The sequence below is a fragment of the Rathayibacter sp. AY1D1 genome, from assembly GCF_002932635.1.
Classification (GTDB): Bacteria; Actinomycetota; Actinomycetes; order Actinomycetales; family Microbacteriaceae; genus Rathayibacter.
Window position 1 is genome coordinate 1 of sequence record NZ_PSVY01000027.1, and the last position, 43,621, is coordinate 43,621.

The window sequence follows — 43,621 nt, forward strand, 5'->3', positions numbered from 1 at the left end:
GCACCCGCAGCGTCGCCCAGGAGGAGGAGCGCGCCGGCTCGTCGCTGTCCGCCACCGCCGCGACGATCCGCCACCGAGGCGAGCGGGCCGGCGGGGCCGGGTCTCGCAGGCGCCTGATGCGACCCGGTGAGGGTCGCCGTCACGCTCCAGGGGCTGCCGCGGCTACCGGCGCCGTGGGCGCCGGGGCCGGCCGCCTTGCGTGACGCTCCGCGTCACGCGTCGTGGTCGGTGGTGAGGAAGGTCGCGAGCTCCTCGAGCACGGCCTGCTCGTTGTCGCCCTCGACGCTGACGGTGAGCTCGTCGCCGTGCTCGATGCCGAGCGAGATGATCCCGAGGATCGACGCGGCGTTGACCGGGGTCGCGTCGCCCTTGGCGACGAGGACCTTCTGACCCGACTTCGCCGCGGCCTGGCTGAAGAGCGAGGCGGGGCGGGCGTGGAGGCCCTTCGACGATGCAACCTGCACGGTGCGCTCGACCATGAACGTTTCTCCTTGATCCTGCAGTCGCGACTGCATCAGTGGTGCCCGGAGTCGGGCTCGCCCGGACGGACCGGGCGGGTGGAGGAGTCCCCGTCCGCGCCTGCGACGACCGCGCGAGCGGCGAAGAGGACGGGCAGGGTCTCGAGCACGGCATCGGCACCGTGCGCTCCGAAGACATCGGGCGGGAGGAGGGCGGCCGCGGCTCCCACGAGCTCCGCACGGTGGCGGAGTCCGTCGAACTGCGACTCGAGGTGCGGCCCCACGAGGAGGACGTCGGCCTCGGGGAGGGAGTGGTCGAGACCGGTGAGGGTCTCGGAGCGGAACACGGCATCCATGCCGCGCTCCTTCGCGCCCGCTCGCAGCCGGTGGGCCAGGAACGTGCTCGACGCGCCTGCACCGCAGACGATCAGGATCTTCCGCACCTCGTTCGCCTCCTCGCGTCCGGGTCGTGATTCATCCAAGCATCCCCTCGGAGGGGCGGCACCCTCCAGCAGACAATCTTCCGCGGGGGCGGAAGACGGCCCCTTCCACCCGCGGCGCGGGGGCTCCCGGGCGCGTCGCCGGGGTGATTGACTGACGGGACGTACGACTCGCCGCCCGCGTCCTGCGGGCCCGCGGCAGGGTCGTGGCGCTCCCGGCGCCCGCCCCGACCGCACGCCTGGAGCCTGATGCCTGACAACCGCGAACGACTGCTGGAGTACCTCTCCCGCGCCGACGGCTGGGTGACGGCGCACGAGCTCGCCGACAGGCTCGGAGTCACCACCCGCAGCGTCCGGAGCTACGTCACCGCGGTGAAGGCGCAGGCCGCCCCGCTGGAGCCGGTCGAGTCCTCCGCGAACGGCTACCGGCTCGCGCGCGAGGCGTACGCGGCCTACCTGGAGGCGCAGCGCAGCCGCGACGTCGAGCCCGACACACCGCGCGACCGGCTGTACAGCATCGTCCGCCGCCTGGTCGACTCCGACGAGGGCCTGGACGTCTTCGCCCTGGCCGACGCGCTGTCGGTGAGCGAGTCGACCGTCGACGCCGACCTGCGCCGGGTGAAGGCCCTCGCCGATGAGGCCGGCCTCGGGCTGGTCCGGCGCGGCCCGTCGGTGCGCCTCGAGGGCAGCGAGGAGGCGCGCCGCCGCCTGATCTCGCGGATGTTCCGCGACGAGAGCGCGCAGGGCGTCTTCACGCTCGACGACGTCCAGCGCGAGTTCGCCTCCCCCGGCCTCGGCGCCTTCAAGACCGAGCTGCTGGCCGAGCTCGAGACCCGCGGCTACTACATCAACGACTACGGCGTGAACAGCGTCCTCCTCCACATCGCGATCGCCGTCGACCGCGTCGCCAGGGGCATCGGGGACCCCTCCGGCTCCCGCCCCTCCCCCGCGATCCACGGCGAGCTCGCGGCCCTGCTGGCGGAGCTGGTGGAGCGGCACTTCGCGACGCGCCTGACCGACGCCGAGCTCGCCCAGCTCGCGATCCTGATGACGACGCGGGTGGCGACGCCCGGGCAGAACGAGCCGGTCGCCGCCGTGGTCGAGAACTACCTCGACCCGGAGGACCTCGCCGTCGTCCGCGAGCTCGTCGCCGACGTCAACCGCGAGTACCTGGTCGACCTCGACGACGAGGGCTTCATCGTCCGCCTCGCCCTGCACGTGCGGAACCTGATCGCCCGGGCCGCCGAGGGCGGCTACTCTCGCAACCCGCTCACCCGCTCGATCAAGACCAGCTACCCGATGACCTACGAGATCGCGGTGTTCCTGGCGAGCGGGCTGCAGCGCCGGCGGGGCGTCGTGGTCAACGAGGACGAGATCGCCTACATCGCCCTCCACGTCGGCTCCTTCCTCGAGCGGGTGTCCCGGCGGGAGGAGCGTCTGTCCTGCGTGATCGTCTGCCCCAACTACTACGACCTCGCTCACATGCTGCGCCTGCGCGTCGAGCGCTCCCTCGGCACCGAGGTGGAGGTGCGCTCGCTGATCACGCGGAGCGACGTCGACTGGGACCGGCTCACCGCCGACCTCGTGATCACCACGATCGACGAGCGCCCCGCGTCCGACGACGTCGTGGTGGTGCAGCCGTTCCTCACCGACCACGACGTCGAGACGGTGCGCCGGGCCATCGCCCGCGTCCGCCGGCACCGCCGCCGCGCGCAGATCAAGGACGAGCTGCTGCAGTTCTTCGACGAGGAGCTGTTCTTCCGCAACGTGCACGCGCGCGACGAGGCGGCGATGATCCGGATGCTGGGCGAGCGGATGATCGCCGGCGGCATCATCGACGAGGACTACGTCGACGGCGCCATCGAGCGCGAGCGGATGAGCTCCACGGCGTTCACCGACAACCTCGCGGTCCCGCACGCGATGGCGATGAGCGCCCGCCGCACCTCCATCGCGATCGTCGTGAACGACACGGCGATGGAGTGGGGCGAGCAGCGGGTGAACGTGATCGCTATGATCGCGTTCGCCTCGGCCGGCCGCAGCACCTTCCAGTCGGTGTTCGACCAGTTCGTCGAGGTGTTCGCCGACCGGGCGGAGGTGCAGCGACTCATCCGGCGCTCCACGGACTTCGGCGGCTTCATCGAGGAGCTGGTGCGGGTGATCGACAGCTAGCCGACTCCCGCACTCCGGGTGGAGCCGGAGGGCGCTGTCGTCCTCCCGCTCCCGCGCTTCGTGGGCGCCCGGCGGACCCCCGCCGGGCGCGAGAGGCCACGAGGAGCCTCCTCCGCATCGGATCGGAGGAGCTCCGCGTCGGGGCCTCTAGGCGAAGGGCGTCGGCACGATCCCGTAGGGGGCGAGGCCGGCCGCGCCGCCGTCGGCGAGCGTGGTGACCCAGATGCCGTCGTGGTGCACGGCGACGGAGTGCTCCCAGTGGGCGGCCATGCTGCTGTCCTCGGTCGCGACCGTCCACTCGTCCTCACGGACGAAGGTCTCGGCGCTGCCCGCGGTGACCATCGGCTCGATCGCGACGACGAGTCCCGGCTTCACCTCGGGGCCGCGCTGGCGCACCCGGTAGTTGAAGACCGGCGGAGCCTCGTGCATGGTGCGCCCGATGCCGTGGCCGATGTAGTCGGTGAGGATGCCGTAGACGCGGCCCGAGCGCTCGGCCTCGTCCTCGATGTACTCCTCGATCGCCGCGCCGACCTCGTTGAGATGGCGGGCGGAGGCGAGGGCGGCGATCCCCCGCCACAGGGATCCCTCGGTCACCCGCGAGAGCTCGGCGCGTGCCGCGACCTCCTCCGGGCGGGAGGGATCGGGCAGGACCACCGTCATCGCGGAGTCGCCGTTCCAGCCGTCGATCTCGGCGCCGCTGTCGATGGAGACCACGTCGCCCGGCTCGAGCACGCGCCCGCCGGGGATGCCGTGGACCACCTCGTCGTTGACCGAAGCGCAGATCGTGTGCCGGTAGCCCGGGACGAGCTGGAAGTTCGAGTGGCCGCCGAGTGCGACGATCGCCGACTCGGCGATCGCGTCGAGCTCGAGCGTGGTGACGCCCGGGCGGATCGCCGCGCGGACCGCATCGAGCGAGGCGGCCGTGGCGAGGCCCGGAGCGAGCATCGAACGCAGCTGCGCGGGCGTCTTGTAGAGCGAGGAGCGGAACGCCACGGCTCAGGCGGCCGGGGTGTCGAGGCGGCCCACGCGGTGGCCCTCGAGGGCGACGACGATCCGCTCGGTCACCTCGTCGACCGGCCCGAGGCCGTCGACCACGACCACGAGCCCGCGGGCCGCGTAGACGTCGATGAGCGGAGCGGTCTGCTCCTCGTAGAGCGCGAGTCGGCGCCGGATGACGTCCTCGGTGTCGTCGCTGCGCCCCTGCTCGAGCGAGCGCTTGAGCAGGCGGCCGACGACCTCGTCGGGATCGGCCGTCAGCTGGACGACCGCGTCGAGCCGGTTGTCGTCCGCGGCGAGGATGCGGTCGAGCTCGTCGACCTGCTCCGTGGTGCGCGGGTAGCCGTCGAGCAGGAACCCGGTCGACGCGTCCGCCTCCTGGAGGCGGTCGTGCACGATCGCGTTGGTCAGCTCGTCCGGCACGTAGCGCCCGTTGTCGAGGTAGGCCTTCGCCTGGAGACCGAGCTCGGTCTCGTTGGCGACGTTCGCGCGGAAGATGTCCCCGGTCGAGATGGCGGGCACCCGGAGGATGTCGCTCAGCCGAGCGGCCTGGGTCCCCTTGCCTGCGCCGGGAGGGCCGATCAGCAGGAGACGGAAGCCGATCGGATGCGACGTCATCGGAGGAGTCCTTCGTAGTGGCGCTGCTGCAGCTGGGAGTCGATCTGCTTCACCGTCTCCAGGCCGACTCCGACGATGATCAGGATGGACGTGCCGCCGAAGGGGAAGTTCTGGTTCGCACCGACCAGCGCGAGGGCCACGAGGGGCACGAGCGCGATGAGGCCGAGGTAGACCGATCCGGGCAGCGTCACCCGGGTGAGCACGTAGTTGAGGTACTCGGCGGTCGGGCGGCCGGCGCGGATGCCGGGGATGAAGCCGCCGTAGCGCTTCATGTTGTCGGCGACCTCGTCCGGGTTGAAGGTGATCGCGACGTAGAAGTAGGTGAAGCCCACGATCAGGAGGAAGTACAGCGCCATGTAGAGCGGGTGATCGCCCTTGGTGAGGTAGTTCGTGATCCAGGTGACCCAGACCGGGGCCTCCTGGCCAGCGGCGGGCTGGTTGAACTGCGCGATGAGCGCGGGCAGGTACAGCAGCGACGAGGCGAAGATGACGGGCACGACGCCGGCCATGTTGACCTTGATCGGGATGTAGGTGTTGTTGCCGCCGTAGGTGCGGCGGCCGACCATCCGCTTGGCGTACTGCACGGGGATCCGCCGCTGCGACTGCTCCACGAAGACCACGGCGACCACGAGCACGAGGCCCACGCCGAGGACGAGGAGGAAGGTCTCGAAGCCGCGCGACTGCGCGATCGACCACAGGGAGGTGGGGAACTGGGCGGCGATCGAGGTGAAGATCAGCAGCGACATGCCGTTGCCGATGCCGCGCTCGGTGATGAGCTCGCCCATCCACATGATGATCCCGGTGCCCGCGGTCATGGTGATGACCATGAGGAGGATGGAGTACCACTCGTCGGTGATGATGAGCGCCGAGCACTCCGGGACGCCGGAGTTGCCGAAGAGGGCGCCCGAGCGGGCGACGGTGATCAGCGTCGTCGACTGGAGGACGCCGAGCGCGATGGTGAGGTACCGCGTGTACTGGGTGAGCTTGCCCTGACCGGACTGCCCCTCCTTGTACAGGGTCTCGAAGTGAGGGATGACCACGCGCAGCAGCTGCACGATGATCGACGCCGTGATGTACGGCATGATCCCGAGCGCGAAGATCGACAGCTGGAGCAGTGCTCCACCGCTGAAGAGGTTCACGAGCTCGTAGAGACCCGAGGTGCCCTGGTTGCCGGCGAGACAGGCCTGCACGGCGCTGAAGTCGACGAACGGAGCAGGGATGAAGGATCCCAGCCGGAAGATCGCCACGATCGCGAGGGTGAAGCCGATCTTGCGGCGGAGGTCGGGGGTGCGGAAGATCCGCGCAACGGCGCCAAACACTACCTAAGGTCTCCTGCTCAATTCTGTGGTGCGGGATACAGGTCGAGCTTGCCACGCGCTCCCGGAGGGAGTCGGCGTGACAAGCTCGACCGACAAGCTGCTGGTGCTACTTGATGGATCCGCCCGCAGCGACGATCTTCTGCTCGGCAGAGCTGGAGACCTTGTCGACCGCGACGTTCAGCTTAACCGCAATGTCGCCGTCCCCGAGGACTTTGACCTTCTCGTTCTTGCGGACAGCACCCTTGGCGACCAGGTCGCCGATGGTGACGTCGCCGCCCTGGGGGTAGAGCTCCGCGAGAGCGGACAGGTTCACGACCTGGTACTCGACCCGGAACGGGTTCTTGAAGCCGCGGAGCTTCGGGGTGCGCATGTGCAGCGGCATCTGCCCACCCTCGAAGCCGACGCGCACCTGGTAGCGGGCCTTGGTGCCCTTGGTGCCGCGACCGGCGGTCTTTCCCTTGGAGCCCTCACCGCGACCCACGCGGGTCTTGGCCTTCTTGGCTCCGGCAGCGGGGCGGAGGTGGTGGACCTTGAGCACGTGCTCCTTGGTCGCCGGCGCCGCCGCGCCCTTCGTGGTGGTCGCCTGCGCGGGAGTCGTGGACTCCGCGGCGGCGGCCTTCTTCGTCTCAGCCATTAGTCAATCTCCTCGACCTTCACCAGGTGGGCGACGGTCTTCACGTATCCGCGGTTCTGGGCGTTGTCCTCGCGGACGACGCTCTGACCGATCTTCCTGAGGCCGAGCGAGCGCAGCGTGTCGCGCTGGTACTGCTTCTCGCTGACCTTCGACTTGATCTGGGTCACCTTGAGCTGGGCCATCAGGCACCTGCCTTCGCGTTGGACGCGGCGGCGAGGGCGTCGGCCTCGGCACGGACGAGACGTGCCGGCGCGACCTGGTCGAAGTCGAGACCACGACGAGCGGCGACGGCGCGCGGCTCCTCGAGCTGCTTCAGAGCCTCGACGGTCGCGTGGACGATGTTGATGGTGTTCGACGAGCCGAGCGACTTGCTCAGGACGTCGTGGATGCCGGCGCACTCGAGGACGGCGCGGACGGGACCGCCGGCGATGACACCGGTACCCGCGGCGGCGGGGCGCAGGAGCACCACACCGGCGGCGGCCTCACCCTGGACGGGGTGCGGGATGGTCGAGGCGACGCGGGGGACGCGGAAGAAGTTCTTCTTCGCCTCCTCGACGCCCTTGGAGATGGCGGTCGGGACCTCGCGGGCCTTGCCGTAGCCGACGCCCACCAGTCCGTTGCCGTCTCCGACGACCACGAGCGCGGTGAAGCTGAAGCGACGGCCGCCCTTGACGACCTTCGACACGCGGTTGATGGTCACGACGCGCTCGAGGAACTGGCTCTTCTCGGCGTCACGGCCACCGCGGTCGCGGCCACCCTGGTTGCGGTCGCGGCCGCCGCGGCGGGGCTCACGAGCCTCCTGCTGCGGCTGCGTGGACGCAGCGGTCTCGACGGGGGCCTCCGACACAGCGGCGACCTCGGGTTCCTTGTTCTCTGCGGCGCTCACAGGTTGAGCCCTGCCTCTCGTGCTCCATCGGCGATCGCGGCGACGCGACCGGCGTACTTGTTGCCTCCGCGGTCGAAGACGACCGCCTCGACACCGGCGTTCTTGGCGCGCTCGGCGACGAGCTCGCCGACCTTGCGGGCCTTGGCGGTCTTGTCGCCGTCGAACACGCGCAGGTCGGCCTCGAGGGTCGACGCCGACGCGAGGGTGCGGCCCTGAGCGTCGTCGACGACCTGCACGAAGACGTGGCGGGCCGAGCGGTTGACGACGAGGCGGGGGCGCTCGGCGGATCCGACGACCTTCTTGCGCAGACGGTCGTGACGACGACCGCGCGCAGCGGACTTGCTCTTTCCTCTGGTTCCGAGTCCCATGATCACTTACCGCTCTTTCCGGCCTTGCGGCGAACGACCTCGCCGGCGTAGCGCACGCCCTTGCCCTTGTAGGGCTCGGGCTTGCGGATCTTACGAATGTTGGCGGCCACCTCACCGACGGCCTGCTTCGAGATGCCGTGCACGGTGAGCTTGTTGTTGCCCTCGACCGTGAACGAGATGCCCGCGGGCGGGGTGACGACGACCGGGTGCGAGAAGCCGAGCGCGAACTCGATGTCCGAGCCCTTCGCCAGCACGCGGTAACCGGTTCCGACGACCTCGAGGCCCTTGGAGTAGCCCTGCGTGACACCGATGATGTCGTTCGCGATGAGCGTGCGGGTGAGGCCGTGGAGCGAGCGCGACTCGCGCTCGTCATCGGGACGCGAGACCAGCACCTGGCCGTTCTCGACGGACACCTGGATGGGGCTGGCGACCGAGACGGTCAGCTCGCCCTTGGGGCCCTTGACGGTCACAGCGGATCCGGCGACGGAGACGTCGACGCCCGCCGGGATTTCGATGGGGAGTCTTCCAATACGCGACATGAGGGGTTACCACACGTAGGCGAGGACTTCCCCACCCACGCCCTTCTTCTCGGCCTGGCGGTCGGTCAGGAGACCGCTCGAGGTGGACAGGATGGCGACGCCGAGGCCGCCGAGCACGGTGGGGATCTCGGCCGACTTCGCGTACACGCGGAGTCCGGGCTTCGAGACCCGCTTGATGCCGGCGATCGAGCGCTCGCGGTTCGGGCCGTACTTGAGGGAGATGGAGAGCGTCGTGCCGACGCGCGCCTCCTCGACCTTCCAGTCGGCGATGTAGCCCTCGGTCTTGAGGATCTCGGCGATGTTCGCCTTGAGCTTCGAGCCCGGGAGGGTGATGGAGTCGTGGTGCGCGGAGTTCGCGTTACGGATTCTGGTCAGCAGATCTGCGACCGGATCAGTCATGGTCATGGCTGATGGTGCCTTTCTCGCCTGGTTTCGGCACCCTTTACAAGAGTGACGACCTGTGGTGTGGGACGGCGCCGACGACGTCGACGCCCATGCGGCCGCGCGAACGCAGGCCAACGAGCCATGCTACATGGCCGAGGTCCTGCGGTCGAGGGCCGATCGTGCACGGGATCCGGGGATCCCGCGTGGCGCCCGCCGCCGGCTCCGGACGGACCGGTCCGGCGGCGGACGCACGACGAGGCCGGAGGGCGGTTCTCACCGTCCCCCGGCCTCGAGGCTTGCTGCTTACGCGTTGTCCGACGACTTGAACGGGAAGCCGAGCTGCTTGAGCAGCGCGCGACCCTCGTCGTCGGTCTTGGCGGTGGTCACGACGGTCACGTCGAAGCCGCGGACGCGGTCGATGCGGTCCTGGTCGATCTCGTGGAAGATCGACTGCTCCGTGATGCCGAAGGTGTAGTTGCCGTTGCCGTCGAACTGGCGGTCCGACAGCCCGCGGAAGTCGCGGATGCGGGGCAGCGCCACCGAGAGCAGGCGGTCCAGGAACTCCCAGGCGCGGTCGCCCCGGAGGGTGACGTGAGCGCCGATGGCCTGACCCTCGCGCAGCTTGAACTGCGCGATGGACTTGCGGGCCTTGGTGACCTGCGGCTTCTGACCGGTGATGGCGGTGAGGTCCTTGACCGCGCCGTCGATGATCTTGCCGTCGCGGGCGGCCTCACCGACACCGGTGTTGACGACGACCTTGACCAGGCCGGGGACCTGGTGGACGTTGCCGAAGCCGAACTGCTCCTTGAGAGCGGGGATGATGTCGGCCTGGTACTTGGCCTTGAGCCGCGGCTGAACCTTCGCAGCCACTGCGGTGGTGTCAGTCATTACAGTTCCTCACCCGACGCCTTCGCGTAGCGCACGCGAACGGTCTTGGTCACGCCGTCCTTGGTGACGGCCACGTTGCGGTGGCCGACCCGGGTCGGCTTCTTGGTCTTCGGGTCGACGAGCGCGACGTTGGAGATGTGGATCGAGGCCTCGACGGTCTCGATGCCGCCCTCCTTCGAGCCGCGCTGCGTCTGGCCGACGCGGACGTGCTTCTTGACGAAGTTCACGCCCTCGACGACGACGCGGTTGCGCTCGACCAGCACCTCGAGGACCTTGCCCTGCTTGCCGCGGTCTCCACCGCGGGCCTGGGTAGCGCCCGAGATGACCTGGACGAGGTCACCCTTCTTGATCTTGGCCATGACTAGATAACCTCCGGTGCCAGCGAGACGATCTTCATGAACTTCTTGTCGCGGAGCTCGCGACCGACCGGTCCGAAGATGCGGGTGCCACGGGGGTCCCCGTCGTTCTTGAGGATGACGGCGGCGTTCTCGTCGAACTTGATGTACGAGCCGTCGGCGCGACGGGTCTGCTTGATGGTGCGGACGATGACGGCCTTGACCACGTCGCCCTTCTTCACGTTGCCACCGGGGATCGCGTCCTTGACGGTGGCGACGATGATGTCACCGAGGCCCGCGTAGCGGCGGCCGGAGCCTCCGAGGACGCGGATGGTGAGGAGCATCTTGGCGCCGGTGTTGTCGGCGACCTTGACTCGGGATTCTTGCTGAAGCATGTGTCTCTCCTGCTAACTCAAGTAGGCCGCGGCCTACTTGGCCTTCTCGAGGATCTCGACCAGGCGCCAGCGCTTGGTGGCGCTGAGGGGACGGGTCTCGCTGATGACGACGGAGTCGCCGATGCCGGCGGAGTTCAGCTCGTCGTGGACCTTGACCTTGGACGTACGGCGGATGACCTTGCCGTACAGCGGGTGCTTCACCCGGTCCTCGACCTCGACGACGATGGTCTTGTCCATCTTGTCGCTGGTGACGTAGCCGCGACGGGTCTTGCGGTATCCGCGAGCGCCCGCCTCCTTCACGTCGTGGGCGGCCGACTCGTGGCCGGCGCTGTCATTGACGGTTGCCATTACTTGGCCTCCTCGTTCGACTCGGTCGCCTCGACCTCGGCCTTGGCGGCCTTCTTGGTCTTGGGCTTCTTCTCCGCCTTGGCCGGGGCCTCGACGGGTGCGGGGGTGGCGCGGATGCCCAGCTCGCGCTCACGGATGACCGTGTAGATGCGGGCGATGTCGCGCTTGACGGCACGCAGGCGGCCGTTGGTGTCCAGCTGACCGGTGGCCGACTGGAAGCGGAGGTTGAACAGCTCCTCCTTGGCCTTCTTCAGCTCGGTGACGAGACGCTCGTCCTCGTAGGTGTCGAGCTCGGCGGGGGCGAGCTCCTTGGATCCGATCGCCATTACGCGTCTCCCTCCTCGCGCTTGATGATGCGTGCCTTGAGGGGCAGCTTGTGGATGGCACGGGTCATGGCCTCACGAGCGAGCTGCTCGTCGACGCCGGCGACCTCGAAGAGGACGCGACCCGGCTTGACGTTCGCGACCCACCACTCCGGCGAGCCCTTACCGGAACCCATGCGGGTCTCGGCGGGCTTCTTGGTGAGCGGACGGTCGGGGTAGATGTTGATCCACACCTTTCCGCCGCGCTTGATGTGACGCGTCATCGCGATACGAGCGGACTCGATCTGACGGTTGGTCACGTAGGCGGGGGTGAGGGCCTGGATGCCGAACTCACCGAACGACACCTTGGTGCCACCGGTGGCCTGGCCGGACCGGCCCGGGTGGTGCTGCTTGCGGTGCTTGACTCGACGCGGAATCAACATGGTTATGCCTCAACTCCTGCTGCGACGGGCGCCTCGCTCTGCTGGCGGGGTGCACGGCGCGGACGGTCGCTGCGCTCCGGGCGCGACGACTTGCTGTTCGCCTGCTCGCGGGCGAGCTCCTTGTTGGTGATGTCGCCCTTGTAGATCCAGACCTTCACGCCGATGCGGCCGAAGGTGGTCTTCGCCTCGTAGAAGCCGTAGTCGATGTTCGCGCGGAGGGTGTGCAGCGGCACGCGTCCCTCGCGGTAGAACTCCGAGCGGCTCATCTCGGCGCCGCCGAGGCGGCCGGAGACCTGGATGCGGACGCCCTTGGCGCCGGCGCGCTGAGCACCCTGCAGGCCCTTGCGCATCGCGCGGCGGAAGGCCACGCGGGCGGAGAGCTGCTCGGCGATGCCCTGGGCGACCAGCTGAGCCTCGGCCTCGGGGTTCTTGACCTCGAGGATGTTCAGCTGGATCTGCTTGCCCGTGAGCTTCTCGAGGTCGGCACGGATGCGCTCGGCCTCGGCGCCGCGGCGGCCGATCACGATGCCCGGGCGGGCGGTGTGGATGTCGACGCGGACCCGGTCACGGGTGCGCTCGATCTCGATGCGGGCGACGCCCGCACGGTCGAGCTGCGTGGCGAGGAGTCGGCGGATCTTGACGTCCTCGGCGAGGTAGTCGCTGTACCGCTGGCCCTTCTTGGTGCTGTCGGAGAACCAGCGCGACACGTGGTCGGTGGTGATTCCCAGACGGAAACCGTAGGGGTTTACTTTCTGACCCATTACTTGGTCCCCTCCTCAGGAGTGGCCAGCACGACGGTGATGTGGCTGGTGCGCTTGTTGATGCGGAAGGCACGACCCTGAGCACGGGGCTGGAATCGCTTGAGGGTGGTTCCCTCATCGACGAAGGCGCGGGACACGATCAGGTCCTGGTCGTCGAGGTACTCGTTCGAGGCATCGGCCTTGACGCGAGCGTTGGCCATCGCCGAGGCGACGAGCTTGTAGACGGGCTCGGACGCACCCTGCGGCGCGAACTTCAGGATGGCCAGTGCCTCCTGAGCCTGCTTCCCGCGGATCAGGTTCACGACACGGCGAGCCTTCTGGGGGGTGACGCGGATGTGTCGCACGCGTGCGATCGACTCCACCATTTCTCTCCTCCTTCTCGTCGCCGCGTCAGCGGCGACGGCCCTTCTTGTCGTCCTTCTCGTGACCGCGGAAGGTCCGAGTGGGGGCGAACTCGCCGAGCTTGTGGCCGACCATGGTCTCGGTCACGAACACGGGGATGTGCTTGCGACCGTCGTGGACCGCGATGGTGTGACCCAGCATCGCCGGGATGATCATCGAACGGCGCGACCAGGTCTTGATGACGTTCTTGTTGCCGGCTTCGTTGGCCGTGAACACCTTGCGGAGCAGGTGGTCGTCAACGAAGGGGCCCTTCTTGAGACTGCGAGGCATCTTCTACAACTCCTACTTGCGCTTCTTACCGGCGGTGCGGCGGCGAACGATGAGCTTGTCGCTCTCCTTGTTGGGGCGACGGGTGCGTCCCTCGGACTGACCCCACGGGCTGACCGGGTGGCGTCCACCGGAGGTCTTGCCCTCTCCACCACCGTGCGGGTGGTCGACCGGGTTCATCGCGACACCGCGGACGGTCGGGCGGACGCCCTTCCAGCGCATGCGGCCGGCCTTGCCCCAGTTGATGTTCGACTGCTCGGCGTTGCCGACCTCGCCGATCGTGGCGCGGCAGCGCGCATCGACGTTGCGGATCTCGCCCGACGGCAGGCGGAGCTGCGCGTAGGGGCCGTCCTTGGCGACGAGGCGGACCGAGGTGCCGGCCGAGCGGGCGAGCTTGGCGCCGCCTCCCGGCTTGATCTCGATGGCGTGGATGACCGTACCGGTCGGGATGTTGCGCAGCGGCAGGTTGTTGCCGGGCTTGATGTCGGCGCCGGCGCCCGACTCCACGACGTCGCCCTGCGAAAGCTTGTTCGGGGCCAGGATGTAGCGCTTGGTGCCGTCCACGAAGTGGAGCAGCGCGATGCGCGCCGTGCGGTTGGGGTCGTACTCGATGTGAGCGACCTTGGCGTTGACGCCGTCCTTGTCGTTGCGACGGAAGTCGATCAGACGGTACTGGCGCTTGTGGCCACCACCGATGTGACGCGTCGTGATGCGGCCGGAGTTGTTGCGGCCACCGGTCTTGGACAGCGGGCGCAGGAGCGACTTCTCGGGCGTCGAGCGGGTGATCTCGGCGAAGTCGGCAACGCTGGAGCCGCGGCGACCGGGGGTCGTGGGCTTGTACTTACGAATAGCCATTGTCTGTTTCCTCTACGCTTCTTCGGCTCAGCCGACGCTCGTGAAGATGTCGATGGAGCCGGACTTCAGCGTGACGATCGCGCGCTTGGTGTCCTTGCGCTTGCCGGTGCCGAACTTCGTGCGGCGGGTCTTGCCCTGGCGGTTCAGCGTGTTGATCGACGCGACCTCGACGCCGAAGATCTTCTCGATGGCGAGCTTGATCTCGGTCTTGTTCGAACGCGGGTCGACCACGAAGGTGTACTTGCCCTCGTCGATCAGGCCGTAGGACTTCTCCGAGACCACCGGGGAGATGATGACGTCGCGGGGGTCCTTGTTGAACGCGGCGGACTGGCTCATGCGTTCACCTCTTCCTTGTTGGACTCGACGCCCGACTTGGCCGCGATGAACGCGTCGAGCGCGCCCTTCGAGAACACGATGTCGTCGGAGACGAGCACGTCGTACGCGTTGAGCTGGTCGGCCGGCAGGATGTGCACGAACGGCACGTTGCGGAGCGAGAGCTCGGCGATGTAGTCGTCGCGCTCGAGCACCACGAGGACGTTGCGCGACACCGAGAGGGCGTCGAGCAGGACGAGGACGTCCTTGGTCCGGGGGGTGTCGCCGAGGGCGAGGGACTCGACCACGTGGATGCGGGCACCGCGGGCGCGGTCCGAGAGAGCACCGAGCAGAGCCGCGGCGATCATCTTCTTGGGGGTGCGCTGCGCGTAGCTGCGGGGGGTCGGTCCGTGGACCACGCCACCACCGGTCATGTGCGGGGCGCGGATCGAGCCCTGACGAGCGCGACCGGTTCCCTTCTGCTTGAACGGCTTGCGACCGGCTCCGGAGACCTCACCGCGGTTCTTCGTCTTGTGGGTTCCCTGGCGCGCCGCGGCGAGCTGGGCCACGACGACCTGGTGGATGAGGGGGATGTTGGTCTGGACGTCGAAGAGCGCGGCGGGGAGCTCGACCGAGCCCGCCTTCTGGCCCTTGACGTCGATGATGTCGACAGAGGTAGCCATGGAACTACGCTCCCTTCACGGCGTTGCGAACGAACACGAGGCGACCGCGGGCACCGGGGACGGCGCCCTTGACGAGCAGCAGGCCCTTCTCGGCGTCGACGGAGTGCACCTTGAGGTTGAGCACGGTGACGCGCTCGCCACCCATGCGACCGGCCATGCGCATGCCCTTGAAGACACGGCTGGGGGTCGAGGAGGCGCCGATGGAGCCGGGCTTGCGGTGGTTGCGGTGCGAACCGTGCGAAGCCGAGACGCCCTTGAAGTTGTGACGCTTCATGACGCCGGCGAAGCCCTTGCCCTTGCTGGTGCCGACGACGTCGACCTTGGTGCCGGCCTCGAAGACGGCGTCCACGGTCAGCTCCTGGCCTGCCGAGTAGTCGGCGGCGTCGGAGGTGCGGACCTCGGTGAGGTGGCGGCGGGGGGTGACGCCCGCGGCGTCGAAGTGACCGGCGGCGGGCTTGTTCACCTTGCGCGGGTCGATCGCACCGGCGGCGAGCTGGACGGCGGTGTAGCCGTCCTTCTCCTCCGTGCGGACCTGGGTCACGACGTTGGGGCTGATCTCGATGACGGTGACCGGCACGAGCTTGTTGTTCTCGTCCCAGACCTGGGTCATTCCGAGCTTGGTGCCGAGGAGGCCCTTGCTGGTCTTCAGCGTGGGGGAAACAGTGACAGACATGGTGGCACTCCTCCTTAGAGCTTGATCTCGATGTTGACGTCGGCCGGCAGGTCGAGGCGCATGAGCGAGTCGACGGCCTTGGGCGTCGGGTCGATGATGTCGATGAGGCGCTTGTGGGTGCGCATCTCGAAGTGCTCGCGGCTGTCCTTGTACTTGTGGGGAGAACGGATCACGCAGACCACGTTCTTCTCGGTCGGCAGCGGCACGGGGCCGACCACCGTTGCACCGGCACGGGTGACCGTGTCGACGATCTTGCGCGCCGACGTGTCGATGACCTCGTGGTCGTACGACTTCAGTCGGATGCGGATCTTCTGTCCCGCCATGTGTGATCTCTCACTCTCTTGTTATTGCGTCGTACGCGACTCCCCCGGCCGGAGCCGGACTCGTCTCGCATTGGACGCGCTCGCGAAGGAACTCCGGTGACCCGGAAAAGTGCAACCAGTGTTCTTCTGTCAAAAGCACCGCACCCCTGGGGCGCTCCGATCGGCGTGCAGAACGCACGACGCACGGAGAGACCGTTGAGATGTCGGTTGTTGTCGTTCTGCTACCCGCCGCCTCGACGTCGCATCCGCGTGGCCGCCCTCTCGGGTCGAGCCTCCGCGATGCCGTCTCGGCACTGCCTGGCAGTGTCCCCCTCCGAGCAGCACGCCGCCCGAGAGGAAATTTTGAACTAGAAGAGTCTCCCACAGATGCCCCACCCCTGCAACCCGGGCGTGTCGCGCCGGTGGGCTCCTCCGCGAGCACGTCGTGACGGCCCTGGGGAGCCGGTCGCTCCGAGCAGCAGCGCGGGTCGGAGCGCCTCCCCCGCTACTCGAAGAGCAGCGCCCGGACGGCGGTCTCGGCCGACGCGGGGCGCGACGCGTCGATGGTCTCGCCGGCGCGGAAGTGGTCGAGCAGCCGCGGGTCGACGTAGCTGGCGCGGGCGACCGTCGGCGTGTTCCCGAGCACGTCCGAGGCGTCGCGCATCGCCTGGGCGATCGCGGAGTTCCGAGCGCGCTGCGTGGCCTGCGGGCCCGACTTCGCCAGGCTCAGCGCGGCCGCGACCGTGCCGTGCAGAGTGCGGAAGTCCTTCGCCGTGAAGTCGTCGCCGGCGCGCTCGCGCACGTAGTCGTTGATCTCGGGCGCCGAGATCGGCCGCCACTCCCGCCCGTCCTTCCAGGCGAGCAGGCGGGCGTTCGGCCCGCGACGCTTGAGAGCACGGACGACGCGCGAGAGGTCGTGGTCGAGGATCTCGCTCGTCCACGCTTGATGGCTCTTCCCGGGGAAGGCGAGGGCGACCCGGTCCCCGTGGGTCGTGGCGTGCGCGCACAGGAGCGTCGAGAGGCCGATGCTGCCGTGCTCCTTCGCGTACCTCTCGCTGCCGACGCGGAGCGATCCGGTGTCGAGCATCCGGAAGGCGGTGGCCAGCGCGCGCTCGCGGCTGGGTCCGTCCGAGCGGAGGGCGATGGTCACGGCCCGGCGCGCCCCGGGCAGGGCCTCCGCGAGCCGCAGCGCCCGGTCGAACTTGATCCGGTCCTTCTGCTCGCGCCAGGTCGGATGGTAGATGTACTGGCGGCGGCCAGCGGAGTCGACGCCGGTGGCCTGGATGTGCCCGTTGGGATACGGGGCGATCCAGACGTCCGTCCAGGCCGGCGGGATGCCGAGATGGTCGAACCGCGCGCGCAGCTCCTTGTCGGCGACGGTCGCGCCCTTCGGGTCGCGGTAGCTGAAGCCGGAGCCCGCGCGCACCCGGGTGTAGCCGCGCCCGCTCGAATCGGTCCTGCGGAGTCGTTGCGCGCGAGTGTCAGCCATCGATCCGACGATAGGACGGCGGATCCGAGGCCCGCACCCGCTTGACGGCGGGGAGGAGCAGTCGGACGGCAGCCGCTACTCGTTGCCGATCCGCTTGTCGGCCTGGCGCTTCAGGTCCTCGATGCGGTCGTCGTACTTGCCGTTGGTGAGGCGGCTGGCGATCTCGCCCGCCTTCTCGAGGGTCTGGTCGGAGACCTGCTCGGCCTTCTCGCTCCGCAGCGCGTCCTGGGCCTTCCGGCTGTTGAGCAGTTCGCCGGCCTGGCGTCCGAGCTTCCCGAGATCCACGATGATGCCTCCTTGTAAACGCGCACAGGGCGGCGCGTGCCTCAGTGTGGCGCTCCCGGCTGGGGGAACGGTGCGGGCGCGCCGGTCAGCCGGCCAGTGCGATCACCTGCTCCGCTGCGTCTGCCAGGGCGCGGCCGTAGGAGGGACCGTGACCGGCGGCGTGGACGGCGAGCGGGTGCAGCTGGTGGAGTGGCACCCGCTCCTCGTAGCCGGCCCCCAGCGGATGCTGGTCGCGGTAGCCCTCGAGGACGGCGTCGAGGTGCGGAGCACCGAAGAGGGCCAGCATCGCCAGATCGGTCTCGCGGTGTCCCCCGTGAGCGGCGGGGTCGATCAGGACGGCGCCGTCCGCCGTCCAGAGCACGTTGCCGGTCCAGAGGTCCCCGTGGATCCGGGCGGGCCCCGCACCGTCGTCGAAGGCTCCGGCCGCCACCCGGCCCAGAGCCTGCTCGACGAGCCGCGACTCGGCTGCCGTGAGGTTGCCCGCCTCCACGGCGGGGCCGAGGAACGGCCGCACCCGCTGCTCCGCGTAGAAGCGCCCCCACGAGTCGTCCGGGCGGCACGGCATCCCGCGGCGGCCGATGTAGGCGGGGCCGGTCCATCCCGGGGGCGGCGCTCCGAACGCCGCGGCTCCGGCGTCGTGCGTCCGGGCGAGCGCGGCGCCGAGAGCCCGAGCCGACTCGGCCGAGGGACGCACGGAGCGGATCTCCTCCAGCTCGATGCGCCCGGGCGACACCCTCTCCACCCCGACACAGCGCGCACCGCCGTCCGCCTCGCGCAGCCAGTCCAGGCCGGCCGCCTCCCACTCGAAGAACTGCGGGAGGGCACGGGGGTCGCTCTTCACGAAGGGCATGCCGCCACGCTAGCCGGGCGTCCCCGGGAACGACGAGAGGGGCCGCCCGCCGAAGCGGACGACCCCTCTCGAGAGATCGGTAGGACGGACCTACTTGATGATCTTGGTGACCGTACCGGCACCCACGGTGCGTCCACCCTCACGGATGGCGAAGCCGAGGCCCTCCTCCATGGCGATCGGCTGGATCAGCGCGACCGTCATGTCGGTGGTGTCGCCGGGCATGACCATCTCGGTGCCCTCGGGCAGCGTGATGACGCCGGTGACGTCGGTGGTGCGGAAGTAGAACTGCGGACGGTAGTTCGCGTAGAACGGGTTGTGACGCCCACCCTCATCCTTGGACAGGATGTACGCGGTGCCCTCGAAGTCCGTGTGCGGCGTGACCGAACCCGGCTTGACGACGACCTGGCCGCGCTCGACGTCCTCGCGCTTGGTGCCGCGGAGGAGCAGACCGCAGTTCTCGCCGGCCCAGGCCTCGTCGAGCTGCTTGTGGAACATCTCGATTCCGGTGACCGTGGTCTTCTGCGTCGGGCGGATGCCGACGATCTCGACCTCGGAGTTCAGAGCGAGGGTTCCACGCTCCGCACGGCCGGTGACGACGGTTCCACGACCGGTGATCGTGAAGACGTCCTCGATCGGCATGAGGAACGGCTTGTCCTTGTCGCGCACCGGGTCCGGGATGGACTCGTCGACCGCGTCCATCAGGTCGAGGATCGACTGGGTCCAGGTGTCGTCGCCCTCGAGGGCCTTGAGGCCGGAGACGCGCACGACGGGGGCGTCGTCGCCGGGGAAGCCCTGCGACGAGAGGAGCTCGCGGACCTCGAGCTCGACGAGCTCCAGGATCTCCTCGTCGTCCACCATGTCGGCCTTGTTCAGCGCGACGAGGAGGTAGGGGACGCCGACCTGCTTGGCGAGGAGGACGTGCTCACGGGTCTGAGCCATCGGGCCGTCGGTGGCGGCGACCACGAGGATCGCGCCGTCCATCTGGGCCGCGCCGGTGATCATGTTCTTGATGTAGTCGGCGTGACCCGGGGCGTCGACGTGCGCGTAGTGGCGCTTCGGCGTCTCGTACTCGACGTGCGAGATGTTGATCGTGATGCCGCGCTGGCGCTCCTCGGGAGCGGAGTCGATCGACGCGAAGTCACGCTGGACGTTGGTCGCGGACGGGAACTTGTCCGCCAGAACCTTCGAGATCGCCGCGGTGAGCGTGGTCTTTCCGTGGTCGACGTGACCGATGGTTCCGATGTTGACGTGCGGCTTGGTCCGCTCGAACTTGGCCTTAGCCACTGTGGGTCCTCCTCAGGACTTAGGTGCAAGCATCCGCATCCGGGCGGCCGCACGGGGCGGCACGAGGACAGGAGGACTTGCGGGGGTTTTGTGTACGTATGTTACCGGCAGTGGTCGTGCGGCCGTCCCGCTGCGACAGGGGGCGCGCTGCACTCGGCAGCAAACCCGCACGACACTACCAGGCCGCCGCCGTTCCGGGGAACGGCGACGGCCCAGGGGCGGAGCTACTCGCCCTTGTTCTTCTGGACGATCTCCTCGGCCACGGCCTTGGGGACCTCGGCGTAGGTCTCGAACGTCATCGAGTAGACGGCGCGGCCCGAGGTCTTCGAGCGCAGGTCTCCGATGTAGCCGAACATCTCGGACAGCGGGACGTTGGCCCGGATGACCTTGATGCCGGTGGCGTCCTCCATCGACTGGATCATCCCGCGACGCGAGTTGATGTCGCCGATGACGTCGCCCATGTACTCCTCGGGAGTACGGACCTCGACGGCCATGAGCGGCTCGAGGAGGACCGGCTGCGCCTTGCGCGAGGCCTCCTTGAACGCGATCGAGCCGGCGATCTTGAACGCCATCTCGGAGGAGTCGACGTCGTGCGCCGCTCCGTCGACCAGGGTCGCCTTCACGCCGACCATGGGGTAGCCGGCGAGCACGCCGACCTGCATGGCGTCGCGGATGCCCGCGTCGACGGAGGGGATGTACTCGCGCGGGACGCGGCCACCGGTGACGCCGTTGACGAACTCGTAGGTCTTGTCGGCCTCGACCTCCATCGGCTCGATGGTGATCTGGACCTTCGCGAACTGGCCGGAGCCACCCGTCTGCTTCTTGTGGGTGTAGTCGTACTTCTCGACCGTGCGGCGGATCGTCTCGCGGTACGCGACCTGGGGCTTGCCCACGTTGGCCTCGACGTTGAACTCGCGCTTCATGCGGTCGACCAGGATGTCGAGGTGCAGCTCGCCCATTCCCTTGATGACCGTCTGACCGGTCTCCTGGTTCTGCTCGGTGCGGAAGGTGGGGTCCTCCTCCGCGAGCTTCTGGATCGCGGTGCCGAGCTTCTCCTGGTCCGCCTTCGTCTTGGGCTCGATGGCGACCTCGATGACGGGCTCCGGGAAGGTCATCGACTCGAGCACGACCTGCGCGGCCGGGTCGCTCAGGGTGTCACCGGTGGTGGTGTCCTTGAGGCCGATGACGGCGTAGATGTGGCCGGCGGTGACCGAGTCGACCGGGTTCTCCTTGTTGGAGTGCATCTGGAAGATCTTGCCGATGCGCTCCTTCTTGCCCTTGGTCGAGTTGATGACCTGGGCGCCGGAGTCGAGCTTGCCCGAGTAGACGCGGACGTAGGTCAGGCGGCCGAAGAACGGGTGCACGGCGACCTTGAACGCGAGCGCCGAGAAGGGCTCGGTCGAGTCCGCGTGGCGCATGATGACCTTCTCCTCGTCGCGGACGTCGTGGGCCTCGATGGCGGGGACGTCGAGCGGGGAGGGGAGGTAGTCCACGACAGCGTCGAGCATCGGCTGGACGCCGCGGTTCTTGAACGCCGAGCCGCAGAGCACCGGGTAGATCTCGGAGTTGACGGTCATCTTGCGGATGGCGGCCTTGATCTCCGCGACGGTGAGCTCCTCGCCGCCGAAGTACTTCTCGAGCAGCTCGTCGGAGGTCTCCGCGACGGTCTCGAGGAGCTTCTCGCGGTACTCCGCCGCCTTGTCGGCGAGGTCGGCCGGGATCTCCTCGATCTCGTACTTCGCGCCGAGCGCGACGTCGCCCTTCGAGTCGCCGCGCCACGTGAGCGCGCGCATCTCGACCAGGTCGACGACGCCCTCGAAAGAGGACTCCGCGCCGATGGGCAGCTGGATGACCAGCGGCTTCGCGCCGAGGCGCTTGATGATCGTGTCGACCGTGTAGTAGAAGTCGGCGCCGAGCTTGTCCATCTTGTTGACGAAGCAGATGCGCGGGACGTCGTACTTGTCGGCCTGACGCCAGACGGTCTCGGACTGGGGCTCGACGCCCTCCTTGCCGTCGAAGACGGCGACGGCGCCGTCGAGGACGCGGAGCGAGCGCTCGACCTCGACCGTGAAGTCGACGTGACCGGGGGTGTCGATGATGTTGATCTGGTTCTTGTTCCAGAAGCAGGTCGTCGCGGCGGACGTGATCGTGATGCCGCGCTCCTGCTCCTGCGCCATCCAGTCCATCGTCGCGGCGCCGTCGTGGACCTCGCCGATCTTGTGCGTGATACCCGTGTAGAACAGGATGCGCTCGGTGGTGGTGGTCTTGCCGGCATCGATGTGGGCCATGATGCCGATGTTGCGGACCTTGTTCAGGTCGGTGAGCACATCTTGTGCCACGGAGTTCCTCCGATAGGTGATGGAGCCAGCGCACCGGGTTCATGGCCGAATGGCTGGGATTCTGGTGGTGGCGGTCGCCCGGTCGCGGGGATCGGGCGATCCGCCGCCGGGACCGGGCCCGCAGCGGTGACGCCGCGGGCCCGGTGGTCGCGGTCGCCCGGGGGCGGCCGCGGGGTGCGCTACCAGCGGTAGTGCGCGAAGGCCTTGTTCGACTCGGCCATCTTGTGGGTGTCCTCGCGACGCTTGACAGCGGCGCCCAGACCGTTCGACGCGTCGAGGATCTCGTTCATGAGACGCTCGGTCATCGTCTTCTCGCGACGGGCCTTCGCGTAGCTGGTGAGCCAGCGGAGCGCGAGGGTGTTGGCGCGGTGGGGCTTGACCTCGACCGGGACCTGGTAGGTCGAGCCGCCGACGCGGCGGCTGCGGACCTCGAGGGTCGGGCGGACGTTGTCGAGCGCCTTCTTGAGGGTGACGACCGCGTCCTGACCGTTCTTGCCGGCGACGCCCTCGAGGGCACCGTAGACGATGCGCTCGGCGAGGCCCTTCTTGCCGTCCAGGAGGATCTTGTTGACGAGCTGGCTGACGATGGGGGCGCCGTAGACGGGGTCTGCGACGACGGGGCGCTTGGGAGCGGGGCCCTTACGAGGCATTACTTCTTCTCCATCTTCGCGCCGTACCGGCTGCGAGCCTGCTTGCGGTTCTTGACGGCCTGGGTGTCCAGGGCGCCGCGAACGATCTTGTAGCGGACACCGGGGAGGTCCTTGACGCGACCGCCGCGCACGAGCACCATCGAGTGCTCCTGCAGGTTGTGGCCCTCGCCGGGGATGTAGGCGGTGACCTCGGTGCCGTTGGAGAGCTTCACGCGGGCCACCTTGCGGAGGGCCGAGTTCGGCTTCTTGGGCGTGGTCGTGTAGACGCGCGTGCAGACGCCGCGCTGCTGGGGGTTGGCCTTCAGGGCGGGCGCCTTGGTCTTGGTGACCTTCGGCGTGCGTCCCTTGCGGACCAACTGCTGAATCGTTGGCACTGGTTTTGCTCCTTGAATGCTGCACGGTGACAGCGGATCGATGGTCGACATTCGGCCCTCCCGTCTCCGGGAACGGCCGAGTTCATCTGGACCCGACGCACCCCGCGGCCCCGCGAGCGGGACCGGGAGGGTGAGGGGTATGCCGTGGGGGCCGCCCGATCGGACGAACCCGCGGATCCTCGCGGACCCGGTGGAGCGAAGTGCGGCGACCGCATCGGCCCGGAGGCACGACACGAGCGCACGGCAAAGCGCACACCCGAAGAATATTACGGGGAGTGACGGGGCCGGTCAACCGAGCGGCGTTCGCCCTGGGAGATGCCGCAGCGCCGCGACGAGACGCGCCGGGACTCCGCCCTCACTCCCGCTCGTCGCCCTCCCAGCCCCAGTGAGGGCTGCGGCCGCCGGCGTCGCGACGGGCCAGGAGCAGGAGGAACACGAGCTGGACGGCCGCCGCGAGCACGCCGGTCGCGATCGCGAAGACAGTGGGGGCGTGGTCGAGGATCCAGCCGAGGATCTCCCCCGGCTCCTGGCGGCCGAGCCCGTAGAGCGCTCCGCCGGTGAGGAGGAAGAGCAGGTAGACGACGACCCCGGTCAGCAGCGACGGGCCGAGGACGCGGTGGACGGCGGGACGGGCGGCGAGGGTCACCATCGCGACCAGCACGGCGACGACGCAGACCGCCACCGACACCGGCCCCAGCAGCGGACCGGCGTCGCGCTCGGGCACGACGTCCTGGTCCAGCAGGAGGCTGAGGACCCCGAACGCGCAGACGACCAGGGCGAGGTAGAGGAACGCGGCGAAGCCGGCCAGCGCGAGGCCGTAGCCCAGGCCGGCTCCGCGGCCCTGCCCCTGCCCCTCCGGAGTCACGACTGCGCGGCCGCTTCGCGCTCGGCGTTGCGGCGCTTGACGCCCCGGGCACGGCCCGCGATCGCGGCGCCGCCCCAGACGCTCGCCTCCCGGCCGAGGACGCCGGCGGCGAGGACCGCCGCGAGTACGGCGGGATCGCGGACGTAGTCGAGCGCGAGGGAGCGGTCGATCGGCAGGGCGAGCGGTCCGACGGCGCTCCAGCCGCCGACCAGCGCGGCCGCGGCCGTGAGGAGGGCGACGAGGAAGCCGCCGAGGACGTAGGCCCACCAGCCCGCGCGGTTCACGACCAGCACGATCAGCGCCAGGCCGACGAGGAACGCGGCCACCGGGGCGAGGAAGAGCGCGGTCGGCGCAGCGTCGAGCGCGAGGGCGACCGGGTCGCCGCCGACGCGGTCGACCAGCAGGCGGATCGCCGTCAGGGCGACGAGGTACAGGACGGCGAAGACCGCGGTCGTCAGGAGGGCGAGCGCGAGGCCCGCGAGGCGGTTGCCGGAGCGCCGGACCGGCTCGGGCTCGGCCTCGACCGGCCCGAGGGCGCTGGGGGCTGATGCCGCGACGGCCGGGGCGACGGGCTCGACGGTCGGCTGCCGGCCCGTCACGGGTTCGGGCCAGACGTACTCCCGGGTCGGCTGGGGTCCGGTTCCGCCGGACGTCTCGGTCGCGGAGGGGATCCGCGTGGTCTCGGCGTCGCTGCTCCAGGTCACCCGGACAGCATAGGCACGCCTTCCGCCGCGCCCGGTGCGCCGCGCGGCCCCCGTCGACGGGGGACAGCGCCGACCGTCTACTCGAGCGGGTGGAGGAGGCGGTGCAGGAACTGCCGTGTGCGCGGCTCGCGCGGCTCCCGGAGGATCTCCGCAGGGGCGCCCCGCTCGACGACCACGCCGTCGGCCATGAAGACGACCTCCGAGGCCACCTGCCGGGCGAACTCGAGCTCGTGCGTCACGACGAGCATGGTCCAGCCCTCCCCCGCCAGCTCCCGCATCAGCGAGAGCACGTCGCCGACCAGCTCCGGGTCCAGCGCCGAGGTGGGCTCGTCGAAGAGGAGCAGATCGGGCCGCAGCGCGAGCGCCCGGACGATGCCCACGCGCTGCTGCTGACCGCCGGAGAGCTCGAAGGGGTAGGCGCTCCCCCGGCCGCCGAGGCCGACGCGCTCGAGCAGGCGCTCCGCCTCCGGGACCACCTCGGACGCGGGACGGCGCTGCACTCGCAGCGGCCCCTCCGTCACGTTCTGGAGGACGGTCAGGTGCGGGAAGAGGTTGAAGTGCTGGAAGACCATCGCGGAGTGGTCGCGCAGCCCGGTCAGCGCCTTCCGTCCGACGCCGCGGTCGAAGTCGAGGACACTGCCGTCGGCGAGCTCGACCACCCCGCCGTCCGGCACCTCGAGGCTGTTCAGCGAGCGCAGGACGGTGGTCTTGCCCGAGCCGGACGGCCCGATCAGGGCGACGACCTCGCCGCGATGGACCTCCAGGTCGATGCCGCGCAGCACCTCCACCCCGCCGAACGACTTGCGGAGGCCGCGGGCCGTGAGCACGGGCCGGGCGTCGGTCGGAGTGTCAGCGGGCGACATAGCGGTCCAATCGCTTCTCGAGCAGGCCCTGGCCGCTGGAGAGCACCAGGCAGATGAGCCAGTAGATCAGAGCGGCCTCGAGGTAGAGGAGCATGAACTCGCTCGACGCGGTGGCGATCTTCTGCGCCTGCCGGAAGAGCTCGGTCACCAGGATGAGGGAGGCCAGCGAGGTGTCCTTCACCAGCGAGATGAAGGTGTTCGACAGCGGCGGGACGGAGACGCGCGCGGCCTGCGGGAGGATGATGCGCCGCAGCGAGAGCGAGCGGCTCATGCCGATCGTGTGCGCCGCCTCCCACTGCCCCTTCGGGACGCTGAGGATCGCCGCGCGGATCACCTCCGCCGCGTAGCCGCCCACGTTGAGGGCGAACGCGATGGTGGCGCTGGGCCAGGGGTCGATCTTCAGTCCGAGGCTCGGCAGCCCGTAGAAGATCACGAACAGCTGCACCAGGAGCGGCGTGCCCCGGATGACGGAGATGTAGGCGCGCGCGATCCAGGAGAGGATCCGCACCCGCGAGAGCCGCATCAGGGCGACCGCCAGCGCGAGCACGAGCCCGATGGCGAAGCTCGCCAGCGCGAGCGGGATCGTCCCGACGATGCCCCCGGAGAGGATCGGCCAGAACGACCGGAGGACGAGGTCCATTGTGTTCTCCCGCCTTCGCGGGAGGATCCGCGGTCGGCTCGATCGGGTGGTGGCGTCGGGGGCGGATCGTGTCCGCCTCCTGGGGAATGCTGGCACGCTTCGCGCCGGGGCGGGCGCCCTTGCAGGCGGACCCGCGGCCTGAGCCGCTCCGCCGCTCCCCCGCGACGGGACCGCTCACGCACGAGACGGCCCCTCCCGGAAGGGGAGGAGCCGTCTCGGGGTGGGGCTACTGGGAGACGTCGGCTCCGAAGTAGCGCTCGGAGATGGAGGCGAGTGTGCCGTCCTCGCGCAGCTCGTCGAGGGCGGAGTCGACGGCCTCGACGAGGTCGTCCGAGCCCTTCGGGAAGGTGAAGGCGCTCTCGGAGGTGTCGTCGGTGGTGACGGCGACCTTGAGGCCCGCGGCCTGGTCGGGGTAGGTCGTGGACCAGTCGAGCCAGGTGAGGCGGTCGTTCACGGTCGCGTCGACGCGGCCCTGCTCGACGAGGGCGATGGCCTGCGCCCAGCCCTCGACGCCCTCGACCTCGGCGCCGTTCTCCTGCGCGACGGTGTACCAGTTGCTCGAGAGCGACTGCGCAGTGGTCTTGCCGGAGAGGCCGGCGAGGTCGGTGATCGAGGTGTCGCTCGAGGGGACGATCACGACGCCGGGGCTGACCGAGTACGGCTCCGAGAAGTCGTACTTCGCCTCGCGTTCGTCGTTGATCGAGACCTGGTTCGCGATCACGTCGAAGCGCGCTCCGTCCAGGCCCGCGAACATGGCGTCCCACTGCGTCTCCTGGAAGTCGGGCTCGACGCCCAGCTTCTCGGCCACGGCGGTGATCACGTCGACGTCGTAGCCGGTGAGAGCTCCGGTCCCGCCGTCGGCGTGGAAGGAGAAGGGCGGGTAGGTGCCCTCGGTGCCGATGGTGAGCTTCCCCGACTCCTCGACCTCGGCCAGGGTCAGGCCGGAGCTCGCGGAGGCGGTGCCCTCGCCGCTCGAGCCGGAGACCACGTCGTCGGTCGAGGCGGGCGCGCAGCCGGCGAGGACCAGGGCGGCGGCGGCGGCGGTCGTGCCGAGCAGGACGCGCAGGGAGGTGCGGGCGGAGAGGGTCACGGTGTTGTCCTTCGGTGCATCACGGAGTCGTGGCGGTCCCGCTGCGCCGGATGCGGCGCGGGGATCGACGAGGGGACGGGTCGTCCCGGGGCGGACCGCTGCTCGGCGGAACCGCCCGGAGTGACGATAACCAGTGGAGGGGGCGGCCCTATTCCCGGATGTCGCCGTGTGACGCCGGGAGTCCGGCCAGGAAGTGCTCGGCGCCGGCGACCTCGTCGCTCGTGAGGCCCGTCGCCGACTCCGGACGCACCAGGTGGAAGGGGGTGCTCTGCTCGCGGGCCCAGTCGTAGGCGTCCTCGTGGAGGTTGTCGTCGATCCACACCACGGCGTCGATCGCGCCGCGCTCGGCGGCCGCCTCCAGCCACACCGCGACGGGCTGGAGCTTGCTCGTCCGGCCCGGGAACCGCGGGTCGCGCGGGAGGCCGCCGTCGAAGACGATCGCCTCCGTGCCCGCCGGCAGCCCGAGGTCCTGGGCGAGGACCCGCGTCAAGCGCGGCGGCCAGGTCGTGGCCCACACGATCGTGCCGACCGCGGCCAGGCGGGCGACGAGCGCCGCCCGCTCCGGCTCGAGCTCCAGGCGGTGCGAGCCCGAGGCGCGATCGCTGCGGACGGAGGGGTTCAGGACGCCGTCGACGTCGAGCAGGATCAGGGCGGCCATGCCTGTCACCGTAGCGGCGGCGGGGCGGATCGCGCGAGGAGCGCTAGCGTGACGGGATGCCTCCGTCCCTCCTGCTGCCGGGAGGCCGCACAGCCGTGCTGGGGCCGGATCCCGTGCGGCCGGAGGCGCTGCTGCTCACGGTCGACGGCGCGGAGCAGTCGCTGATCGATCCGGGCGATCCCCGGGCTCTGCACCTCGAGTACCTCGCGCGCCTCGGCGCGGTGGTCGACGCCGCCGCCCCTCCCGGCGAGCCGCTGCGCGTGCTGCACCTCGGAGCCGGAGCCCTGGCCCTGGCCCGGTACGTCGCCGCGACCCGGCCGGGCTCCGAGCAGCTCGCGGTGGAGGGCGCGGCAGGACTCGTGGAGTTCGTGCTCGAGCACGCGCCGCTCCCCCGCGGCGCGCGCGTCCGACTCCTCACGGCCGACGCCGCAGGGCCCCTGCCGCCCTGGAGCGCCGACCTCGTCGTGCTCGACGTCTACGACGGGGACGAGATCCCGGAGCCGTTCTACCGCGCGTCCGTCCTCGCTCCGCTCGCCGCCCGCGTCGGCGCCGACGGGCTCCTCGCGGTCAACGTCGCCGACGACGCCGACCACCGGAGGCTGGACCGCCTGCGCGGGGTCGTCCGGGAGCTGCTCCCGGTCACCGCAGCGGTCGGATCGACGGCCTTCGTCGAGGGGCGCACCGGCGGGAACGCGATCCTGCTCGCCTCAGGCTCGGCGCTCGCCGACCACGTCGCCGGCCGCCTGCTGCGCGCCGGCCCGCACCCGGTCTCCGCCGCGGCGGATGGCGACGTCGTGGTCGCCGAGGTGGCGGTAGAAGTCGACCCGTGAGTCGAGAGTGACGCCGGTCTCGAGGTACTTGGCGCGGATCCGCTTGATGTAGGTGCGGACGGTGTGCTCGGCGACGCTGAGGTCGACCGCGACGGTGCGGACCGCGGCACCCGCTCCGTAGGCGCGCATCACCCGGCTCTCCTGCGGGCTCAGCACCGGGCGGCGCTCCTCGCGCCCGTGCACGAGCCGGTGGCGGGCGGTGTCCGAGATCCAGGTGCGGCCGGAGGCGACCGAGACGACCGCCGCCGCGAGCTCGCTGGGGTCGTCGCCCTTCCAGACGTACGCCGCCCTCTCCCGTCGCAGCACGGCCCGCACCGGCTCCAGGGAGTCGGAGGAGGAGAGCACGACGAGGCCGACGGTCCAAGCCGCCGCACGCTCGAGGGCGTCGGCCACCTCCTCGCCGGGCACGCCGTCCAGGTCGAGGACCGCGATGCGGTCGACGCCCTCCTCGTCGTGCGAGAACTGCGGCAGCAGCTGCGCGAGCAGCGCCTGCAGCGCGGCACGCTCGATCGCTGGTCCGTCGACGACGGCCAGCGTGAACCGATCGAATCCGGTCACGGGGGTCCCCTAGCAGGGGCAGGTTCGGGTCCGCCCCGGCTGCACCGTAGCGGTCCGCGACGTCGTCGTGCACGTGATGGGACATTCCGTCTCAGTGGGAGGACGCCCCAGAGCACTCCGGATCGGCTCACGGAGCGCGTGGAGGACCACCCGCGGCACCGTCTCCGGCTAGTGTCCCTCTCCATGGACGACAGCGCAGAGGGCTCCCGGCGGGCCCGGAGGATCCCCGCGGAGCAGGTCCGCAGCCGCATGATCGCCACGGCGCGCGACGTCGTCTCGAACCACGGCCTCACGGTGAGCTTCGCGCACCTGCCCATGGAGGAGTACATCCGCCTGGCCGGCGTGCCGCGCAGCTCCGTCTACCGGATCTGGAGCACGCGCGAGGAGTTCGTGGCCGACCTGGTCGGCGAGGTCTTCGTGCGGGACCGGTACGCGGAGGGCGCCGATCCCGAGGCCCAGCAGGAGATGCGCGAAGTCTACGAGCGCTCCACCGATCTGCTCTCCACGGCCGCCGGCCGCCGCCGGGTCGCCTGGGAGACCATCCGCATCGGCGCGCGGGCCAATGCCGAATCGCTCCGCCGCTCCGCCGACTGGTCGTCGTACAACGCGCTGCTCGCCTGCACATTCTCGATGGAGGAGGGGCCTGCACGCGACGCCGTGCGCGCCACGGCGAAGCGGATCGAGGGCATGCTCACGCGCCGGATGCGCGACTTCTACGAGGAGACGCTGCAGGTCTTCGGCGGGACGATGCGCCCGGGATTCACGACGCTCCAGCTCGCCCACCTCACCGCGATCGTGATCGACGGGCTCGCCCACCGCGGCCGGCTCCTCGACGACGACCTCGACGCTCCGGTGACCGCCCCCGGCCTCGACGGCGAGCCGGTCGAGTGGACCCTGGCGGCCTGGACGATCCGCTCGATCGTCGACGGGATGCTGGAGCCGGTCGCGGAGGACTGAGCGGACCCCGCGACCCGGATCACTCGTCCGGTTCGGTGAACCCGTCGATCAGCAGCAGCACCGACACCACCGCCAGTGACGGTCCGTCGGGATCGGCCGGGTCGAGCGGGCCGGTCACCAGCTCCGGTGCCGCGATCCGCGCGATGCACAGCCCCTCGATCAGGGCCGAGACGGCGGAGGCGAGAGCGGCGGCGCCGCGGTCCGGGCGCAGCCGGAGCCCCGCCTCGGCGAGGGTGTGCTCGTAGTACTTCGCCATGTTGTCGATGAAGTGCAGCTGGCGGGACCGCAGAGCGGATCCGATGGCGGTCCGCGCCGGCTCCTCGTGCGAGCCCACCGCGCCGGCGAGAGCGATGAAGTTGCGCCAGTGCTGCGACGAGAAGATGTTGTCGACGTTCGCGTCGACGGCGACCCGGACGGAGGCGATCAGGGCCTCGCGGCGCTGCGCCGGGGTCGGCTCGGGGTCGAGGCTGCGGTGGAGGTGGGAGTTCCCGGCCCGCAGGGACGGCTGGTCGAGGCGGGTGGCGAGGACCCGCTCCGGGATCGCGGCGATCAGCTCGTCGTAGAACGACTGGCGAGTGGGCCAGATCCGGTACACGGTGCTGCGCGGAACACCCGCCGAGCGGATGACGTCCTCGAGGGGCAGGTGGGCGACTCCGACGCGCAGGCCCTCGGCGCGGACGACCGCGAGAGCGGCGTCCAGCAGGCGGGTGCGGACCTGCTCGCGGGTCAGGCGGGGAGGACGCGCCGGCTCCTCCGCATCGAGGGGGTCGTCGCTCATCAGGCCTCCGGCGCCGGGATGCACGGAGGAGCCTCCGACATCTACTGTCCAGCCGAGCGTACCCGGAGGGAGCGCGGAACGTGAGAGGAGATCGGAGACGGGCGCGGCCCGCGCATGCGGCTCGGGTGCCGCGCGGGCCGCGCTGCCTGTCCCCCAGGCGGCCTCCCCATGGGCCGGTCCGACCGTATGCTTCCCGACAGACGTCCGTCAACTGACGCGACATGGTGTCTCCTCGGCGGTGTCCGCCGACCGGTCACGAGGACCGCCTCCGGGACTCCTCCGCCGCCGGGAGCGCCCTCGCCGCGGTCTGCACTCGAGAGGCGTGCGGAGCGGACAGCTCGCCCGCGACGACGTCCGACACGACGCCGGTGGCGTGCTCGACGAGGTCGACGTTCCGGGTCAGCCGCGCGTGGTGGCACGGGCTCGCGTCGACGTCGACCACGAGCTTCGCGAAGCGCAGAGCATCGCCGAGCCGCGCGAACGGCGAGAGCTCGGCGACGAGGGACGGCACGTCCGCCGCGGCGAGGTAGGTGTAGCGGCAGGTCGAGACCACGTAGTCGTCGACTCCGGCCGTCGCCGATCCGGTCGCGACCATGATGTCGCCGAGGTCGACCGGCGCGGTGGCGAGGCCGAGCGCCACCGCGGCGGTCACCTGGATGTCACCCACCAGCGCCGTCACGTGCACGCCGGCGGGCCAGGGCGGCAGGGAGCCGAGCTCGGTCGATCCCGTCCGCAGGCCCTTGCCCGCCGCCGAGGCGAGGGCGTCGATCATCGGCACTCCCGTGCACTCCCCCGCGTGCTCGGCGTCCTCGGAGACGGCGTCCCCGCAGGAGGCGAGCATCGCCGAGACGCTCAGCCGGCTCTGCGGGTCCAGTCCTGCGAACACCGCGGGGCTGACCTGGCCGGAGTCGTCGACCATTCGTCCGAGGCGCTCCGCGACGTCGGATCCCGTGTTCGGGGTGCCGAAGGTGAGGACGGACGAGACCATCGAGGCGACGGCGGTCCCGTCGACCGAGCCGCTCAGCGCCTGGCGGGCGGCGAGCCCTCCCATCGAGTGCGCGACGACGACGGCGCGGTGCCCGGTCGCGGAGACGAGGCAGGCGATCGAGGAGGCGAGCGCGTCGCTGATCCCCGGGTCGGTGACCCAGCGCGCGGCGAGCCGGCGGTAGTCGAAGGTGTAGACCGCGGCGCCGTCGATCTGCTGCAGCCGGCCGAGGAGGGACGGCTCGGGAGCGTCGAGCGGAGCGGTCGCCGACTCCGACGACACCATGTCGACGAGATGGGAGAAGGCCCCTGTGCGGTCGGCGTCGTGCGTCGCCGTGCCCAGCCAGCCGTGCAGCATCACGATGGGGACCAGCGCGGCGGCGGAGCGCGGCCGGACGTCGTCGCCCGCGAGCACGGGAGCCAGCTCCGCGACGCCGCAGGACGAGGGTGCGACCGCCTCTGCCGCCTCCGCCCGCACCGCGGGCACCACGACGACGCCGACCACCACGAGCAGTGCGGCCAGCACGACGATCACGAGTCTCATCCGCGCGTTTCCTCACGTGCCGCGACCAGGACGGGGAACGGGTACAGGCTCGACCCGACGAGCACCCATCGAGTCAATCACCCCGCTCCTGCGGGGAAGGCCGCTCGTCGCGAACGGGCGGCCCCCCGTGCGGGTGACCGCGGGTCGGGGACGCCGAAGGCCCCGCCGGTGTCCCGACGGGGCCTTCGATCGTTCAGCTCACCTGGATCAGCTGTAGTTGCCCGGCTCGTAGCCGTCGCTCGAGAACGAGTCGAAGTCGACGAACGAGAGGTCGGCGTCGCTGAACGCGGCGTCGTCCGCGAAGATGCGGTTGGGGTACCGCTCGGCCTTCGCCTCCTCGGTCGCCTCGACCGACACGTTCCGGTACTTGGGCAGACCGGTTCCCGCCGGGATCAGCTTTCCGATGATCACGTTCTCCTTCAGGCCCATCAGCGGGTCGCGCTTGCCCTCCATGGCCGCCTGCGTCAGGACGCGGGTGGTCTCCTGGAAGGACGCGGCCGACAGCCACGACTCGGTCGCGAGCGAGGCCTTGGTGATGCCCATGACCTCCTGGCGGGCGGACGCGGTCCGCTTGCCCTCGGTCAGAGCCGCACGGTTGACCTCGCTGTAGCGCGAGCGGTCGACGAGCTCGCCCGGCAGCAGCTCCGTGTCGCCGTGGTCGACCACGGTGACCTTGCGGAGCATCTGACGCACGATGACCTCGATGTGCTTGTCGTGGATCGGCACACCCTGCGAGCGGTAGACGCCCTGGACGCCGCCCACCAGGTGCTTCTGGACCTCGCGGACGCCCAGCACGCGCAGGACCTCCTTGGGGTCGACCGTTCCGACGTGCAGCTGCTGCCCGAGCTCGACGTGCTGGCCGTCCTCGATGAGGAGCTGCGAGCGCTTGAGCACCGGGTAGATGACCGCCTCGTCGCCGTTGTCCGGCTGGAGGATGACGCGGCGGGCACGGTCGGTGTCCTCGATGGTGATCCGGCCGGCGGCCTCCGCGATCGGCGACGCGCCCTTGGGGGTGCGGGCCTCGAAGAGCTCCTGCACGCGGGGAAGACCCTGCGTGATGTCGTCGGCCGAGGCCGATCCACCGGTGTGGAAGGTGCGCATCGTGAGCTGCGTGCCGGGCTCGCCGATCGACTGAGCCGCGATGATGCCGACGGCCTCTCCGATGTCGACGAGCTTGCCGGTGGCGAGCGAGCGGCCGTAGCAGGCCGCGCAGACGCCGACGGCGGACTCGCAGGTCAGGACGGAGCGCACCTTGATGTGGCGCACGCCCGCTCCGACCAGCTTCTCGATGAGCACGTCGCCCACGTCCTCGCCGGCCTCGGCGACGAGCTCGCCGGCCTCGTTCGACGCCGGGGTGGCGAGCGAACGGGCGTAGACGGAGTTCTCGACGTTGGAGTCCTTGATCCAGGCGCCGGTGGCGTCCTGGAGCATGATCGGCAGGTCGAGGCCCTTCGAGGTGCCGCAGTCCTCCTCGCGGATGATGACGTCCTGCGAGACGTCGACGAGTCGACGCGTCAGGTAGCCCGAGTCCGCGGTGCGGAGCGCGGTGTCGGCCAGGCCCTTGCGGGCACCGTGCGTGGCGATGAAGTACTCGGCGACCGACAGGCCCTCGCGGTACGAGGAGATGATCGGTCGGGCGATGATCTCGCCCTTCGGGTTGTTCACCAGGCCTCGCATGCCGGCGATGTTGCGCACCTGCAGCCAGTTGCCGCGGGCACCGGAGGTGACCATGCGGTTGATGGTGTTGTCCGTCGGGAAGTTCGCGCGCATGGCCTTGGCGACCTCGTCGGTCGCCTCGGTCCAGATCTTCACGAGCTCCTGGCGGCGCTCGGCCTGAGTGGTCAGACCCTTGTCGTACTCGGACTCGACCTTCGCGGCCTTCTTCTCGTAGCCCGCGATGATCTCGGGCTTCGACGGCGGCGTGAGGATGTCGGACAGCGCCACGGTGACACCCGAGCGGGTGGCCCAGTAGAAGCCGGCGTCCTTGATCCGGTCGAGGGAGGCGGCGACCTCCACCTTCGGGTAGCGCTCCGCGAGGTCGTTGACGATCCCGGAGATGGTCGTCTTGTCGGCGACCTGCTCGAAGTAGGGGTAGTCGACCGGCAGCGCCTCGTTGAAGAGGGCGCGGCCGAGCGTGGTCTCGAGGAGGACCGGCGCGGTGACCTTGCCGTTCTCGTCGATCTCGACGCCCTCGGGTGCCTGACCCTGCGCGAAGTACACGTCCGACATGCGGATCCTGACCTTCGAGTTCAGGTGCAGCGAGCCCTGGTCCTTCGCGAGGATCGCCTCCGAGACGGAGGAGAACGCGCGGCCCTCGCCGGCGGCGCCCTCGCGGATCGTCGTCAGGTGGTGGAGGCCGATGATCATGTCCTGCGTGGGCAGGGTGACCGGACGGCCGTCCGAGGGCTTGAGGATGTTGTTCGACGCGAGCATCAGGATGCGCGCCTCGGCCTGGGCCTCGACGGACAGCGGCAGGTGGACGGCCATCTGGTCGCCGTCGAAGTCCGCGTTGAACGCGGCGCAGACGAGCGGGTGCAGCTGGATCGCCTTGCCCTCGACCAGCTGGGGCTCGAAGGCCTGGATGCCGAGACGGTGCAGCGTGGGCGCGCGGTTCAGCAGGACGGGGCGCTCGCGGATGATCTCCTCGAGCACGTCCCACACCTGCGGGCGCGAGCGCTCCACCATGCGCTTGGCGGCCTTGATGTTCTGCGCGTGCGACAGGTCGATCAGGCGCTTGATCACGAACGGCTTGAACAGCTCCAGCGCCATCTGCTTGGGCAGACCGCACTGGTGCAGCTTGAGCTGCGGGCCGACGATGATGACCGAGCGGCCCGAGTAGTCGACGCGCTTGCCCAGCAGGTTCTGGCGGAAGCGACCCTGCTTTCCCTTGAGCATGTCGCTCAGGGACTTCAGGGCGCGGTTGCCGGTTCCGGTGACGGGGCGGCCGCGGCGGCCGTTGTCGAAGAGGGCGTCGACCGCCTCCTGGAGCATGCGCTTCTCGTTGTTCACGATGATCTCGGGGGCACCGAGGTCGAGCAGGCGGCGGAGTCGGTTGTTGCGGTTGATCACGCGACGGTAGAGGTCGTTCAGGTCGCTGGTCGCGAACCGGCCTCCGTCGAGCTGCACCATCGGGCGCAGCTCCGGCGGGATGACCGGGACGACGTCGAGGACCATCGCGGCCGGCGAGTTGCCGGTGGCGAGGAACGAGTTGACGACGCGCAGGCGCTTGATGGCGCGGATCTTCTTCTGACCCTTGCCCTCGGCGATCTGCAGGTGCAGCGTCTCGGCCTCGGCCTGGAGGTCGAACTGCTCGAGGCGCTTCTTGATCGCCTCGGCGCCCATGTAGGCCTCGAAGTAGACGCCGTACCGGTCGACGAGCTCGTTGAAGACCGCGTCCTCGGGCTTGAGGTCGCCGACCTTGAGGGTGCGGAACTGCTCCCACACGCTCTCGAGCCGCGCGATGTCCTCGTCGAAGGACTTGCGGATCTGGCCCATCTCCTTCTCGGCGCTGTCCTTCGTGCGGCGCTTCTGGTCGCTCTTGGCGCCCTCCGCCTCCAGGGCGGCGAGGTCGGTCTCCAGGCGCGCCAGGCGGTCCGCGATGCGGGAGTCGCGCTGGTCCGAGAGGGTCTTGATCTCGAGCCGGAGCTCGTTCTCGAGCCCGGGCATGTCGGCGTGACGGCCGTCGTCGTCCACGTCGATGATCATGTACGCCGCGAAGTAGATGACCTTCTCGAGGTCCTTCGGCGCCATGTCCAGCAGGTATCCGAGGCGCGAGGGGACGCCCTTGAAGTACCAGATGTGGGTGACGGGCGCGGCGAGCTCGATGTGGCCCATCCGCTCGCGGCGGACCGAGGACTTGGTGACCTCGACGCCGCAGCGCTCGCAGACGATGCCCTTGAAGCGGACTCGCTTGTACTTGCCGCAGGAGCACTCCCAGTCGCGAGAGGGTCCGAAGATCTGCTCGCCGAACAGGCCGTCCTTCTCGGGCTTCAGGGTGCGGTAGTTGATGGTCTCGGGCTTCTTCACTTCACCGTGCGACCAGCGACGGATGTCATCGGCCGTTGCGAGGCCGATGCGCAGCTCATCGAAAGTGGTTACGTCGAGCAATGTTTTCTCCTTGTCGGAAAACAGGGTGTCTCGTCAGAGACGGGAGGTCGTCAGATGCTGGCGCGGATCAGATGTCGTCGACGGAGGACGACTCGAACCGGGAGGAGATGTTGATGCCGAGCTCTTCCGCGGCGCGGTAGACCTCGTCATCGGTGTCGCGCAGGCTGACCGCGGTGCCGTCGGCCGAGAGGACCTCGACGTTCAGGCACAGGGACTGCATCTCCTTGATGAGGACCTTGAAGGACTCCGGGATGCCGGGCTCCTGGATGTTCTCGCCCTTGACGATGGCCTCGTACACCTTCACGCGGCCGAGGATGTCGTCCGACTTGATGGTGAGGAGCTCCTGGAGGGCGTAGGCGGCGCCGTAGGCCTCGAGGGCCCACACCTCCATCTCGCCGAAGCGCTGTCCGCCGAACTGCGCCTTACCACCGAGCGGCTGCTGGGTGATCATCGAGTACGGGCCCGTCGAGCGCGCGTGGATCTTGTCGTCGACGAGGTGGTGCAGCTTCAGGATGTACATGTAGCCGACCGAGACCGGGTCCGGGAAGGGCTCCCCGGAGCGGCCGTCGAACAGCTGCGTCTTGCCGGACGAGCCGATCAGGCGCTCTCCGTCGCGCGTCGGGGTGGTGGAGTCGAGGAGCCCTGCGAGCTCCTCCTCCGCCGCGCCGTCGAAGACGGGGGTCGCGACCTTGGTGCCGGGCGCCGCCTCGCGGGCGTGCTCGGGCAGGCGCGCGGCCCACTCCGGCTGACCCTCGACCTTCCAGCCCTGCTTCGCGATCCACCCGAGGTGGATCTCGAGGACCTGGCCGAAGTTCATGCGGCCGGGGACGCCGAGCGGGTTGAGGACGATGTCGACCGGGGTGCCGTCGGCGAGGAACGGCATGTCCTCGACCGGCAGGATCTTCGAGATGACGCCCTTGTTGCCGTGGCGGCCGGCGAGCTTGTCGCCCTCGGTGATCTTGCGCTTCTGGGCGATGTAGACGACCACGCGCTGGTTGACGCCCGAGCCGAGCTCGTCGTCGCCGTCCTGCGCGTCGAACACCTTGACGCCGATGATCGTGCCCTGCTCGCCGTGGGGCACCTTCAGCGACGTGTCGCGGACCTCGCGGCTCTTCTCGTTGAAGATCGCGCGGAGCAGGCGCTCCTCGGCCGAGAGCTCGGTCTCGCCCTTGGGCGTGACCTTGCCGACGAGGATGTCGCCGGGGCGGACCTCGGCGCCGATGCGGATGATGCCGCGCTCGTCCAGGTCGGCCAGGAGCTCCGGGCTGACGTTGGGGAGGTCGCGGGTGATCTCCTCCTTGCCGAGCTTGGTGTCGCGGGCGTCGACCTCGTACTCCTCGATGTGGATCGAGGAGAGGACGTCGTCCTTCACCAGGTTCTGGCTGAGGATGATCGCGTCCTCGAAGTTGTGGCCCTCCCACGGCATGAACGCGACGAGCAGGTTCTTGCCCAGCGCGAGCTCGCCGTTCTCGGTGGCGGGGCCGTCGGCGACGACCTCGCCGACCTCGATGCGCTCGCCGGCCGAGACGACCACGCGGTTGTTGTACGAGGTGCCCTGGTTGGAGCGGTCGAACTTGCGGAGGAAGTAGGTCTGCGTGCCGCCCTCGTCCAGCTGGACGGTGACGGAGTCGGCGGAGACCTCCTGGACGACACCGGCCTTGTCGGCGGTGATGACGTCGCCGGCGTCGATGGCCGCGAAGCCCTCCATGCCGGTTCCGACGACGGGCGACTCGCTGCGCAGCAGCGGGACGGCCTGACGCTGCATGTTCGCGCCCATGAGCGCGCGGTTCGCGTCGTCGTGCTCGAGGAACGGGATCAGCGAGGTCGCGACCGAGACCATCTGGCGCGGCGAGACGTCCATGTAGTGGACGCGCTCGGCGTCGACGAGCTCGACCTCTCCGCCCTTGGGGCGGACCAGGACCTTGCCCTCCGCGAAGCGGAAGTCCTTCGTGAGGGGGGCGTTCGCCTGGGCGACCAGGTACTCGTCCTCCTCGGACGCGGTGAGGTAGTCGATCTGCGAGGTGACGGTGCCGTCGACGACCTTGCGGTACGGGGTCTCGATGAAGCCGAACGAGTTGATGCGCGCGAAGGACGCGAGCGATCCGATCAGGCCGATGTTCGGGCCTTCCGGGGTCTCGATCGGGCACATACGGCCGTAGTGCGAGGGGTGGACGTCGCGGACCTCGACGCCGGCGCGCTCGCGGGAGAGTCCGCCGGGGCCGAGCGCCGACAGGCGGCGCTTGTGGGTCAGACCCGCGAGCGGGTTGTTCTGGTCCATGAACTGCGACAGCTGGCTGGTCCCGAAGAACTCCTTGATCGCGGCGACGACGGGGCGCACGTTGATCAGGGTCTGCGGGGTGATCGCCTCGATGTCCTGCGTGGTCATGCGCTCGCGGACGACGCGCTCCATGCGGGACAGTCCGGTGCGGACCTGGTTCTGGATCAGCTCGCCGACCGCGCGGATTCGGCGGTTGCCGAAGTGGTCGATGTCGTCGACGTCGAGACGCAGCTCGACCGACTCGCCGTCGCGCACGCCGGGGAGGGCGGTGCGGCCGTCGTGCAGGGCGACCAGGTACTTGATGGTCGCGATGATGTCCTCGACCGTGAGCACCGAGTCGGACAGCGCCTTGTCGATGCCGAGCTTGCGGTTGATCTTGTAGCGGCCGACCTTCGCGAGGTCGTAGCGCTTGGAGTTGAAGTAGAAGTTGTCCAGCAGCGCGCGGGCGGCCTCGGCGGCGACCTGCTCGCCCGGACGGAGCTTGCGGTAGATGTCGCGGAGGGCGTCCTCCTTGGTGAGGATGTTGTCCTTCTCGAGGGTCAGCTCGATCGACTCGTAGCCGGCGAACTGCTCGAGGATCTCCTCGCTCGTGAGGCCGAGGGCCTTGAGGAACACGGTGACCGACTGCTTGCGCTTGCGGTCGATGCGCACGCCGACCTGGTCGCGCTTGTCGATCTCGAACTCGAGCCAGGCGCCGCGGCTCGGGATGACGCGGGCGGAGTAGATGTCCTTATCGGACGTCTTCTCCTGCTGGCGCTCGAAGTAGACGCCGGGGCTGCGCACGAGCTGGGACACGACGACACGCTCGGTGCCGTTGATGATGAACGTGCCCTTCTCGGTCATCAGCGGGAAGTCGCCCATGAAGACCGTCTGGGTCTTGATCTCACCCGTGAGGTGGTTCATGAACTCGGCCTCGACGTACAGCGGAGCGGCGTAGGTCTTGCCGCGCTCCTTGCACTCCTCGATCGTGTACTTCTCGGGCTCGAGGTACGGGTTCGTGAAGCTCAGCTGCATCGTCTCGCTGAGGTCCTCGATCGGGGAGATCTCCTCGAAGATCTCGTCGAGGCCGGAGTTGGCGGGGAGGTCCTCCCGGCCGGCGGCCTTCGCCTCGGCGACGCGGGTCTTCCACGCCTCCGAGCCGACGAGCCAGTCGAAGCTCTCGGTCTGCAGCGCGAGCAGATCCGGAACGGTCAGGGTGTCGCTGATCTTGGCGAACGAGAGACGCGAAGCTCCGCGTCCGTTCTTGGGTGAGGTGGTGGTCGCGGTGGACGCAGCAGCCAAGGAAGGAACCTCCGTAGACCCTCGCGGGTCTCAATCTGTGGGATGTGTGGAGTGGGCTCCCGCCGGACGGGCCGCCACCCCTGCCCGCACGCCGTGCGGACCGAGGCGACTCGGTCTTGGGGGCGGGGCTAGAGTGTGGCAACGGCATCCACCATCTGATGCCGGGTTCCGGTGACCTGCCGACCGCGATATGAGGGCATGGGTACTCGGGAGCGCAAAGTACGAATATAGCCGCATCGCGCCACGCCGCGCAAGTGCGGATGCTTGCGCCGCCCCGCGGGGTCCGGTATACGAGGCCACGGCCTCCCGGACCGATCCGACCGGGCCGGGCGCGGAGCCCCGCCGTCCCGCCGCCGCGGCAGACTGGTCGGATGCAGGAACGCACCGGCCGCCGACGCGGAGACGACTCCGAGCACCCCCGCGCCGTGCTCGCCAGCGGGTACACCGCGCGGATCGAGCCCGACCGCCACTCGCCCGAGGCGGCGACCCTGGTCGTCGACGGCACTCCGCAGTCGCACGTCGACCTCGCGGATCCGACGCACCTCTCGTTCGAGTACGTCCGCCGGATCGGCCACGCGATCGACCTCGTCGCCCCCGAGGGCGAGAGCGTCACGGCGCTCCACCTGGGCGCCGGAGCGCTGACCCTCCCCCGCTACGTCGCCGCGACCCGGTCGGGCTCGCGCCAGCAGGTCGTCGAGATCGAGGGCGCTCTGGTCGAGCTGGTGCGCGAGGCGCTCCCGCTCCCCCGCGGGGCGCAGATCCGCATCCGCCAGGGCGACGCCCGCGAGGTGCTCGGCAAGCTGCCGCCCGGGCTGCGCGGCACGGTCGACGTGGTCGTCGTCGACATCTTCTCGGGCGCGCGCACTCCCGCGCACGTGACCAGCGCCGAGTTCTACGGGGCGATCGCGCCGCTGCTCGCCCCCGGCGGCCTGGTCGCGGTGAACGTGGCCGACGGCGGCGCGCTCGCCTTCGCCCGCGCCCAGGCCGCGACGCTCGCCTCCGTCTTCGCGCACACCGCGATCATGACCGACACCCAGATGCTCAAGGCCAAGCGCTTCGGGAACGTGGTGATGCTCGCCTCGGCCGATCCGCTGCCGCTCGACGGCCTGCCGCGGCGCCTCGCCTCCGACCCCGCGCCCTCCAAGCTGGTGCAGGGGCGGGAGCTCGAGAACTTCATCGCCGGCGCCCTCGTCGTCACGGACGAGACCGCCACCCCGTCGCCGCTGCCGGCGCGGAGCGTCTTCCAGGTGCGACGGGGCTGACCCGGGCCGCGCGTCGGGGCGCCGTCCGGGGACCCGCCGGTACACTCGACGCCGGGGTCAGCGACCCCGACCGTCCTCTCGTCCGCCGCGCGCGACGATCCGGATCCGCACTCCACGAGGAAGCATCGCCCTGAGCATCATCATCCGCCACGACCCCGCGACCCTCCACGAGGAGATCGACGTCGACGCCGCCCAGGAGCGCCTGGAGGAGATCGGCGCGCTGCGCAGCCTCGCCGCGCTCACCGAGAAGGCGGAGCTGCTGCGCCTGCTCGGGCGCGTCGACGAGGCGTGGGACCTCGCGAACGAGGCCGTCCGCCGCACCCGCTTCTCCGGCGACCGCGCCGAGCTGCTCACCGCCCGCGTCCGCCGCGCCCGCCTCATGCAGCTGCGGGGCCGCACCGACGAGGCCCTCTCGGAGCTCGCGCTCTGCGTCGAGGAGGCCCGCACGCACGAGTGGCACCTCGAGCACTCCTTCGCGCTCAAGCACCGCGGCCTCACCTTCTTCGAGCTGGGCGAGTACGGCCGGGCGATGCGCGACTTCGACGCCGCGACCGCCCTCGGCGAGCGCGTCGGGGTCCCCGAGGAGGAGCTCGAGGTCGCCCGCCTGGGCTACGCCGCCGCCTCCGAGTTCCAGGACGGGACCGACCGCGAAGCCCGCACCGACGGCACCGCCCGCGGCCGCCGCCGCGCCGACGGCGACGAGTCCTAGGCAGCGCCACCGTTGGCCGACCTCGAGGACGTGGCCCGCTGGGCCGACGCGCTGATCGAGGAGCACCTCGACCCCTCCTGGTCCTTCGCGCTCGACCACGCGCGCACCCGCGGCGGCGCCTGCCACTGGACGCGCCGCCGGATCACGGTCTCGCGCCACCTCGCCGCCCGCTGGAGCGACGAGGAGGTCCGGCAGACCCTCCTGCACGAGGTCGCTCACGCGCTCGCGGGGCCCGACGCCGGGCACGGACCGCAGTGGCGGCGGATCGCGGCGCGGCTCGGCTACACGGGATCGCGCACCCACAGCAACCCGACCGCGGACGAGCTCGCACCGTGGGTCGGCACCTGCCCGGGCGGACACCTCTTCTACCGCCATCGCCGGCCCACCCGGCCCCTGGCCTGCGGCCGCTGCGCGCGCCGGTTCGAGCCCGCGAACGCGATCCAGTGGCGGCGCCGACCGGTCCCGGCGCCGTGACCCCGGACGAGGCCCCGCACGGCGGGCGCACGCCGGTCACCGGGCAGTGGCTCCCCGAGGCCGACGGCCGGCGCTGGTGGTTCGACTCCGGGAGCCTCGCACTCGACTTCGCCACGACCGGAGCACTGCCTCCGGGAGCGGCCGAGCACCTCGACTCCGATGCCGCCCTGGCCGCCTGGCTCGCCGAGCGCTTCGAGGCGGTCGTCCCCGAGAGCCGGGACGCGCGCCTCGACGACGCGCTGATGCTCCGAGGCGCTATCGCCCGGCTGGCCGTCGCGGCCGAGGCGGGCACCGCGCTCGACCCGCGCGACGTCGACGTGGTCAACCTGGTCGCGGCGATGCCCGACATCCCACCGGTGCTGGGCGGAGGGTCGCGGCAGGCAGGACGGCTCCATGCGGCGGGCAGGCAGGCGCTCGCGTCCATCGCCCGGGAGGCCGTGGGGCTGCTGGGCCCGGCCGTGGCCGGACGGCTGAGGCGCTGCGCGGATCCGGAGTGCCGGATGCTCTACCTCGACACGTCCCGCGCCGGCTCGCGCCGCTGGTGCTCGATGCAGCGCTGCGGGAACCGGTCGAAGGTCCGGGCCTACCGGGCGCGCGCCGCAACCCCGCGCGGCTGACGCACCGCCGCGGCACCGGGAGCGGCGCCGCGGCGGGACGGGTCAGTCGGAGACGCGGACCGAGCGGTCGAAGGCGACGTAGCCCGAGAAGTCCTTGCCGACGCGGTCGAACGCCGTCGGGTAGGGGTGCGGGTACGACCAGGCCTTGTCCTTCTGCAGGCCGTCGCCGGTCTGCACCGAGAAGTACTGGCACTCGCCCTTCCACGGGCAGGTGTAGGGCGTGGGGCTCTCGACGAGCACGCCCTCGGCGATGCTCGACGGCGGGAAGTACCAGTTGCCCTCGATCGAGATCAGGTCGGAGTCGGGGGCGTCGGCGAGGACGACGTCGTTGAGGACGGCTTTCATGCGGGCCAGCTTTCGGTCGGGGCGGGGGG

50 protein-coding genes are annotated in these 43,621 nt (G+C 70.1%); 6 read left to right on the forward strand and 44 right to left on the reverse strand.

The genetic code is table 11. The features are described from left to right. Positions 1–212: 212 nt before the first annotated feature. Both C5C56_RS14185 and C5C56_RS14190 read right to left on the reverse strand, forming a co-directional pair. On the reverse strand, positions 213–479 hold the full coding sequence (locus C5C56_RS14185; RefSeq protein WP_104224553.1) for an HPr family phosphocarrier protein: 267 nt from the start codon (positions 477–479) through the stop codon (positions 213–215). A gap of 35 nt (positions 480–514) precedes the next feature. Then, complete coding sequence (locus tag C5C56_RS14190; RefSeq protein ID WP_181065531.1) at positions 515–940, reverse strand: PTS sugar transporter subunit IIB; 426 nt, start codon at positions 938–940, stop codon at positions 515–517. 207 nt (positions 941–1,147) lie between these two features. On the opposite strand from C5C56_RS14190, the gene C5C56_RS14195 reads away from it, so the two are divergent. After that, positions 1,148–3,067 (forward strand): BglG family transcription antiterminator, encoded by a 1,920-nt coding sequence (locus C5C56_RS14195; RefSeq protein WP_104260916.1) that lies wholly within the window; start codon positions 1,148–1,150, stop codon positions 3,065–3,067. Positions 3,068–3,214: 147 nt separating this feature from the next. On the opposite strand, the gene map is transcribed toward C5C56_RS14195, so the two are convergent. The 37 genes from map to C5C56_RS14380 all read right to left on the reverse strand — a co-directional run bounded on the left by map (position 3,215) and on the right by C5C56_RS14380 (position 29,256). Continuing rightward, complete coding sequence (map, locus tag C5C56_RS14200) at positions 3,215–4,060, reverse strand: type I methionyl aminopeptidase (protein ID WP_104319811.1); 846 nt, start codon at positions 4,058–4,060, stop codon at positions 3,215–3,217. 3 nt (positions 4,061–4,063) lie between these two features. Beyond that, positions 4,064–4,681 (reverse strand): adenylate kinase, encoded by a 618-nt coding sequence (locus C5C56_RS14205; protein WP_181028829.1) that lies wholly within the window; start codon positions 4,679–4,681, stop codon positions 4,064–4,066. Beyond that, positions 4,678–6,000 carry a preprotein translocase subunit SecY gene (secY, locus tag C5C56_RS14210; RefSeq protein ID WP_104224557.1) on the reverse strand — a complete coding sequence of 441 codons (1,323 nt, stop codon included), beginning with the start codon at positions 5,998–6,000 and terminating at the stop codon, positions 4,678–4,680. Before secY ends, C5C56_RS14205 begins: the two co-directional genes overlap by 4 nt. A gap of 106 nt (positions 6,001–6,106) precedes the next feature. Next, positions 6,107–6,634: a 50S ribosomal protein L15 gene (gene rplO, locus C5C56_RS14215; protein ID WP_104226755.1), complete on the reverse strand. Its 528-nt coding sequence runs from the start codon at positions 6,632–6,634 to the stop codon at positions 6,107–6,109. Further along, positions 6,634–6,816, reverse strand: a complete 183-nt coding sequence (gene rpmD, locus C5C56_RS14220) for a 50S ribosomal protein L30 (RefSeq protein WP_181024623.1) — start codon at positions 6,814–6,816, stop codon at positions 6,634–6,636. The genes rplO and rpmD overlap by 1 nt, the downstream gene beginning before the upstream one ends. Beyond that, complete coding sequence (gene rpsE / locus C5C56_RS14225; RefSeq protein ID WP_104224559.1) at positions 6,816–7,520, reverse strand: 30S ribosomal protein S5; 705 nt, start codon at positions 7,518–7,520, stop codon at positions 6,816–6,818. The genes rpmD and rpsE overlap by 1 nt, the downstream gene beginning before the upstream one ends. Then, positions 7,517–7,888: a 50S ribosomal protein L18 gene (gene rplR / locus C5C56_RS14230; RefSeq protein ID WP_056037296.1), complete on the reverse strand. Its 372-nt coding sequence runs from the start codon at positions 7,886–7,888 to the stop codon at positions 7,517–7,519. The genes rpsE and rplR overlap by 4 nt, the downstream gene beginning before the upstream one ends. A gap of 2 nt (positions 7,889–7,890) precedes the next feature. Then, the gene (rplF, locus tag C5C56_RS14235) at positions 7,891–8,427 is read right to left on the reverse strand and encodes a 50S ribosomal protein L6 (protein ID WP_104224560.1); all 537 of its coding nucleotides are present in this window, start codon (positions 8,425–8,427) and stop codon (positions 7,891–7,893) included. A 6-nt stretch (positions 8,428–8,433) separates the two neighbouring features. After that, on the reverse strand, positions 8,434–8,832 hold the full coding sequence (gene rpsH, locus C5C56_RS14240; RefSeq protein WP_068209423.1) for a 30S ribosomal protein S8: 399 nt from the start codon (positions 8,830–8,832) through the stop codon (positions 8,434–8,436). 282 nt (positions 8,833–9,114) lie between these two features. Continuing rightward, a complete protein-coding gene (gene rplE / locus C5C56_RS14245; protein ID WP_068209425.1) occupies positions 9,115–9,699 on the reverse strand; it encodes a 50S ribosomal protein L5 in 585 nt (194 codons plus the stop codon). Beyond that, positions 9,699–10,058, reverse strand: coding sequence for a 50S ribosomal protein L24 (gene rplX / locus C5C56_RS14250; RefSeq protein ID WP_104224561.1), 360 nt, complete (start codon positions 10,056–10,058; stop codon positions 9,699–9,701). The genes rplE and rplX overlap by 1 nt, the downstream gene beginning before the upstream one ends. 2 nt (positions 10,059–10,060) lie before the next feature. After that, positions 10,061–10,429, reverse strand: coding sequence for a 50S ribosomal protein L14 (gene rplN, locus C5C56_RS14255; RefSeq protein ID WP_104224562.1), 369 nt, complete (start codon positions 10,427–10,429; stop codon positions 10,061–10,063). Positions 10,430–10,462: 33 nt separating this feature from the next. Further along, positions 10,463–10,777, reverse strand: a complete 315-nt coding sequence (gene rpsQ / locus C5C56_RS14260) for a 30S ribosomal protein S17 (RefSeq protein WP_104224563.1) — start codon at positions 10,775–10,777, stop codon at positions 10,463–10,465. After that, positions 10,777–11,103 carry a 50S ribosomal protein L29 gene (rpmC, locus tag C5C56_RS14265; protein WP_104224564.1) on the reverse strand — a complete coding sequence of 109 codons (327 nt, stop codon included), beginning with the start codon at positions 11,101–11,103 and terminating at the stop codon, positions 10,777–10,779. Before rpmC ends, rpsQ begins: the two co-directional genes overlap by 1 nt. After that, the gene (gene rplP / locus C5C56_RS14270) at positions 11,103–11,522 is read right to left on the reverse strand and encodes a 50S ribosomal protein L16 (RefSeq protein ID WP_068209436.1); all 420 of its coding nucleotides are present in this window, start codon (positions 11,520–11,522) and stop codon (positions 11,103–11,105) included. Before rplP ends, rpmC begins: the two co-directional genes overlap by 1 nt. Positions 11,523–11,524: 2 nt before the next feature. Next, a complete protein-coding gene (gene rpsC, locus C5C56_RS14275) occupies positions 11,525–12,283 on the reverse strand; it encodes a 30S ribosomal protein S3 (RefSeq protein ID WP_068209439.1) in 759 nt (252 codons plus the stop codon). Next, complete coding sequence (rplV, locus tag C5C56_RS14280; RefSeq protein WP_077221988.1) at positions 12,283–12,648, reverse strand: 50S ribosomal protein L22; 366 nt, start codon at positions 12,646–12,648, stop codon at positions 12,283–12,285. Before rplV ends, rpsC begins: the two co-directional genes overlap by 1 nt. Positions 12,649–12,673: 25 nt before the next feature. Next, positions 12,674–12,955, reverse strand: coding sequence for a 30S ribosomal protein S19 (gene rpsS / locus C5C56_RS14285; protein ID WP_055787078.1), 282 nt, complete (start codon positions 12,953–12,955; stop codon positions 12,674–12,676). Positions 12,956–12,967: 12 nt separating this feature from the next. Then, positions 12,968–13,807, reverse strand: a complete 840-nt coding sequence (rplB, locus tag C5C56_RS14290) for a 50S ribosomal protein L2 (protein ID WP_068251462.1) — start codon at positions 13,805–13,807, stop codon at positions 12,968–12,970. Positions 13,808–13,834: 27 nt separating this feature from the next. Then, entirely contained in the window at positions 13,835–14,143 is a 309-nt protein-coding gene (rplW, locus tag C5C56_RS14295) for a 50S ribosomal protein L23 (RefSeq protein WP_068209445.1), read from the reverse strand. Further along, positions 14,140–14,802: a 50S ribosomal protein L4 gene (gene rplD, locus C5C56_RS14300; RefSeq protein WP_104224565.1), complete on the reverse strand. Its 663-nt coding sequence runs from the start codon at positions 14,800–14,802 to the stop codon at positions 14,140–14,142. Before rplD ends, rplW begins: the two co-directional genes overlap by 4 nt. 4 nt (positions 14,803–14,806) lie before the next feature. Then, positions 14,807–15,475 carry a 50S ribosomal protein L3 gene (gene rplC / locus C5C56_RS14305; RefSeq protein WP_104224566.1) on the reverse strand — a complete coding sequence of 223 codons (669 nt, stop codon included), beginning with the start codon at positions 15,473–15,475 and terminating at the stop codon, positions 14,807–14,809. A gap of 14 nt (positions 15,476–15,489) precedes the next feature. After that, positions 15,490–15,798: a 30S ribosomal protein S10 gene (gene rpsJ, locus C5C56_RS14310; RefSeq protein ID WP_005050520.1), complete on the reverse strand. Its 309-nt coding sequence runs from the start codon at positions 15,796–15,798 to the stop codon at positions 15,490–15,492. A gap of 484 nt (positions 15,799–16,282) precedes the next feature. Next, entirely contained in the window at positions 16,283–17,266 is a 984-nt protein-coding gene (locus tag C5C56_RS14315; RefSeq protein ID WP_104224567.1) for a DNA topoisomerase IB, read from the reverse strand. Between the two features lie 75 nt (positions 17,267–17,341). Next, entirely contained in the window at positions 17,342–17,551 is a 210-nt protein-coding gene (locus tag C5C56_RS14320; protein ID WP_159939075.1) for an antitoxin, read from the reverse strand. 85 nt (positions 17,552–17,636) lie between these two features. Further along, positions 17,637–18,401: a fructosamine kinase family protein gene (locus tag C5C56_RS14325; protein WP_104309792.1), complete on the reverse strand. Its 765-nt coding sequence runs from the start codon at positions 18,399–18,401 to the stop codon at positions 17,637–17,639. A gap of 90 nt (positions 18,402–18,491) precedes the next feature. Then, complete coding sequence (tuf, locus tag C5C56_RS14330; protein WP_104224570.1) at positions 18,492–19,685, reverse strand: elongation factor Tu; 1,194 nt, start codon at positions 19,683–19,685, stop codon at positions 18,492–18,494. Between the two features lie 224 nt (positions 19,686–19,909). Further along, positions 19,910–22,024, reverse strand: coding sequence for an elongation factor G (fusA, locus tag C5C56_RS14335; protein WP_104247597.1), 2,115 nt, complete (start codon positions 22,022–22,024; stop codon positions 19,910–19,912). 179 nt (positions 22,025–22,203) lie between these two features. After that, entirely contained in the window at positions 22,204–22,674 is a 471-nt protein-coding gene (rpsG, locus tag C5C56_RS14340; RefSeq protein WP_068251443.1) for a 30S ribosomal protein S7, read from the reverse strand. Next, positions 22,674–23,048 (reverse strand): 30S ribosomal protein S12, encoded by a 375-nt coding sequence (gene rpsL, locus C5C56_RS14345; protein WP_011186743.1) that lies wholly within the window; start codon positions 23,046–23,048, stop codon positions 22,674–22,676. Before rpsL ends, rpsG begins: the two co-directional genes overlap by 1 nt. A 355-nt stretch (positions 23,049–23,403) precedes the next feature. Further along, the gene (locus C5C56_RS14350) at positions 23,404–23,913 is read right to left on the reverse strand and encodes a DUF6121 family protein (RefSeq protein WP_104233922.1); all 510 of its coding nucleotides are present in this window, start codon (positions 23,911–23,913) and stop codon (positions 23,404–23,406) included. After that, positions 23,910–24,617: a hypothetical protein gene (locus tag C5C56_RS14355; RefSeq protein WP_104295964.1), complete on the reverse strand. Its 708-nt coding sequence runs from the start codon at positions 24,615–24,617 to the stop codon at positions 23,910–23,912. The genes C5C56_RS14350 and C5C56_RS14355 overlap by 4 nt, the downstream gene beginning before the upstream one ends. Before the next feature lie 77 nt (positions 24,618–24,694). Next, positions 24,695–25,480: an amino acid ABC transporter ATP-binding protein gene (locus C5C56_RS14360; RefSeq protein WP_104269386.1), complete on the reverse strand. Its 786-nt coding sequence runs from the start codon at positions 25,478–25,480 to the stop codon at positions 24,695–24,697. Further along, positions 25,467–26,120 carry an amino acid ABC transporter permease gene (locus tag C5C56_RS14365; RefSeq protein ID WP_104224574.1) on the reverse strand — a complete coding sequence of 218 codons (654 nt, stop codon included), beginning with the start codon at positions 26,118–26,120 and terminating at the stop codon, positions 25,467–25,469. The genes C5C56_RS14360 and C5C56_RS14365 overlap by 14 nt, the downstream gene beginning before the upstream one ends. A 226-nt stretch (positions 26,121–26,346) precedes the next feature. After that, the gene (locus tag C5C56_RS14370; protein WP_374953606.1) at positions 26,347–27,210 is read right to left on the reverse strand and encodes an amino acid ABC transporter substrate-binding protein; all 864 of its coding nucleotides are present in this window, start codon (positions 27,208–27,210) and stop codon (positions 26,347–26,349) included. Between the two features lie 148 nt (positions 27,211–27,358). Then, positions 27,359–27,868 (reverse strand): HAD domain-containing protein, encoded by a 510-nt coding sequence (locus C5C56_RS14375; protein ID WP_104297652.1) that lies wholly within the window; start codon positions 27,866–27,868, stop codon positions 27,359–27,361. A 707-nt stretch (positions 27,869–28,575) separates the two neighbouring features. Beyond that, complete coding sequence (locus C5C56_RS14380; protein WP_104247592.1) at positions 28,576–29,256, reverse strand: LuxR C-terminal-related transcriptional regulator; 681 nt, start codon at positions 29,254–29,256, stop codon at positions 28,576–28,578. Positions 29,257–29,439: 183 nt separating this feature from the next. On the opposite strand from C5C56_RS14380, the gene C5C56_RS14385 reads away from it, so the two are divergent. Beyond that, entirely contained in the window at positions 29,440–30,213 is a 774-nt protein-coding gene (locus C5C56_RS14385) for a hypothetical protein (RefSeq protein ID WP_146076607.1), read from the forward strand. A gap of 19 nt (positions 30,214–30,232) precedes the next feature. On the opposite strand, the gene C5C56_RS14390 is transcribed toward C5C56_RS14385, so the two are convergent. From C5C56_RS14390 to rpoB, 4 genes are all read right to left on the reverse strand, one after another. Continuing rightward, positions 30,233–30,991 carry a TetR/AcrR family transcriptional regulator gene (locus tag C5C56_RS14390; RefSeq protein WP_104247591.1) on the reverse strand — a complete coding sequence of 253 codons (759 nt, stop codon included), beginning with the start codon at positions 30,989–30,991 and terminating at the stop codon, positions 30,233–30,235. A gap of 253 nt (positions 30,992–31,244) precedes the next feature. Next, positions 31,245–32,519 carry a triacylglycerol lipase gene (locus C5C56_RS14395; protein WP_104319812.1) on the reverse strand — a complete coding sequence of 425 codons (1,275 nt, stop codon included), beginning with the start codon at positions 32,517–32,519 and terminating at the stop codon, positions 31,245–31,247. A gap of 207 nt (positions 32,520–32,726) precedes the next feature. Then, complete coding sequence (locus C5C56_RS14400) at positions 32,727–36,626, reverse strand: DNA-directed RNA polymerase subunit beta' (RefSeq protein WP_104319813.1); 3,900 nt, start codon at positions 36,624–36,626, stop codon at positions 32,727–32,729. A 67-nt stretch (positions 36,627–36,693) separates the two neighbouring features. Further along, positions 36,694–40,185: a DNA-directed RNA polymerase subunit beta gene (gene rpoB, locus C5C56_RS14405; RefSeq protein ID WP_104260909.1), complete on the reverse strand. Its 3,492-nt coding sequence runs from the start codon at positions 40,183–40,185 to the stop codon at positions 36,694–36,696. Between the two features lie 371 nt (positions 40,186–40,556). On the opposite strand from rpoB, the gene C5C56_RS14410 reads away from it, so the two are divergent. From C5C56_RS14410 to C5C56_RS14425, 4 genes are all read left to right on the forward strand, one after another. Beyond that, the gene (locus C5C56_RS14410) at positions 40,557–41,447 is read left to right on the forward strand and encodes a spermidine synthase (RefSeq protein WP_104260908.1); all 891 of its coding nucleotides are present in this window, start codon (positions 40,557–40,559) and stop codon (positions 41,445–41,447) included. Positions 41,448–41,826: 379 nt separating this feature from the next. Beyond that, on the forward strand, positions 41,827–42,156 hold the full coding sequence (locus C5C56_RS17995) for a hypothetical protein (protein WP_181027192.1): 330 nt from the start codon (positions 41,827–41,829) through the stop codon (positions 42,154–42,156). Between the two features lie 12 nt (positions 42,157–42,168). Continuing rightward, on the forward strand, positions 42,169–42,630 hold the full coding sequence (locus C5C56_RS14420; protein WP_104250885.1) for a SprT-like domain-containing protein: 462 nt from the start codon (positions 42,169–42,171) through the stop codon (positions 42,628–42,630). Then, positions 42,600–43,247: a CGNR zinc finger domain-containing protein gene (locus C5C56_RS14425; protein ID WP_258065684.1), complete on the forward strand. Its 648-nt coding sequence runs from the start codon at positions 42,600–42,602 to the stop codon at positions 43,245–43,247. The genes C5C56_RS14420 and C5C56_RS14425 overlap by 31 nt, the downstream gene beginning before the upstream one ends. A 42-nt stretch (positions 43,248–43,289) precedes the next feature. Here C5C56_RS14425 and C5C56_RS14430 read toward each other — a convergent pair whose 3' ends face one another. Continuing rightward, on the reverse strand, positions 43,290–43,592 hold the full coding sequence (locus tag C5C56_RS14430) for a DUF427 domain-containing protein (RefSeq protein ID WP_104224584.1): 303 nt from the start codon (positions 43,590–43,592) through the stop codon (positions 43,290–43,292). Positions 43,593–43,621: the final 29 nt, after the last annotated feature.

Excerpts from the sequence above, each read along its gene's own strand:
- C5C56_RS14185 (WP_104224553.1), bottom strand. The coding sequence starts at position 479 with ATGGTCGAGCGCACCGTGCAGGTTGCATCGTCGAAGGGCCTCCACGCC.
- C5C56_RS14195 (WP_104260916.1), top strand. The coding sequence starts at position 1,148 with ATGCCTGACAACCGCGAACGACTGCTGGAGTACCTCTCCCGCGCCGAC.
- C5C56_RS14205 (WP_181028829.1), bottom strand. The coding sequence starts at position 4,681 with ATGACGTCGCATCCGATCGGCTTCCGTCTCCTGCTGATCGGCCCTCCC.
- rplO (WP_104226755.1), bottom strand. The coding sequence starts at position 6,634 with ATGGCTGAGACGAAGAAGGCCGCCGCCGCGGAGTCCACGACTCCCGCG.
- rpmD (WP_181024623.1), bottom strand. The coding sequence starts at position 6,816 with ATGGCCCAGCTCAAGGTGACCCAGATCAAGTCGAAGGTCAGCGAGAAG.
- rplR (WP_056037296.1), bottom strand. The coding sequence starts at position 7,888 with ATGGGACTCGGAACCAGAGGAAAGAGCAAGTCCGCTGCGCGCGGTCGT.
- rplF (WP_104224560.1), bottom strand. The coding sequence starts at position 8,427 with ATGTCGCGTATTGGAAGACTCCCCATCGAAATCCCGGCGGGCGTCGAC.
- rpsH (WP_068209423.1), bottom strand. The coding sequence starts at position 8,832 with ATGACCATGACTGATCCGGTCGCAGATCTGCTGACCAGAATCCGTAAC.
- rplE (WP_068209425.1), bottom strand. The coding sequence starts at position 9,699 with ATGACTGACACCACCGCAGTGGCTGCGAAGGTTCAGCCGCGGCTCAAG.
- rplX (WP_104224561.1), bottom strand. The coding sequence starts at position 10,058 with ATGGCCAAGATCAAGAAGGGTGACCTCGTCCAGGTCATCTCGGGCGCT.
- rplN (WP_104224562.1), bottom strand. The coding sequence starts at position 10,429 with ATGCTTCAGCAAGAATCCCGAGTCAAGGTCGCCGACAACACCGGCGCC.
- rpsQ (WP_104224563.1), bottom strand. The coding sequence starts at position 10,777 with ATGGCAACCGTCAATGACAGCGCCGGCCACGAGTCGGCCGCCCACGAC.
- rpmC (WP_104224564.1), bottom strand. The coding sequence starts at position 11,103 with ATGGCGATCGGATCCAAGGAGCTCGCCCCCGCCGAGCTCGACACCTAC.
- rplP (WP_068209436.1), bottom strand. The coding sequence starts at position 11,522 with ATGTTGATTCCGCGTCGAGTCAAGCACCGCAAGCAGCACCACCCGGGC.
- rpsC (WP_068209439.1), bottom strand. The coding sequence starts at position 12,283 with ATGGGTCAGAAAGTAAACCCCTACGGTTTCCGTCTGGGAATCACCACC.
- rplV (WP_077221988.1), bottom strand. The coding sequence starts at position 12,648 with ATGGTGGAGTCGATCGCACGCGTGCGACACATCCGCGTCACCCCCCAG.
- rpsS (WP_055787078.1), bottom strand. The coding sequence starts at position 12,955 with ATGCCTCGCAGTCTCAAGAAGGGCCCCTTCGTTGACGACCACCTGCTC.
- rplB (WP_068251462.1), bottom strand. The coding sequence starts at position 13,807 with ATGGCTATTCGTAAGTACAAGCCCACGACCCCCGGTCGCCGCGGCTCC.
- rplW (WP_068209445.1), bottom strand. The coding sequence starts at position 14,143 with ATGAGCCAGTCCGCCGCGTTCAACAAGGACCCCCGCGACGTCATCATC.
- rplD (WP_104224565.1), bottom strand. The coding sequence starts at position 14,802 with ATGGCTACCTCTGTCGACATCATCGACGTCAAGGGCCAGAAGGCGGGC.
- rplC (WP_104224566.1), bottom strand. The coding sequence starts at position 15,475 with ATGTCTGTCACTGTTTCCCCCACGCTGAAGACCAGCAAGGGCCTCCTC.
- rpsJ (WP_005050520.1), bottom strand. The coding sequence starts at position 15,798 with ATGGCGGGACAGAAGATCCGCATCCGACTGAAGTCGTACGACCACGAG.
- C5C56_RS14315 (WP_104224567.1), bottom strand. The coding sequence starts at position 17,266 with ATGGCTGACACTCGCGCGCAACGACTCCGCAGGACCGATTCGAGCGGG.
- C5C56_RS14325 (WP_104309792.1), bottom strand. The coding sequence starts at position 18,401 with ATGCCCTTCGTGAAGAGCGACCCCCGTGCCCTCCCGCAGTTCTTCGAG.
- rpsG (WP_068251443.1), bottom strand. The coding sequence starts at position 22,674 with ATGCCTCGTAAGGGCCCCGCTCCCAAGCGCCCCGTCGTCGCAGACCCC.
- C5C56_RS14360 (WP_104269386.1), bottom strand. The coding sequence starts at position 25,480 with ATGTCGCCCGCTGACACTCCGACCGACGCCCGGCCCGTGCTCACGGCC.
- C5C56_RS14365 (WP_104224574.1), bottom strand. The coding sequence starts at position 26,120 with ATGGACCTCGTCCTCCGGTCGTTCTGGCCGATCCTCTCCGGGGGCATC.
- C5C56_RS14375 (WP_104297652.1), bottom strand. The coding sequence starts at position 27,868 with ATGGCCGCCCTGATCCTGCTCGACGTCGACGGCGTCCTGAACCCCTCC.
- C5C56_RS14385 (WP_146076607.1), top strand. The coding sequence starts at position 29,440 with ATGGACGACAGCGCAGAGGGCTCCCGGCGGGCCCGGAGGATCCCCGCG.
- C5C56_RS14390 (WP_104247591.1), bottom strand. The coding sequence starts at position 30,991 with ATGAGCGACGACCCCCTCGATGCGGAGGAGCCGGCGCGTCCTCCCCGC.
- C5C56_RS14395 (WP_104319812.1), bottom strand. The coding sequence starts at position 32,519 with ATGAGACTCGTGATCGTCGTGCTGGCCGCACTGCTCGTGGTGGTCGGC.
- C5C56_RS14410 (WP_104260908.1), top strand. The coding sequence starts at position 40,557 with ATGCAGGAACGCACCGGCCGCCGACGCGGAGACGACTCCGAGCACCCC.
- C5C56_RS17995 (WP_181027192.1), top strand. The coding sequence starts at position 41,827 with ATGCAGCTGCGGGGCCGCACCGACGAGGCCCTCTCGGAGCTCGCGCTC.
- C5C56_RS14430 (WP_104224584.1), bottom strand. The coding sequence starts at position 43,592 with ATGAAAGCCGTCCTCAACGACGTCGTCCTCGCCGACGCCCCCGACTCC.